This window comes from Roseateles sp. T103, assembly GCF_057219915.1.
In genome coordinates this window covers 1-57281 of sequence record NZ_JBXVVS010000008.1, presented here as the reverse complement: position 1 = coordinate 57281, position 57281 = coordinate 1, and the positions used below count along the sequence as shown (strand labels likewise).

Genomic DNA, 57281 nt, shown 5'->3' with positions numbered 1-57281 from the left:
GGTGGAGTTTCTCCGGCCAGAGGTGCAGACCAGGGTCATCCAGCGCTATGCCGTCAACGTGGCGTTACCAAGAGAGGTGCATCGCTTGAATTCATTTCAAGTACTTGCCGGTGGCATTGCCAAGGGCTGGTTTTCGGTGCCGGCCTATGGGGACGACAGGGCCCCGGAAGGACCACGCATGCTGATTGGCCGGGGGTTCCGGGAAGGTGATATGCAGGGTGAGTTGCGCCTGCCGGAGGCAAGTAGACTGGCGGACGTTCGCATCTGGGCTGTCAGGCTGGTTGTTGAATCCTGGTATCGCCGTGCGCTGGCATCGCCTCGATCGGACAATGCAATAGCAATTGGTGTCAATGAGTCTAGGCCATTGTTCACGCTGCCGATGACTCCTGGCGCGGTGTATGAACGTACTCTGCCTCTCGCCATGGTGGCGGACGGCCCGACGCTTTCACCTTGGCAGCTCTGGCTGCTGCGCTGGTCGGCGGTGCTGCAGCCAACATCGCGAGAGAGATTTGGCATTAGTGTTGAAGCCATCCTTGGTGAGCTAGCCGCCGATGCGCGAAGCATGGCAGCCAAGCCCGACAACGAGGGGTTTGAGCGCGCCTATGGCGCGCTGGTCGACTTGCACGGCTTGCTGCTGGCGGCTAGCCTGGACAAGACGGAGACCGGCGAGCAAGGCAGCTGGGCGTTGCTACCTGACTTGCAGGGCATCTTCGACCGACCCCTGCACACTAACTGGAGCAGCGTCTATCGCGGCATCTTCGAGGCGGCGATCGAGGGCATGGTCCGAGACACCCGACCTCTGCGTCGCTTGTGCCACCTTCTGCAGCGTCTGGACGACGACGAGCTTCGTGCTTCGCCCGTCGAGATTCGCGAGCAGTTGCTGCAGTTGCCGCCGCTGATGATGTTTCAGCTCAGCAACTGGTGGGCCTTCAGGGTTGAGGAGCAAGGGGTCATCGAGCACAGTCACATGCAGATGGTGTTGCTGCGGCCACCGCTCAATCGTGTCTATGACGAGGTTCTCTCCACTTTCGTTGCAGGATGGGAAAACGGGCGGCCCGACAAGCCTCGACGAAATCAAGACGCGCGTGCGTTGGACTGGACAACGCTGCCAGGGTTGGCGCGCCTGAACGTCAGGCATATCGAAGAGACGGCGCGAATGCTGCTTGCGGCCGTGCTACGAGGCGACCAGGCTGCTGCCGAATGGTTGGCTGATGTGCTCAGCAAGTGGGGGGACACGGCGGCTTTCGATCACGAGCCGTATCAGCTCTACGACAAGACGGCGTTCATAACCGTTGACGATCTCGGGCTGGCTTGGACCGCGTTCTGCTCGAAGTTTGGCTTGGATAACAGTGATGCCGCGTCGCAAGAGCGTTTGAGGCCGGTACTGCAGCAGGGGGCCTTCCAAGCTGCCCTGAAAAACTACTGGACCGATGTGCGCTTGCTGACCATCGAACTGATGCTGGACTGGATCCGAGCCGTGCCGGCAGCGTCTGCCAGCAGTTCGTTGGCATTCGAGATCGCCACCGGGCTCTTGTCCGGTAAGCAGTGGAAGAGCGGTGGTCAGGCTGACAACTCGCTCGGCACCTTGTCCCCGCCCGAGTACCTGACCGCAAAGGCCCGCCAGTTCGCTGCATCCGGCGTATGGCGTGGCGGCTATGTGGGGCGCCTGGATGGGTTCGTAGAGCGCTTGAAAGACATGCGTAGGCCCAACATGATCAGCTCGCGTGTCTACTCCTTTGGTGGCGCCGACGATGTGGCGTCGCTCAAGGAATCTCAGCTGGAGCTTTTTGCTGTTCTGGCCACGGGAGCGTGGAGTTTGCCTCGCTCGCTGCAGCGGCAATTGGATGTCTGGTTCGATGCCCGCTTTGATTCCTACAGCAGCATCGATGTGCTTCGTGACCGGTTGAGGAGCTGGCTAGAACGCTTGGACGCTCAGCCAGGGTTGTCGATCGATCACATCGACCTTATGAAGGCGCGTGTCAAGCCTGGAGTGCCAGGGCAGAAGGCCATTGATCATGTGAGGGCTGGCCTGTTGACGGCCCAGCAGGCGTTGGAAGATCGACGTGAAGAGACGCTGGCTGCCCAGCCGATTGACCCAAATCGACTTGTGGAGATCGGGCGCTATGCGTCTGCGTCCGGTTTTAGCAAGGACAAAGGGCACTTCCCGATCCACTTGTTCCCAATCGGACGCACGGCAGAGGACTTGGAGGAATTCACCTTCACCTTTACACAGGTGCGTCGCGGCGAGCTGACACAACTACAAATGGACCAACGGGCCGTGAACGAGGCGGAGTTCTTCGACGATGCCATGGCACAGCAGGTTGCCATCGTCGTGCTGAACGATGTCTTGCGCCGATCGGATATCAAGGAGATCGCGGTCCAAGACGGCGACGCCTACTGGAAAGCGTTGCAGGCGCAGGCCGACCTCATTATGGCGAAGGGCGGGACGCCAATCCTTCTGCTGGACAACGCTACCCGCCCAGATTGGGTATGGGATTGGCAGCACCCGGGTTTCGATGCCACGCACAAGCGGCCCGACGATCTCAAGGTCAGGCGACGTGACGGGCAAGGCGCAGGTTACCAGTGTGACTTCAACCAGATCGAGGTGTACGTCGCACCGCTTCGGACTGGTCAGTCGGTCTTGCTGTCGAGGGAAGTGTTCCGCGCCCTGACCTTCACCGACTACGGCGAAGGTCAGTTTGTACGGGTTGAGGTAGTTGAACCAGAAGGGGCCAAAAACTTGGTTGACCTCAGACTTACATTCGCACGACGAGTAGATGTCGGTGAGTCAACGGTTGTCAGACTGGTCTATATGCAGAACCGGTGAACAGTACCTCAAGGCATGAAGTCGTGAAACTAGCAGTGGCGGGGGGAGGAAACGCAAGGTCACTCCAAGTTCACCGCAAGCTGTGGCGGGCAACACCGATGGCTGAGCGCAAGAGTGCGCCGCAGAACGTCAAGAATCCGACCTAACTGCGCTGAGACTGCGAGACTGTGCTGCCGTACGGGACCTTGGGCCGATGCTCGACGTCATCGTGCGATCCCGTCAATCAGCGCAAGAAGTAATCAAGGACTAATCAAGGACTAATCAAAGGATTTGGCCGTTTGCGATGTGCTGACCCGGTCACATCTTCTCCCGGGTCGGCCGCGACGAGTTGCGATACCTTGTACCCCCTATGAGGAGCGTCGAGGTTCGTGGCCCTTCTTCGGATGTTTTTGCCGACTCCTGTGCGCACGTATAAGGCGGGCGGTCAGGCCGTACAGCAGCCCCGTCAAGACCCGGAACCCGCCGTCCTCAAGGAATTACTGTCTCGGGAATCCCGAGCAGGTCAGATGTGGGTCACTACCTAGCAATCAAGCACGAAATGCAGCTCAGAATCCGGGCGACGTGTTTGGTCGCTACTTAATAATAGCGTTTTAAAAAGAATACGCCGCGCGAAGCCAAGCTGCAAGCCGCTTGTGGAGTAATCACACCGCACGTGTTATTAGGGCGGCTTGCCAATTTATGCGGTACGCCTGTCTGCGTATAACAAAGTTAGTTTGCATGAATACAGAAGACAAACCACGCTTCATCCCTTTTTTTGGCGCCCTTGGATTGGCCTCGTGCGCCCAATTTCTGGCTAGCTTGAAAGTGCCCAAGTCCGAAATTCTTTTACAGCACTTGCTCGACCTTGACGTGGTGCCACCAATCACGCTGCTGTTTCTTGCTGCGTTGGGATTAAGTATGTATCGCGCCATACCTGGTGGTCGCTTCAACTTCTTCGCACGCAACGGCGACAGCCATCACAAGGCATTTTCTGTCTATGGCCCAATCGGCGGGGCATTAGTCGGTTCGGTTCTGGTCCTGTCAGGCTTCGAACTCTGGTATCGAGGTAGCAGCGCAATGCCGGCCGTGGCATCTATGTGGTCTCTTTTGAGCCTTGTTGTCGGGGTACCAGTCTGCGCATATGTCGTGGCGTGCTTCGTCATCGGGCGCTATCGCTCGACAGGACCTTTGCACAAATCACGCCCGATGCTCATCAAGGCACTTGCAGCATTTACTATTTTCGTGGCTGTTATGGGCCTCAGACACTGGTATGCAAGCTAACCGTTCGCTCAGCCAGACCCGCAACAGCATGCCGCCTACGGACCTCATTTCATTCTGGGCCTACTGCATCCTGCAGTCGCGGGCCGGTGAGTTTCAACGTTGAACGACCGGTTTCTGACGTCGAGTTCGGCAAAGGGCGTAGTACCGAAATCGCTGCGATGCCGCCTCATGGATTGCCTGCCGATCGGAATCGCCCCGGGTGGGCTATACCGAGATGTCATACCTTGCACCCCCTACGAGCACTGCTGACGTTCGTGGCCCTTTGTCTGACGTCTCTTGCCGACTTCTTTCTGCACGTATAAGGCTTGCGCCAGGCCCGACTGCATCTTGCGCATGCAAGGCCGGTCTGTTTGCATAGCGGAGATTCCGGCAAGTCGTCCTTTTGTTGCTGAACAGTAGGTCGCGACATCCCCAGGTCAAGCTGCTTCTCCTCCGCGTTATCCTTGGCCTCAAGAGAAGTTGCCCGGCTGCCTCTTGTCTGCACGGGTACCACGGGGAGGTCAATGAGCGCGCCGAGCAATTTCAGTTTTCTCGCTACGCATTCGCTGCTGCTGGCTGAGCTTGGCGCAACCGCCGAGCAGATCTTCCCGTTCGACCCCCCGAGCTGTGTTCTGAAGCTACGGCTGCTGGCCGAGGCGTTGACCCAGGACATGGCGTCCCGGCTGGGCATACAGCTGCAGCAGCCGACCCAGGCCGAGCTGCTTCGAGCCGTTGACAACCGCCTTGGTCTGGACGCGCAGGTCCGGCAGATGTTCCACCTGCTTCGCCAACGGGGCAACGCAGCGGCGCATCAGGTCGACCACGACATTGGCTACCGCGAAGGGCTGGAAGCTCTGAAGGTCGCCCGCCAGATCGCGGTCTGGTTCCATCGCAGCTTTGGCAGTGACCCCGACTTCAAGCCCGGCCCGTTCATCCTGCCGGACGATCCGAGCCGCCGGCTGGCCGAGCTGCAGCAGCAGATCATGCAGCTGCGCGACGAGTTGCAGTCGGCGCAGAGCGCCCAGTCTTCGCATTCGCAACTGACCCAGCTGCTCGAGGCGCAGGCCGCCCAAGAGCGGGAGATGGCCCGACGTGCCGATGAAGAGCGCAGCATCTATGAGGCCCTTGCTAGCGAAGCCAGCGCCCGATACGCCGAGCTGAAGGCTGCATTCGACGCCAGGGTCGGCGGCGCTCGCCCGCAGGTCTCACAGTCCGAGATCGACACCTTTGCCGAGCGCGCGACGAACGCGGCCAAGAAGGTGGTCATGGACGAGGCGGCCACCCGCCTCATCATCGACCAGCAACTCGCCGAGGCCGGCTGGGAGGCCGACACGGTCAATCTGACCTATGCGAAGGGTGCCCGCCCGGAGCGCCACAAGAACCGCGCGATCGCAGAGTGGCCCACCCAGGGCAAGCAAAGCGCCGACTACATGCTCTTCGCGGGCCTGACGCCGATTGCCGCGGTGGAGGCCAAGCGACTGAACATCAACGTCGCAGGCAAGATCGAGCAGGCCGAGCGCTACTCACGCGGCATGACCCTGACCGACGATCATGTGCCGGCCTGGCAGTTGGAGGGGCAGCACGGGCCGTGGCCGGACGGGCAGGGCGGCTTCTTCAACGTGCCCTTTGCCTACTCAAGCAATGGCCGCCCGCTGGTCAAGCAGAGCCCGGAAGCCAGCGGCACCTGGCACCGTGACCTGCGCCACCCGTCGAACCTGAAGCGCCCGCTGCCCGGCTTTCACACGCCCGAGGGCCTGCTCGACCAACTGACGCGCAGCAAAGCCGAGGCCGAGGCCAAGCTCGCACAGGAGCCCTTCGGCTACCTGCGGCTGCGCGATTACCAGGAGCGCGCCATCATGGCCGTCGAGCAGGCCCTGGCACATGGTCAGCCCAGCTGCCTGCTGGCGATGGCGACGGGCACGGGCAAGACGCGCACCATCATCGGCCTGATCTACCGCTTCCTGAAGGCAGAGCGCTTCCGGCGCATCCTCTTCCTGGTTGACCGCACCGCGCTCGGCGATCAGGCTATGGACGCCTTCAACGAGGCCCCGCTCGAGCAGAATCACACGCTCAGTCAGATCTACAACATCGCCGACTTGGGCGACATGGCAGCCGAGGCCGAGACGCGGGTCCAGGTGGCCACTGTGCAGGCCATGGTGCGCCGCGTCTTTGCCAGCGACCAGCCCCCTAGCGTCGATACCTACGACTGCATCATCGTGGACGAGGCCCATCGCGGCTACACGCTGGACCAGGAGATGACTGAGGGCGAGATGGCCCTGCGCGACCAGGCGCAGTACCTGTCCAGCTTCCGCCGGGTGCTCGACTACTTCGACGCCGTCAAGATCGGTCTGACCGCTACGCCGGCGCGCCACACCACCGACATCTTCGGCAAGCCCGTCTTCACCTACTCCTACCGCGAGGCCGTGGCCGATGACTGGCTGATCGACCACGAGCCCCCAGTTCGCTACGAGACGTTGCTGAGCAAGCACGGCATCCACTTCGCCAAGGGCGAGTCGGTCGAGGCGATCAACCTCGGCACCGGCGAAGTCCAGGCCGCGGAGCTGGAAGACGAGCTCAACTTCGAGCTGGAGAGCTTCAACAAGCGCGTCATCAACGAAGAGTTCAACCGTGTCATCTGCGAGCAGCTCGCCCAGGAGCTGGACCCCAACGGTGAAGAGAAGACGATGATCTTCTGCGCCACCGACGCGCATGCGGACATGGTCGAGCGCCTGCTGAATCAGGCATTCAAGGCCATCTACGGTGACAACTACAACCAGGCCGCGGTGCGCAAGATCACCGGCGCGTCGGACAAGGTGGACCAGCTGATCCGGCTCTATAAGAACGATCGCTACCCCAGCATCGCCATCACCGTCGACCTGCTGACCACCGGCATCGACGTGCCGCCCATCTGCCACCTGGTCTTCCTGCGCCGCGTGAAGTCGCGCATCCTGTACGAGCAGATGATCGGCCGTGCGACCCGGCGCTGCGACGAGATCGGCAAGACGGTGTTCAAGATCTACGACCCGGTCGATCTGTACGCGTCGCTGCAGGCGGTGAACACCATGCAGCCGCTGGTGAAGAACCCGAATGTGTCGATCGAGCAGCTCATCGACGAGCTGAACAACCCGACCAGCTACGAAGCCCCGGGCAGCGCGCAGGGCCGCACACATGCGCACGATGTCCTCGACCAGCTGAACCAGAAGCTGATGCGCGTGCTGCGCAAGGCAGCGCACAGCGCCGAGAAGCGCCCCAAGCTCAAGGAGCACCTGGCTGCGCTGGAGCAGCAGTGGGGTGTGCCGCCCGAGAAGCTGCACCAGCATCTGCATGAGATGGCCCTGCAGCACGGCCCCAAGGCCGCCGCCGACTACCTGCGCCACAGCACCCGGCTGCTCACCCAGCTGGCCGAGGTGCAGGAGCTGCTCGGCACGGCCTACATGCCCATCCTCTCCAAGCACGCCGACGAGCTGTTGGCCCGAGAGCAGAGCTGGGGCACCTACAAGAAGCCCGAGGACTACCTCGACAGCTTCGGCGCCTTCGTGCGCGAGCAGATCAACCAGTCCGCCGCCCTGGCCGTGGTCGTGCGTCGCCCCAAAGACCTGACACGCGAGCAGCTCAAGGAGGTTCGCCTGTTGCTCGACGAGCATGGCTACTCCGAGGCCAACCTCAAGGCCGCTTGGCGAAGCAAGAGCAACCAGGAGATCGCGGCCAGCATCATCGGCTTCATCCGCCAGGCGGCGCTGGGCGAGGCGCTGCTGCCCTTCGAGCAGCGCGTGGGCCAGGCCATGCAGAAGATCTACGCCCAGCGCGCCTGGTCGCCCATGCAGCGCAAATGGCTCGATCGGCTGGCTCGGCAGCTCACCTACGAGGTGGTGATGGACCAAGGCTTCGTCAACACGGCCTTCGCGCAAGACGGCGGCGCCAAGCAGCTCGACAAGCTGCTCGGCGGCGAGCTCGACCAGGTGATGCACACGCTGGCCGCCTCGCTCTGGCCAGACGCGGCGTGATGCCTGGCTCGTTCGGCCAGATCAAGGCCAGACCAGCAGAAAATGCGCGCTTTCGGCCCGGCGCCTGACGGCGGGCCGGCACCCGGATCAGAACAGGAAGCATGACCACCTCCGACATCGTCCAGAAGCTCTGGAACCTGTGCGACGTTCTCCGCGACGACGGCATCAACTACAGCAACTACGTCACCGAGCTGGTGCTGCTGCTCTTCATCAAGATGGAGCACGAGAACACCGAGAACGGCATCCTGCAGGCGCACAAGCTGCCCGAGTTCGCGCGCTGGCCCGAGCTGACCAGCCGCAGCGGCCTGAACCTGCTGAACCACTACAAGAGCAGCCTGCTGCAGCTCTCGCAGAGCCCCGACCCGCTGATTGCGGCCATCTATGCCGACGCACAGACCAGCCTCAAGGAGCCGCGGCACCTTGAGCAGCTGATCAAGAGCCTGGACGGCATCGACTGGTTCAGCGCCAAGCACGACGGCCTGGGCGACCTCTACGAGGGCCTGCTGGAGAAGAACGCCAACGAGACCAAGAGCGGCGCCGGCCAGTACTTCACGCCGCGGCCCCTGATCGATTCGATCATCCACCTGATCAAGCCCCGGCCCGGCGAGACCCTCCAGGACCCGGCAGCGGGTACGGCGGGCTTCCTGATTGCCGCGGACAGCTACATGCGCGGCCTGACCGATGACTTCTACACCCTGAGCGAGAAGCAGCGGCAGTTCCAGCGCAACAAGGCATACCTGGGCATGGAGCTGGTCTCCAGCACCCGCCGCCTGGCGCTGATGAACTGCCTGCTGCACGGCATGGAGGGCGATGACGAGGGCGTGGTCCACCTGGGCAACACGCTGGGTAGCGCCGGCAGCAGCCTGCCCAAGAGCGACATCATCCTCAGCAACCCGCCCTTCGGCACGGCCAAGGGCGGTGGCGGCCCCACCCGGGACGACCTGACCTACGCCACCAGCAACAAGCAGCTGGCCTTTCTGCAGCACATCGTGCGGCACCTGAAGGACGGCGGCCGGGCCGCCGTGGTGCTGCCCGACAACGTGCTGTTCGAGAGTGGCGTCGGTGCCGACATCCGCCGCGACCTGATGGACAAGTGCCGCCTGCACACCATCCTGCGCCTGCCCACCGGCATCTTCTACGCCCAGGGCGTGAAGACCAATGTGCTGTTCTTCCAGAAGATCAGCCAGGCCGCCACCGGCAGCACGCAGGAGGTCTGGGTCTACGACATGCGCGCCAACGCGCCCAAGTTTGGCAAGCGCACGCCGCTGACGCGAGACCACTTCGCCGAGTTCGAGGCTTGCTTCGGTGAAGACCCGAACGGCAAGAGTGAGCGTGCAGACCAGGGCGAGGCAGGGCGCTTCCGCCGTTTTGCTCGTGACTGGATCGCGAAGGAGAAGGGCGACAGCCTGGACATCGCCTGGCTCAAGGATGAGAACGCCGAGGATGCGGCGGATCTGCCAGAGCCGGCGGTTTTGGTGAGGGAGGCTGTTGACGAACTGAATGCTGCCGTCGAAGAGCTGGAGGAGATTCTGGCCGAACTTGGGGAAGCTCCATGAGCCGTGCCCTCGGTTGGCTCCCGGTCACGCTGGGGAGCGTTTGCGTCAAGATCACTGATGGCTCCCACAATCCCCCTAAGGCCGAGTCCGCTGGACTTCCAATGTTGAGCGCGCGCAACGTAGCGTCCAGACGGATTGCATTCGACGACTACCGTCTTATTGCCGCCGGGGACTTCGAGCAGGAGGACAGGCGAACCAGGATCTCGGCTGGGGATGTGCTGGTCACCATTGTCGGTGCGATTGGCCGAACAGCTGTGGTCGGAGCCAATCATCCGCCGTTCACACTGCAACGAAGTGTCGCGGTGCTGCGGTCTGAAGTGACCGATCCTCGCTATCTGGCTTACGCCCTGGAATCGCCAAGTGTGCAACGCTATCTTCACGAGAATGCGAAGGGCACGGCTCAAAAGGGCATCTACTTGAAAGCCCTCGCGGATACGCCAATCGTGCTTGCGCCGGCGGCCGAACAACGCCGCATCGCCGACAAACTCGACACCGTGCTGGCCCGCGTGGACGCGGTGAACGACCGCCTCGCCCGCGTCGCCCCCTTGCTCAAGCGCTTTCGGCAGTCGGTGCTGGCGGCGGCAGTCCGCGGCGAACTGCATGGCGCCGGACGGGTTGATTGGAAGGCTCAGGCTTTCAGTTCGTTGGTGCTTGATTCCGTTACCGGCTTGGTTCGCGGAGCAGCGGAGCAACGCCTTCCGGGAAGTGGACTCACGCCGTACTTGAAGATGGACGGGATCGACGAGCACTGGGGGCACAGAGCCTCAGGGCTCAGCGAGGTGACCTGTACGCCGGATGAGTTCGCCCGCTACGAGCTAAGAATGGGGGACTGGCTCTTCAACACCCGCAATAGCGTTGAGCTGGTCGGAAAGTCTTGTGTCTGGAAAGGACCAAGAGGCATTGTTTTCAACAACAACATTCTCCGCATCCGCTTTGTTGGCTCCGTTCTTCCTGAATGGGTTGAGGTCTTCTTTCGATCACCGATAGGTCGATCGCGTCTTGCACGGGTCAAGTCTGCGACCACCAGCGTGGCTGCGATTTATCAGCGGGCGCTGATGGGCCTCCAGGTCGACGTTCCAACATTGAAAGAGCAGGCAGAAATCGTCCGCCGCGTTGAACTCCTCTTCGCCTACGCCGATCGCCTAGAGGCGCGCCTGCAAGCCGCCCAGACCGCAGTCAATCGCCTGACCCCAGCCCTGCTGGCCAAGGCATTCCGCGGCGAGCTCGTGCCGCAAGATCCCAACGACGAGCCTGCTAGCGAGCTGCTGAAGCGGCTTGCGGCTCAGCGCGCGCAAGGTCCAAGCTCCGTATCAGCGGGGCGAGGGCGCGGACGAAGGCCGATTGCACGCGCAGACCACGAGTAAGCCGACCAGGAGAGCACATCCCGATGAGCCGATACGCCGAGATCCCGATCACGCCCATCCTGGCCGCCGCTGAGCGCTGGAAGCAGGAGTGCCTGGTCGAGCAGCACTCGCTCTTCGACCCGGCGAAGCTGATCTGGCGCCCTGAAGTCTTTGCGGAGCTGGAGCAGCGCTTCATCGGCGCGCCTGACTCCAGCGACAAGAAGTTCATCCCCAAGCTGTCGATTCAGCTGGCTCAGGCGTCGGATGACGCCAAGCTGCTTGCGCTGGACCTGACCTGGGTGCTCTATCTGTTCCCGCGCAAGATCATCGGGCCGGCAAAGAAGGTCAGCAATCTGCAGGAGATCGCCGCCTTCAGCCAGCGCGTGCTGGACGAGAAGACGCACTGGGCGCTATCGACCGAGGTGCTGAGTGGCATCGGCAGCGGCGGCACCTTCTTCAACACCGGCTTCTGGTGGGAGTTCTCGTACGCGATCTACCTGTTCATGGCGTGGTCTGCGCTGCCGCGCGAGCAGCGGGCCAGTCTGATCAAGGCAGATGCAGACTTGAGCGGTTGGGTCGATTCGCTGAGCATGCCGGACAAGCTGCCCGGCGGCCAGCCGCTGAACCCCGAGCGCCGGATGTTCCGGCACATCTTCCTGTACCTGATGCAGCCGGACCGCTACGAGCGCATCAGCTCGACGGACAACAAGCGCATCATCGTCAAGACTTTCTCGAAGCAGCTGGGGCTGCAGGCAGACCTTCGCTCAGCGAGCCGCATCGACGAGCAGCTGCGCGTCATTCGCAGCCGGCTTGAGCAGGAGCTGGGCACCACGAATCTGGACTTCTACCTGGAGCCACTGCGTAGCCGGTGGACCGAGACATCGACGGCGCCTACAGCCGCGGAGCCCAGCAAGGAGTACAAGGTGAGAGCCACCGCCGACGGGCCGGCGGAGGTACCCGCGGACTCAGCGCTGGAGGAGCTCTTTGGGCCGGCGCCGCGCAATGTGATCTTTCACGGGCCTCCGGGCACTGGAAAGACGCGCATGGTGCTGGAGCACGTTCTGCCGGCCTACACCGACACAGTGGCGCTGGAGGATGAAGACACCCGTCTGCAGCGCCTGGTGGGCGGCTATGGCTGGTTCGAGGTGATCGCGGCGGCGATGATCGACTCGGGCAAGCCTTCCTTGAGCGTGCCGGAGCTGCGCGAGCATCGCTACATCCGTGCCCGGCTCGCGCAGGCCAGTTCGCAGAACAACCTAGGCAATCGGCTCTGGGGCATGCTGCAGCTGCACACCGTTTACGAGTCGCAGACCGTGGCCTTCGAGAAGAGCCGCCGGATCGAGCCCCTGGTGTTCGACAAGGACGAGCAGTCCCGCTGGCGGTTGGTGCAGGGATGGGACGAGCACGCGCCGGAGCTGAAGGAAGTTCAGCGTGTGCTCAGCAGCAAGCCGGCCGGTCCGCAGCAGCATCTGCGCTACGAGATGGTGACCTTCCACCCCAGCTACGCGTATGAGGACTTTGTCGAGGGCCTGCGGCCCGTGTCGGTCGAGCGTGAAGGCGAGGCACCTGTCGTTGAGATCCAGCCGGTGGACGGGGTGCTAAAGCGCATCTGCCGTCAGGCGCGCAGCAATCCCGGCCAACGCTATGCGCTGGTGATCGACGAGATCAACCGGGGCAACATCGCCAAGATCTTCGGTGAGCTGATCACCCTGGTCGAGCCTGACAAGCGCCTGCGGCTGGGCGCACAGGGGGAAGTGCTCGGCGGCGTGCAGCTCCGCCTGCCTTACACGGGCGATCTCTTCGGCGTGCCGGAGAACCTGGATCTGTACGGCACGATGAACACCGCGGACCGCTCGATCGCGCTGGTGGACATTGCCTTGCGCCGACGCTTCATCTTCCGCGAGCTGCTGCCTGACGCCGATGTGATCTCGGGCAGTGATGGCAGCGGCCTGATCAGTGACGACGAAGGCGAGGCAATCGACCTACGCCAGCTGCTGCGGGTCATCAACGCCCGCATCACCGTGCTGCGCGGGCGCGATGCCACCATTGGCCACGCCTATCTGACAGGGGTGACAGACTTCGTGGAGCTCCGGGCAGCGTTCCATGATCGGATCGTCCCGCTGTTGCAGGAGTACTTCTTCGAGGACTGGGAGCGCATCAACCAGGTGCTCGCGGTCAGCCAGGGCGCAGAGCCATTCTTGGTCAGTCGACGGCCCAAGCTGTCGGCGCTGTTCGCAGGGCAGGCGCAGGGATTGGAAGACGCTGACGAGGCGCGCATCTGGCGTCTCAATCCGAACCTGCCTGGCGCAAGCTTCCGGGCGCTCTACGAGTCGGTGCCGGACGACGCGCTGGGTCTGTGAGCGACGCTGAGCATGCACCTCGTCGTCCGCGAGCATGAGCGAATCGCGGTAGTTGCCGAACGCCAGCGGGCGGACGAGCGCGCGCTTACGGTGGCCGAGTCGGAGCTGCTGCTGCGGACCTGCGAGCGCGAGCGCATTCCCGCAGTGGTGGGCGCTTATCGGGCTGTGAAGTTCCGCAGCTACTGCGGGGTGATCCAGGCTGGGTCGCTGGTTGTCGAGGTGCTGCCCAAGATCGCGCAGGACGACGGCTTCGACCGTGCCCTGCTGCTGCGCATGATCGCGCTGGCGAGCGACTTCCCTCTGGCAGCGGTCGACTCCGACAGGCTGGCCCTGCAGGGGCACAGTCTCTTGCTTGCGCTGGTGCGCTGGTACTGCGACGAGCTGCAGACGCAGATGCACCAGGGCATGCTGAAGCAGTACGTCACCGAGGCTGACGCGCTCGGATCGATCAGGGGCCGCTGGCGCCCAGATGTGGACGCGCTTCGGCACGCCGGGCGCCGCGATCGCATGCATTGCGAGTTCGACGAGCTCACCGCCAACAACCGCTACAACCAGGCACTGAAGGCTGCACTGCGGCGCGTGATGCCGCTGGTGCGGCAGAGTGAGGGTGTCAGCCGCCAGGTGGCGCAGCTGCTGGGCTGGATGGTTGACGTTGACGATGTGGTCGTCCGGGCGGCCCAGATCGACCAGCTTCCGAAGAACCGCCTGACCCAGCGCTACTCCCGTGCGCTGATGATGGCGCGCTGGTTCCTGTCGGAGGAATCGCCCGATCTCAGCCGCGGGCGCGAAGCCGGCCTGGCGTTGCTGTTCGACATGAATGCCTTGTTCCAGCGCACCTTGGGTGCATTGCTCAGGCGGGTGTTGCCCGAAGGGCTGCATCTGCGCGAGGAGGGGCCGCGGCGCCATCTGGCAACGGACGAACTGGGTCAGCGGCAATTCCAGATGCGTCCCGACCTGTGCATCTTGCGCGGTGACGAAGTGCTGGCGATCGCTGACGCGAAGTGGAAGCTGCTCGACCCGTCGGCGAACGGCGGCGGCCAGCCGGGCGTCGCTCAGGCGGATGCCTACCAGCTGCATGCTTATGCGGCGACATATGGCTGTGCCCGTGTAGCTCTTTGGTACCCCCGCCCGGCTGCACCGGACCAGCCAACGGCCGGCGTGCAGCGCCTGTATGAGTTCTCGGGTGCGGCGGCTGGCGAGACCGTGAGGCAGCTCATGGTTCAGCAGGTGGCCTTGCCGGTCCCGGTGGCTGGCGAGCGCTGGATCGACGCGATGACCGCGGAGGTGAGGGCGCAGCTCGGGCTGCTGCTCGGTGCGTCGGTCGGCCTTGGCGTGCCTGAACTCTCGGCGGCATCGGCATGAGTACGCCGCCACGCGCTGCATTGCCATGGGAGCAGGCCGAGGGTCTGAGGTCGCCGGACATGGCTGGGATGCGAGACCCGCGGAATGGACCGATGGTCGACCTGGAGTTCCAGCACTCTTTGGTGGCGGGGCTGGTCCTCAAGCCCGAGGTGCCGGAAAAGGTGCGCATTGCCTTCGACACGGCGCGGAACCTCTATCTCTACGCGTGGCATGTCTACCGCTTCTATCCGGTCGCTGAGCTGCAGGCTCTTACCTCACTCGAAGCTGGGCTTCGGGCTGCTCTACCTGAGAGGCTGCCGGCAGACTACCAGCACCCTCGGCAGAAGAGGCCAATGCTCCATGGCTTGCTGCAGTACGCCATCGACCATGAATATGTCCGCAACGAGGGCTTCAGCCGCTGGCATGAGGTTGCTCGTGATCGGGCTCGCCAGCGCGCCGACATGGCCAATCTAGAGCGAATGGAGCGTGAGGGGCTGGACTCGATTGAGATCGATGAGGACACGCCCTTGGAGATCCATCCTGAGGACCAGGACTGGGACTTGGTCAGTGTCCTGAAGGTGACTATGCATCGCCGCAGGAACAGCCATGCGCATGGCGATGGCGGGCTGACGGGCCAAGTGCGTGGGACACTGGAGCTGGTTGCTGAAGTCCTCAATCAGGTTTTTCCCATTCGCGGCGCTACTGATGGAGGCGCCATTTCTGACAACTCGAATCACTCAGCATGACGATCAAAGCTCTACTACTCAGCCTGTCCTTGGCAACTGCCCTCACGGCGTCACCGTCCGAGGCCGCTCTGTTCACTGGGTCGGAAACTGGCTCAGGAGGGGCGACATTTGCGACGGTGTGGGACACCACTACTGGGCTTGACTGGCTTAGCCCGACGGCCACTACGAATAGGACAATCAGCGAAGTCTTGACTGGATACGGGGGATGGGCGGGCCTGGGGTTCCGGTACGCCACGGGCTCAGAGTTGCGCCTTCTTCTCGAGCATGCAGGGCTGGCCGGTGCCAGCGCTGGCGCAAATTCTTGGTCCGATGCGGCGGCGATCCACGGGATGAATGCCCTGGTCACATCGCTTGGCTGGACCTACGAGGATCGGCAGCCTAGCCCTGGTGATGAACTGGGTAAGCACACGATCTATGGCGTTCTTGCCGATCTCCATCTGGGCGATGGCCAGTCGCCGGCCAGCCGCCAGTACGCCGTGCTGACGAGTTCAACGGACTACGCGGGCGCGGGCTTCGGCGGGCAGTGGCTGTACGGCGACGCAGACAACCTGGTTGGTTCGTTCCTTGTCAGAGATCGCTTCAGCGTGCCTGAGCCTGGGACGGCTTGGCTGACGCTATTCGCCTTCGGCATCGCTGTTGCTGGCGCCGGGCGGTTGCGATTCAGGGCTAATAACATCCGCGAGTGAGGCGGCTTTCTTCCTACGCGCGCCGGAGGCCGCACTGAGCCGCGCGGCCTCGCTGCGCGAGATCCAGCGGCAGTTGTCCGGGGTGAATCCGCGTGTTTTGTCTAGCCGAGCGAAGACGAGATCTTGAGATGTCGGCTGACCCATGTCTGCAAGGAACTGATTGAAGTCGCGCCAAGGCGGGTGTAGCTCTACTCCTGGGTCGAACCTCTTGCTGGCGGGCGAGATCAGGCCGTGAACGATCGCGCTCCAAGCCTTGTATGCGCGGGTCTTGCAAAGCCCAAGACCGGACTTCGGGGGGGCGGTCACATCTATGCGCCCGATCCGTATGCGAGCCTTTGCTGCATGCATCGATATTGCCCGCGTTGCTGCAACGTACTCTGATGCTAAGCGGCGGCTCTTGAATCGGAAGCCGTCAACTTCGGTCGGTCGACCCAAGCTGCCGCCGCTTTCGCCGCCAGGGGTCAGGTTGTAGCCAGCTGGCCATAGCGTGCCGAGCCGGCGAATCCAGTACCGCTCTTTGCTCTCAAGCCCTGACTTGGTAGTTCCGCTGTCGATTTGCTTGATCGTGAACGCATGTTGGCCGTCGGTGCGAATGGCCGCATGCAGACTGCCTTCGTGGCGAATTTGCCCCATGGTGGCTTGTTCACAATGACTTCGCCAGCGGATGCCTAGGTTGACGATGGTCTGGCCGACATACTGCTTCCCGCTCGCTCGATGTGTGACGAGGTACACGACGCCGTTGGCAAAGCCGGGGCTTGGAATGCGCTTGAATGCATCTTCCGGTGAGGAGCCCCTTGCAATGTCCCTTGCTATGGTTTGGGTCGACGCTGGCGGCTTCAAGATGCGCGCTGCTGATTCAAGGTTTGGGTAGAGGACGTCGTTGACCTTTACTGGGTTTACAGCCCGCTCACTGCGCAGATAGCCTCGGGCGAAGACCCGCTCGTCAGTCATGCCCGCTTGACGCCTCTTTAATGCTCGGGTGTAGCCGACACCAGCTGACCTGCAATCGGCCTTGAGCGAGCCCGCTGCGCGTGAGGCTGCTGCGCATCGTGGACATCCGTTGCCCCTGAGGTGGTTCTGTGCGGCCTGCTGGAACAGACCATGTGTGGGACAACATATCTCGACCTTCTTGACCGCACCCCGATAGATCGCAGTCGAGTAGCTGTACTTGTCGCCATGGACGCTGCGCGCACGTTCGACAAATCTCTCGGTCGGCGTGGCATGGCGATTCGGTGTCGAGTCCTGCCGTCTTGCACCAAGAGCCTTTTCGCCGACACAAGTTTGGCAGCCGTTGTGCCCACGGATATGTGATTTTGCAACTTGAGTGAACCATCGATCATGGCTCATGCATCGGAGCTGAATCCGGTCTCCTGTCCCAACGCTGTCGCCAATTCTGCTGTAGTCGAATCGGACCTCAGTGTGGGCACGCTGCGAGCGCCTGATGAACTCTGACCTCCCGAGTCGCATGCGGACCGCGTAGCATTCGCGGCAGCCGACTCCTTGCCAATGATGCTGCGGCAGGATCTGAAATGGCCCGTGGGTTCGGCAAACAACCGTGACTTTGTCGTCGGTCGAGCGGTAGCTCACCAGCCGATAGTCGTATGTGTCGCCATGAGCGCCGCGAAAGCGGGCGATGGCTTGCTCTTGGCTGAGCTTCTTGGGCATCTTGCGCGACGGCGTGCTGCCGCAGGGAGCGTATAGGCTCGGCTTGTGCCTGCGGTCGTCACGACTTGATTGGTTGATGACGCTGCGCAGTCTTGCAGTCCATCTTGCCGATGCGCCTAGCGATTCTGCTGATGTTCAGCCGGCGCTGCCGAAGGCACCATTTACCCGAAAGCACAAGCGATGAATAAGTCATCACTGACTGATCATCCAATGTTGGCGCGGCTCTCGCGCCCAGCGCTCTGCCACGCGCACCACGATGGCCGGTAGCCAGTCGATCCAGATGTGGCGCGGGCGCATCGAAAGTTGCGCAGCGCCCCTTTCCAGCAGGGTCCGTCCAGAGGGCGCCAAGGCAACGTCGCGATCAATTCGCGGCATCGACCGGATTGCGTCTCGGCTGATGACGTGCCTTCAGCGCCAACGCATCTTCCACCGCGGCAAGCCCATCTTTGACCTTGAACGCGGCAATGGGTGGCAGCACGAAGCTGATCTTTGCCAGGTGCTCGCCAAGCTGCTTTGCAGCGCGGCCCTTGTCGTATCGGATCTCGGTTGTACTGTTCCCTCGCGAATGTCCGACAAGCTGAGATTTGATCGGGGAGGGGACCAGTGCATCCCCAAGAGCAGTTGAGAAGTTATGGCGCAGAGAGTGGAAGGTCTTTTTGCCATCCCTGGGAATGCCGAGCTCCCTGCCGAGGAATCGCTCGTTGAACCAACTGCTGGGCGCCTTGCCATAGCCTTTGACTTGATCAAATGCCAATTCGGGAAACAGCCGCTGATAGCCGGCGGTGCGCAGGGCCCTCGCGTATTCGAGAAGGCCGAGCTCAATCAACGTCGGATGAATGGGAACGATGCGCACCGCGTTGACGTTCTTGAGCGACTTATCCACCGCACCGTCTCGGCTCGCTTCTTCATCTGAGACGTCTCCGCCGTCCAGGTCGAGCTTGTCTTCGCCCAATAGGTTGAAGTCGATGTAGGCAATTCCATCAGGTACTTCGACGATGTCGGCGAGGTAGAGCTGGGCGAGTTCGTTGATCCGCCCCCCGGCGTACAAGCCAAGAAGTGGCAGCCAGTAGTAGTGCGGCCTGAAATGGAAAAACCGGCCCTGCTTGCTTCTCTGCCCGATGCCGGTCCTGAACCAGTCAGTGCCAAAGATCTTCAGCAAGTCTGATTGCGACATTGGCAATCGCTGTTGGGCGGCAGCGGTGCGCTTGCCCCCAACCGACTTGAACACATCATCGGCCAAGCCATCTGCTGGGTTGCGCGTGAGCATGCCCTGCTTGACGGCCCACTTCAGGAACTCGCCCATGTCGGCGATCAGGCTCTCCAGTGCAAGCGGGGTGAGCCGCTCCAGCCCGTGCTCGTCGGCCAGCCGGATGAGATCGAGCGAAGTTGCATCCGGCACCTTGAGCCGCCGCTTGACCAAGTCACGACGCACCGGAAGACGACCGGCTTGATTGGCCACAGACCAGAGCACGTCACGGTCCAGCTGTCCAAGGCAGATGTCCCCAGTCAGTTCAACGAACATGGCACCAACGCCCTCCTTGGTATGGAGCGTGTCAGGGCGCCAGGAGGCTCGGCCAGCATCTATGTGTTTCCGCACGAGTTCAGAGAGTCTGGTGTTGGCGTATTTGGGCTCGCAGTACGACGAAATGTTGGGCGCTGTGCGAGCAGTGGCCTCAACGGCAACGCTTGGGGCTCGCTCAAGCTGGACGGACGCAAGCGGCAGGAGCGTCTGTCGTAGCGCTTCAACATCAAGTTTGCGAACCAGCAGACTCGACGAATGCACTGGCAGGCCGGGCACCGGCACGACAAATGCCATCTGCTTGATCGGAGGCAGCATGAACTGGCAGATGCCTTGTGGTCCGGCAGACGAGACTAGGCTGCGGACTTCATCTGGGAAGCGCAGGGCAACGTCCCGGGACAGTCTGCGCTGCTCGCCGTGACGCTGAAGCTCGGAGTCGGTGATGTCTACGGAGACCAAGCCGGTCTCATCGATGTCGTGATAGAGGCTGTCTATGTCCTTGATCAGCCAACCGTCCTGGTCTACAAGGCGCACGAAGAACGCGGCCTGACGCTGCAGCAGGTGCTCAGCGAGACGGAGACGATCGGAGCCAAGCTGTTCGGCAGCCTGGTCAAGAGGGATGAGACCGTCGCCGATCAGGTCGAGCGAGCCGGCTATGACTTTGGTCGGGTCCATGCTCTGCAGTGAGGCCACGCGACGATGCCAGTCGGCGATGAGCGAGCTGGCGACAACCTTCGCGAGGGGCAGGTCACGGCAACGGGTGCTGACATGCACTTCCTTCTTGCCAAGAACCTGCTGCAGCTGCCGGGGCACGTACATGCGCACGACATAGACACCGCTGCGTAGCCGCTTGAGGTACTGAATCTGGGGCATCGGTCCATACCTTCGTAGTGGACCTGCGGCGGGATGCTCCGGGCACGACTCAAATCCTTTTTGGATCAATGAGTTGCGCACCTATGGAGCGGGCGATGGGAATCGAACCCACGTCATGAGCTTGGGAAGCTCAGGTCCTACCATTGAACGACGCCCGCGTTCGGCGCCGATTATAGGGAGGGCTTCGGCAGCTGGTGCCGACTTTCCCGCGACAAGGCCCCGCGCCAGATGCTGCCTCGCTGGCACCGCTACAGTCCGGCAAATGAGCGCGCCCCAACTTCCACAGTCCGAGTCTTCGCCCCTGTCCGCCGAGCCCCTGCCGCGACCGCCGGCGGTCTGGCGGCTGGCCTGGCGCCAGTTGTGGCGAGACTGGCGGGCCGGGGAGTTGCGCCTGCTGATGCTGGCGGTCTCGCTGGCGGTGGCCGCAGTCTGTGCGGTGGGCTTCCTGTCGGATCGCCTGGAGCGCGGCCTGCAGCGCGATGCGGGCAAGCTGCTGGGCGGCGATGCGGTGGTGATCAGCGACCAGGCAACGCCGGCGGCGCTGCGCGAGCTGGCGGCCGAGCTGGGACTGCGCAGTTCGGCCACCATCAGTTTCCCGAGCATGGCGCGTGCACCGCAGGAGCAGGGCGGGGCAACGCGGCTGGTCGCCGTGCGTGCGGTGGATGCCGCCTATCCGCTGCGCGGCCGGCTGCGCCTGGTCGACGGGCGCAGCGTCGGTGCGCCGCAGCGCGGCACGGTCTGGGTGGATGCTCCCTTGCTCGATGCGCTGGGTCTGGAACAAGGCGCCACGCTGTTGCTCGGCGAGATGCAGTTCACCGTGGCGGGACTGATTGCCGAAGAGTCCGACCGCGGTGGTGGTTTCGTGAACTTCGCGCCGCGAGTGATGCTGGCCGAAGCCGATCTGGCGGCCACCGGACTGGTGCAGCCGGCCAGTCGCATTTCCTACCGCCTGGCGGTGGCCGTGCCCGAGGGTCGGCCGGCACGGGTGCAGGACGAGTTCCAGCGCCGCGCGCGCGAGCTGATCGAGAGCCGCCAGTTGCGGGGCGTGCGACTGGAAACCCTGGAGTCCGGCCAGCCCGAGATGCGCCAGACCCTGGATCGGGCCGGGCGCTTCCTGAAACTGGTGGCGATGCTGGCGGCGCTGCTGGCTGCCGTGGCGGTATCGCTGGCAGCGCGCGATTTCGCGGCGCGGCACCTGGACGATTGCGCCATGCTGCGCGTGTTCGGCCAGCCGCAACGACGCATTGCCTGGGCCTATGGCCTGGAGTTCGGCTTTGCCGGACTGCTTGCCAGCCTGGGCGGCGCCGCGCTGGGCCTGGCGCTGCATCAGGTCTTTCTGCTGCTGCTTGCAGGTCTGATCGAGGTGCAGCTGCCCGCACCGGGACCCTGGCCCCTGGCCCTGGGCATCGCGTTGGGCATGGGTCTGCTGCTGGGCTTTGGCCTGCCGCCGGTGCTGCAGCTGGCGGCTGTGCCGCCGTTGCGGGTGATCCGCCGACAGATGGGCAGCGTCAAGCGGAGCTCGATGCTGGTGCTTGCCGCAGGCTTGCTGGGCTTCGGCGCGATTCTGGTGCTTTTGGCGCAGAACCTGGTGCTGGGCCTGCTCACCGCCGGAGGCTTTGCGCTGGCGCTGGGCCTGTTCGCCCTGCTGGCTTGGCTGGCGGTGGCTGTGCTGCGCCGCGTGGTGCCGATGGGTGGCGACAGCGCGGCCATGCCGCGCTGGCTGCTGCTGGCCACGCGCCAGCTGGCAGCCCGGCCGGGGCTGGTCGTGGTCCAGACCTCGGCGATGGCTGTCGGCCTGATGGCTCTGTCCTTGCTGGTGCTGCTGCGCACGGACCTGATCGATGGCTGGCGAGCCGCCAGCCCGGCCGATGCGCCGGATCGCTTCGTCATCAACATCCAGCCCGATCAGGCTGAGGCCTTCCGCGCGACGCTGCGTGCCGCCGGCGTGCCGGACTATGACTGGTATCCGATGATCCGGGGCCGGCTGCTGGCGATCAATGGCAAGACCGTGTCGCCGCAACAGTACGAGGACGCGCGCGCCCAGCGCCTGGTGGAGCGCGAGTTCAATCTGAGTCACAGCGACGAGATGCCGCAGCACAACCGGCTGCTTGCAGGCCGCTGGCAGGCACAGGAGTCTGACGGGCTGAGCGTGGAGGAGGGGCTGGCCAAGCAGCTGGGGCTGCAGCTCGGTGACCGCCTGCGCTTCGATATTGCCGGACAGGTCGTGGAGGCGCGCATCACCTCGCTGCGCAAGGTGGACTGGGCCTCCATGCGGGTGAACTTCTTCGTGATGTTCCCGCTGGCGTCCATGCCCGAGCTGCCCTCGACCTTCATCGCGGCATTCCGCGCGCCGCCTGGCGCGGGCCTGGATCGCCAACTGCTGCGCGACTTTCCCAATCTCACCGTGGTCGATGTCTCTGCGCAACTTCGCCAGGTCCAGGCGGTGCTCAATCAGGTGATCGATGCGGTGCAGTTCCTCTTTGCCTTCACCTTGGCGGTGGGTCTGGTGGTGCTGCTCACCGCAGTGGGTAGCACCCGCGAGGCACGCACGCGCGAGTTCGGACTGATGCGCGCGCTGGGCGCCGGCGCAGGGCTGTTGTCCCGGGTGCAGCGTGCCGAACTGCTGGGCGTGGGCGCGCTGTCCGGACTGCTGGGCAGCGGCATGGCCCTGCTGCTGTCGGCCTTGCTGGCCCGCTATGTGTTCGAGTTCGACTGGGGCGGCTCGCTTTGGATCCTGCCCGTGGGGATGATCAGCGGCGCCCTGCTGGCCTTGCTGGCGGGCTGGTGGGCCTTGCGCGGCGTGCTGCAGCGGCCGGTGGTGCAGACGCTGCGGCAGTCCACGCCCGACTGAGTCGGCCCTGGACGCTGCCGCAGGCCAGCGCGCTCAGAGCCGGAAGATCGCGACGGCTTCCATCAGTCTTTGCGCCTGCTCGCGCAGACTGGCCGCAGCGGCCGCCGACTGCTCCACCAGGGCGGCATTCTGCTGCGTCATCTGGTCCACCTGCGTGACTGAGCTGTTGACCTGGACGATGCCGTCGCTCTGCTCGGCTGCTGCAGAGCTGATCTCGCTGATGATGTGGGACACGCGCTGGACGCCAGCGACGATCTCGCTCATCGACTGGCCCGCTTCCTGCACAAGCTGAGAGCCGGTGGCGACCTTGTCGACGCTGGCGCCGATCAGGCTCTTGATCTCCTTGGCGGCCTCGGCCGAGCGTTGCGCCAAGGTGCGCACTTCCCCGGCGACCACGGCGAAGCCGCGCCCCTGCTCGCCCGCACGTGCCGCCTCCACCGCTGCATTGAGGGCGAGGATGTTGGTCTGGAAGGCGATGCCGTCGATCACGCCGATGATGTCGTTGATCTTGCGCGAGCTGCTGTTGATCTCGTCCATGGTGCTGACCACGCGCCCCATGACCTGGCCGCCCTGGTCGGCGGCACTGGAAGCGGAGACCACCAGCTCGTTGGCGGTGCGCGCTGACTGCGCGGTCTGCTGAACGGTGCTGGTCAGCTGGGCGATCGACGAGACCGTGATCTGCAGGTTCGAGGCGGTCTGCTCGGTGCGATTGGAGAGATCCTGGTTGCCCGAGGCGATCTCGGCGCTGGCCGTGCCGATGGAGTCCACCGAATGGCGGACCACGCCGATCATCTCGGCCAAGCGCCGCCGCATCGCTTCGGCATCGCGGGTGAGTTCGCCGATCTCGTCTCGGCGGTCGCTGTGCATCTCGGTGCGCAGATCGCCTTGTGCGATCGCGCGAACGCCGCTGCTGAGCGTCTGCAAGGGCCTCGCGACCCAGTTGCGCAGCAGCCACGACAGGCCGAAGCCGAGCGCCAGCGTGGCGGCGCCCAGCATCAGCCAGAAGGGCACCATCGTTGCCCAGTGCGAGGCCATGGCCTCGCCGCGCGACACCTGCGCGATGACCCATTGGTTGGTCTTGCTGTTCTTGCGCACGATGGCGAAGTTGTCCGTGCGGCCATTGCCCAGCAGATCGGGCACCCTGTCGATCTGTCCCTCGTCGCCCAGCTCGGCGAGCTGCTTGGCGAAGTCGGGTGCCAGCTCGCTGAGCAGCTTGCCCTGGAGCGTCGGGTGGGCGCTGATCCTCGCCTGGCTGGGGTCCTTGCCGACCGTCAGCAGATACATGCCACCAGAGTCGAAGAACTTGGTGTCGCTCGCCATCTTGGCGATCGCGGCCTCGAAGGCAGCAAGGTCGAATCCGATGAAGAGGATGCCGATGACTTTGCCGGCGTCGTTGCGGACCGGCTCGTAGAAAGCCATGTAGACCTTGCCGAACAGGGTTGCGCGGCCGGTGTAGCTTTGACCGGCGATCATCGATGCATAGGCCGGGTGCTGCTTGCCCAGCATCGTGCCCATGGCCCGTTCGCCTTTCTCGTTCGTCAACGAGGTGGTGATGCGGATGAAATCGTCGCCCTTGGCCGCGAACACGGTCGCCACGCCGCCCGTGGTCTTGGCGAACTTGTCCACCTGGGTGAAGTTGCCGTTGAGCGTCGGTCCCCAGTCGCGGAACTCGCCAGTGGCCTCGTCGAGCGTGAAGGTGGGGCCGAACTCCTGGCGGAAGGTGCCGAAGCTGCTCTTCACCAGCGCGCGCGCGGCTTCGTCCATCGCATTCATCGCATCGGCCAGCGCTTCGGCCTTGTCTCCGACCCAGGTGTTGATGCGTTCATCCGCGACCCGGGTGAGCAGCACGCTGACGGCGCCGCTGATGACGAGCAGGACCACGAAGAGGCTCGCTACGCCGATGAGCGAGACCTTGCGGGCAATCGAAAGCGTGCTTGCTGTGTTCATGGCTGTACTTCCGCCAAAGAGTGGAACTCAGGCAAACGGGACGAAAAAAAACCCGCGGATCAGGCGGGTTCTGTTGTTCTCGTCAGGCAGCGATTGAATCCATCAGGCCCATATCGGCGCTGCTCATCAGGCCTTCGATGTCCATCAGGATCAGCATGCGCTCGCCGACCGAGCCGATGCCTGTGATGAAGCTGGTGTCCACCGCGCTGGCATTGAGCTCCGGGGCCGGGCGGATTGCATCCTTGTTCAGCTCGAGCACGTCGGACACCGAGTCCACCACCGCACCGACCACGCGGTTGCGAACGTTGAGCACGATGACCACGGTGAAGCTGTTGTACTCGGCGCTCGCGCAGCCGAGCTTCAGGCGCAGGTCGACGATAGGCACGATCACGCCGCGCAGATTGACCACGCCCTTGATGAACTCGGGCGCATTGGCAATGCGCGTCGGCTGCTCGTAGGAGCGGATTTCCTGCACCTTCAGGATGTCGATGCCATATTCCTCGCTGCCCAGCCGGAAGGTCAGGTACTCGCCGCTGGCCGGTGCATGGGAGGTCACCGCCAGGGCGCCGCCGCTGCGGGGAACGAGTTGGGTGGCTTCGGAGACTTGCTGTTCCATGGTTGACCTCTGCTTTGGACGGGAAATCGTTGGGTTGATCGGCGGAGCTGTCGGGGTGACTGGGGCTCAGAAGGTTTCCCAGTCACCATCAGCTTCCTGGACTGGAGGCTTGGCCTTGGGGGCTGCTGCCGCAATTGCCGGTTTGGGCACCGCAGGCGCTGCCATCGGCTTGGGTGGCGTGGTCGGCTGAGGCTTGCGTGCGGCGCTTGCGGACGTGATCGAAGCGGTGTTCTGCTTCACTGCGGGCGCCACCGTCACAGTGCTGGTGCTGGTCTTGCCGGCTGTCTTGGGCGCGGCAAAGGCGGTTGTCAGCGACGGGGCTGCTGCCGTCTGCTGGCTGTCCAGGCGGAAGCGGGAGACTGCCTGACTCAAGCGTTCGGCCTGGTCCTTGAGGCTTTCTGCCGCGGCTGCCGATTCCTCGACCAGCGCGGCATTCTGCTGCGTCATCTGGTCGAGCTGGACCACCGACTGGTTGACCTGCGCGATGCCATCGCTCTGCTCGGTGGAGGCCGCGGTGATCTCGCCGATGATGTCGGTGACGCGCTGCACGCTGGAGACGATGTCGTTCATCGAGCTGCCTGCGTCCTGCACGAGGCGCGTGCCGACCTCGACGCGCTCCACGCTGGCGCCGATCAGTGCCTTGATCTCGCGGGCCGCCTCGGCGCTGCGCTGCGCCAGCGAACGGACTTCGCCGGCGACCACCGCGAAGCCGCGGCCCTGTTCGCCTGCCCGCGCGGCTTCCACTGCAGCATTCAAGGCCAGGATGTTGGTCTGGAAGGCGATGCCGTCGATGACGCCGATGATGTCGGCGATCTTCTTCGAGCTGCTGTTGATCTCGTCCATCGTCGAGACAACCTGGCCGACCACTTCGCCGCCGCGGGCCGCGGCACCCGAGGCCGAGGATGCGAGCTGGTTGGCGGTGCGGGCCGATTCGGCCGTCTGCTTTACCGTGCCGGTGAGTTGCACCATTGAGGATGCCGCGGACTGCAGGCTGCTGGCGGTCTGCTCGGTGCGGCCGGAGAGATCTTGGTTGCCGCTGGCGATCTCGACCGAGGCGGTACGGATGCTCTCGGCCGAGGCGCGCAGTTGTCCGACCAGGTCTTTCAGCGACTGCTGCATGTGCTGCAGCGAGCGCATCAGGTGCGAGGCTTCGTCCTTGCCTTCGATGGTCTTGGACGCGCTGCTCAGGTCGCCCTGCGCAATGGCGCGCGCCAGCTCCTCGGCATCGGCCAACGGCGCGCAGATGCTGACCATGTTCAGCAGGGTCAGCGGCACCACCACCAGCGCCGCCAGGGCCAGCACGACGATGAAGGCGCTGAGAGCCTTTGTCTGGCTGGCCTCTGCTGCCGCCTTGGTCTCGCCGCTCTCGGCCTCGATAGTGCGACTCAGCTCGTCGAGCAGCTTCTCGGCCTGTTCCACATCCTGCTTGGCGCGACTCAAGAGCCTGTCGGCAATCGCCGGGTTGTCGTAGGCGTTGTTCTCCAGCGAGCTGAGTACTTCCTGCGCCTTGTTGGCATAGGCAGCCAGCAAGGCCTGCACCTTCTCCATCAGGGCTTTGTCGCTGTCGGTCTGCGACTCGGCCATCCGCTTGGTGATGTCGCCGATGGCCGTACGTGAGGCTTCCCACTTCGCACGAGCTGCCTTCACCGCGTCCGGCTTCTCGTAGTTGATGATCATGTCCTTCTCGTGCGCGCGCATCTCGCCCATGGCTCGGATCAGGCGGTTGAGCTGAACGGCTTCTGCAACCGACTGGTCGGCGAACTCCTGCGTCAGTTTGGTCAGCGAATTCATGCCCACCAGGCCGACGCTGCCGACCAGCAACAGCAACACCAGCACCATCGCGATCGCGCCGATCATGCGGGTGCGTATGCTGAATTGCCGTAGCAGGGCGCGCACGTTTGTCATGTCTGTCCTTCTCCCACGTTTGCTCTTTGTTCTTGTGTCAGTGACCTAGCTGCGTCGCAGGGCTCAGTGGCGCGAGCGGCGTACCAGGCTGCCGATGTCCAGGATCAGCGCCACACGACCGTCGCCCATGATGGTTGCGCCCGAGACGTCCGGCACCTTCTTGTAGTTGGACTCCAGGTTCTTCACCACCACCTGCTGCTGGCCGAGCAGTTCGTCCACGAGCAGTGCGACGCGGCCGCCTTCGGCCTCGACCACGACCATGATGGAGCTGACATGCTCGAAGTCGAAGCGCGGGACATTGAAGACCTGCTCGAGTTCGACCACCGGCATGAACTCGTCGCGCACCTCGACCACGCGTCCGGAGCCGCCCACGGTCTTGATGGTGTCCGCCTGCACCTGGAAGGATTCGACCACCGAGGCCAGCGGCAGGATGTAGACCTCTTCGCCGACACCGACGCTCATGCCGTCCATGATGGCCAGCGTCAGCGGCAGACGTACGGAGACCTTCATGCCGTAGCCTTCGGCGGAGTCGATCTCCACCGTGCCGCCCAGCGCGGTGATGTTCTTCTTCACCACGTCCATGCCGACGCCGCGGCCTGAAACATCGGTCACCTGTTCCGCGGTGGAGAAGCCGGGCGCGAAGATCAGGCCCCAGACATCGGCGTCGCTCATGCTGTCGGGCGCGTCGATGCCCTTCTCGCGTGCCTTCTTCAGCAGCTTCTCGCGGTTGAGGCCTCGGCCGTCGTCGCGCACCTCGATGACGATGGAGCCGCCTTGGTGTGAGGCAACCAGGGTGATGGTGCCATGCTCCGGCTTGCCCTTGGCCAGGCGTTCAGCCGGCAACTCGATGCCGTGGTCGCAGCTGTTGCGCACCAGATGGGTCAGCGGATCGGTAATCTTCTCGACCAGTCCCTTGTCGAGTTCGGTGGCTTCACCTTGGGTGACCAGCTCGACCTTCTTGCCCAGCTTGGATGCCAGGTCGCGCAGCATGCGCGGAAAGCGGTTGAAGACGCCCGACATCGGAATCATGCGGATCGACATCACCGATTCCTGCAGATCGCGGGTGTTGCGCTCCAGATCGGCCAGGCCCGAAGCCAGCTGCTGATACAGCGCCGGGTCCAGGCCGGCGCTGTTCTGCGCCAGCATCGCCTGGGTGATGACGAGCTCGCCGACCAAGTTGATCAGCTGGTCGACCTTTTCGACCGAGACGCGCAGCGTGGTCTGGTCCATGCCACCGGCGGCTGGGCGCGGCTCGGCCGCCTTGCCAGCTGCCGGCTTGGCGGCGGGCACCACCGCAGCCTTGGGGGCCTCGGCGCTCACCGCGGCCGTGCTGGCTGCCGGTACGCCGGGCGCGTTGTCGAAGAAACCATAGCCCGGATCCGGCGGCGTCGGCTCGGGTGCCCCAGGGGCGCCCTCATGGAAGCCGTAGCCGGGGCCCAGCGGCATCAGCTTGACCTGCTCGCGCGCGACATGGAAGGTGAACAGGTCCAGCAACTCGTTGTCGCTGCTGCTGGTCAGGACCTTGAAGCGGCGCATGCCATCGGCGGCCTGGCCGGCGTCCAGAGGTTCGATGGTGCCGAGGTCGGTGATTTCCTTGAACAGCTCGACCAGGTTGTCGGCTTGAGAGGGGTCAGCCAACGGGCCAACCTGCAGCTCGAGCAGCCGTGCGCCCGGCTTGCCGGCGGCCGCAACTGGTGCAGCAGCCGGTGCAGCCGCTGCAGGGGCTGGTGCCGCAGCGGCCGGGGCAGGCGCGGCAACGGCCGGCGGCTCGCCGCCTTCGACGAAGGCGCGGATGCTGGCCAGCAGCGAGCTGGTGTCCACCGGATCGGCTCCGCTGCCCTGATGCCGCCCCAGCTGCGCGCGCAGCGCGTCGCCGGACTGCAGCAGCACATCGACCATCGCAGAGTTGGGGGCCAGCTCATGGCGCCGCAGCTTGTCCAGCAGCGTTTCCATCTGGTGGGTCAGCTCGGCCACGTCGCTGAAACCGAAAGTCGCTGCGCCGCCCTTGATCGAGTGCGCGCAGCGGAAGATCGCGTTCAGTTCCTCATCGTCGGCTGCCTCGATGTTCAGGTTCAGCAGCAGCTGCTCCATGTTGTCGAGGTTCTCGCCAGCTTCCTCGAAGAAGACCTGATAGAACTGGCTGAGGTCGATACCGGCACTGACGCTCGCGCCTTCGGAAGACATCTCTCCCATGCTGAACTCCTGTGGTCTGAAGGCGCTGCTTTAGCGGATGACTTTGCCGATCACTTCGATCAGCTTGGCCGGGTCGAAGGGCTTGACCAGCCAACCGGTGGCGCCCGCGGCGCGTCCGGCCTGCTTCATCTGGTCGCTGGACTCGGTGGTCAGGATCAGGATGGGCGTGGTCTTGAACTTCGGGTTGTCGCGCAGCTTCTTGGTCAGGCTGATGCCATCCATGCGCGGCATGTTCTGGTCGGTGAGGATCAGGTCGAAGTCACGCGTGGCGGACTTTTCCCATGCGTCCTGGCCATCCACCGCTTCCACCACGTTGTAACCGGCGTTCTTGAGGGTGAAGGAGACCATCTGGCGCATCGATGCCGAATCGTCCACAGCAAGAATTGAGTGCATCGTTTTTCTCCGGATAACAAACGGGTATCGGTTGAGCTTGAGGGATCTTTAGAACAGTTCGACGGAGCCTGCGTCCATCTCGTCCTGAGTCACGGGGTTGGGGCGTAGCGGCGCGATCTCGACGACGGCTTCGCCATCCTCGTCGTCGCCGAAGGCGTCTCGCGCGAGCTGGTCCGAACAGTTGCGCAGCCGCTGCGAGGTGTGTGCGATCAGCTGCGTGGACATGTCCTGAAACTGCAGCGCGGTGATGGCGCCGGCAATCTGCTCCATCACGGCATGCAGGCCGGCGGCGCTGCACTGGCCGTCGTTCTCTGCGGCCTGCCGCAGCATGGTGTTGAGCTGGCTGGACGCAGCGTAGAAGTGCGCGGACAGCGACTCACCCGCGTCGTCGATCAGTCGCTGAAGGCGTTCGAGATCGTTGTTGACCGTCATCAGATGGTCCTGGATCTCGGCGGCAGCCAGCAGGGGCAGCAGGCCCGGTGCGTCGGGCTCTGGTGTGTCGCTCATCAACGTACTGGCTCCATCGCTGAAGTTCCTTGTTCTGGCTTGGCCTTGTCCAGGGGCGGGCAGGGCTTGGCAGCGCTAGAAATCTTCGGCAATTCTGCCCGCGCTTGTCTACGCGACAAGCAAGGCGAAACAGGTTTATTTGTTGATATCGGCAAAATTTGCCTCGATCCGCTGATTAGTATTGCCGCAGGGTATGGATTGCTCAAGCGTTTTCGGTCTGGGGTGGCTCCCGAGTCGGACGGCTGGTCATTCTTGGCATACTCCCGCCCCATGACGTCCACCAGCGCCGAGCGTTCCCTGCGGATACTGCATGTCGAAGATTCGGAACTCGACCATCAGCTGATACTGGCGCAGTTGCAGCGTGCGGGGCTGCGGGTTGAAGTGGAGCGTGTCGATACCCTGTCCGCTGTTGCGCAGGCGCTGCAGCAACCCTGGGATGCCATCGTTTCCGACTACAACCTGCCGGGTTTTTCCGGGCTGCTGGTGCTGGACATGCTCAAGGACAGCCAGCAACTGGTCCCCTTCATCCTGGTCTCGGGCGAAATCGGCGAAGACACGGCGGTCGCCGCGATGCGCACCGGCGCCTCGGACTACCTGCTGAAGAACAACCTGGCCCGGCTCGCGCCGGCCCTGCTGCATGCGATCGAGGCCAGCGAGACTCAGCGGGCCCGCCAGGCGGCCGACCGCGAACTGCTGAAGTCCAAGCAGCAACTGCATGAGTTGGCCGGGCATCTGCAGACCAGCATCGAGATGGAGCGTGCTGCGATCGCCCGCGAGATTCACGACGACGTGGGCGGCTCGCTGACAGCGCTCAAGTTCGACCTGGCCTGGATGGCGCGCCACGCCACCGACGAGGCGCTGCGCCAGCGGGTGCAGTCGGCGCTTGAGACGGTCAGCTACGCGATCGAGGCCAGTCAGCGCATCATGCACAACCTGCGCCCGGCCATCCTCGAGCAGGGGCTGGTGGCTGCGGTGCAGTGGATGAGCATGCGCTTCGAGCGCCGCACCGGCATCCTCACCAAGGTGCGCACCAGCCAGGAGCAGATCCAGCTGCCGCCCGGCGTGCCGCTGGTGGCTTATCGCATGGCGCAGGAAGCGCTGACCAATGTGTCCAAGCATGCCCAGGCGACGCAGGTCGACATCGACCTCAGCGTCGACTCCGGCGTGCTGACGCTGGAGGTGCGTGACAACGGGCGGGGCATCGCGCCGGGCGACCTGGCCAAGGCGCGCAGCTTCGGCATTCGTGGCCTGCATGAGCGCGCCGCCACGGTGGGCGGCTGGGTGGACCTGAGCAGCAGCTCGGCCGGTACCAGCCTCATCCTGACGGTGCCGCTGCATGCCGAGTGCACGGTGACTGACGAGGCCGACGCGCTGGTGCCGGCACATGATCCTTCTGCCTGGGGCGGTGCATGATTCGAGTGATTCTTTGCGATGACCATGCCTTGATCCGGCGCGGCATCCGCGACACCCTGGCCGATGCCTCCGACATCGAGGTGGTCGGCGAGGCCGGCGAGTACGGCGAGCTCCGCAGCCTGCTGCGCCAGCTGGCCGGGCAAGGCCGCGACTGCGACGTGCTGGTGCTGGACATCAACATGCCCGGCCGCAGCGGCCTGGATGTGCTGCATGCCCTCAAGGACGAAGGCAGCCCGGTGCGCGTGCTGATCGTCTCCATGTATCCGGAGGACCAGTACGCGATCCGCGCGCTCAAGGCGGGCGCCTTCGGCTACGTCAACAAGGGCGGCGATCCACAGCTGCTGGTGCAGGCGGTGCGCACGGTCGCGCAGGGCCGCAAGTACGTGACGCCCGAGATCGCGCAGATGCTGGTGGAGAGCCTCACCGCGCCCGCTGCCGAGCAGGCGCACCAGAAGCTGTCCGATCGCGAGTTGCAGACCCTGGTGATGATTGCCTCGGGCAAGCGGCTCTCCGACATTGCCGAGGAACTGACGCTCAGCCCGAAGACGGTCAGCGTTTACCGCGCCCGCGTGCTCGAGAAGCTGGGCTTGAGCAACAACTCCGAGCTCACCGTCTACGCCATACGCAACGGCTTGGTCCAGTCCTGAATCCGCGCGGCGAGCAGCCGCAGGCGCTAGGTGAACGCGGCCAGCAGCCGCTCGAGGGCCACGGTGAACGGCGTCTGCATCAGCGGCAGCGTGGCGACCATGCCGATCAGGCCGACGCTCACGGTGATGGGGAAGCCGATCGAGAACACGCTGATCTGCGGCGCGACGCGCGAGATCACGCCCAGCACGATGTTGACGAAGAGCAGCATCGTGATCAAGGGCAGCGCGATCCACAGGCCGATGCGGAAGATCTCCGCGCCCCAGACCTGGGGCTGCGCCGCACGCAGGAAGTGGAACGGCTCCTCGCCGACCGGAAAGGCGACGAAGCTCTGCGCCAGTGCATTGATCAACAGCAGGTGGCCGTTGATGGCGACAAACAGAAAGGCCACCAGGCTGCCGAAGAAGCGGGCGCTGGACGTGCCCTGGCTGCCTGTGGCGGGGTCGAAGAAGCCGGCGAAGTTCAGACCCATCTGCAGCCCGATCAACTCGCCGGCAAACTCCAGCGAGGCGAAGACCAGCCGCACCGCAAAGCCCATCGCCAGGCCGATGAGCAGCTGCTGCGCGATCAGCAGCACCAGCATGCCTATCGAGTCCAGCGGCAGCACCGGCATTTCCGGCAGCGAGGGCTGCATCGCCAGCGCGATGAACAGCGCCAGCCCGACACGAGCACGCATCGGCATATTGCGCTGGCTGAAGATGGGCAGACCCGAGAGCAGGGCCAGCGTGCGCACGAAGGGCCACAGCAGCGGATTCAGCCAGGCGAGCAGCTGTGCTTCGGTAACGGTGAACATCGCGTCGCGTTCGGTATCAGCCGACCACCTGCGGAATGGTCTCCAGCGTGCGCTGGATGTACTCGACCAGCGTCGTCATCATCCAGGGGCCGGTGATCGCCATCACCAGCACGGCGGCGACGATCTTGGGCACGAAGGACAGCGTGGCCTCGTTGATCTGCGTGGCCGCCTGGAACACGCTGACCAGCACGCCGACCAGCAGCACCGTGATCAGGATGGGCGCGGCCACCAGCAGCAGCATGTACAGGCCCTGCTGTCCGAAGGTGAAGACTTGTTGTGCATCCATGGGTGTGGCGTTCGATCAGGTGGCGAAAGAGGCGGCCAGCGAGCCGATCAGCAGATTCCAGCCGTCCGCCAGCACGAAGAGCATCAGCTTGAAGGGCAGGGCCACCAGCACCGGCGACAGCATCACCATGCCCAGGCTCATCAGCACGCTGGAGACGATCATGTCGATGACCAGGAAGGGGATGAAGATCAGGAAGGCGATCTGGAAGGCGCTCTTGAGCTCGCTGGTCACGAAGGCCGGCACCAGCACGCGAAACGGCACGTCCTCCGCCTTGGTCGCCGGATCGAGCTTGGCCAGCTTGGCGAACAGCGCGACATCGGCCTGCCGCGTCTGCTTGAGCATGAAGCTGCGCATCGGCACCTCGGCTCGGCGCATCGCTTCGTCGAAGGCGATCTGGTTGGTCGAATAGGGCTGCCAGGCCTCGGTGTAGACCTTGTCCAGCGTCGGGCTCATCACGAAGAAGGTGAGGAACAGGGACAGGCCGATGATGACCTGGTTGGGCGGTGCAGCCTGCGTGCCCAGAGCCTGGCGCATCAGAGAGAGCACGATGACGATGCGCGTGAAGCCCGTCATCATCAGCAGCACTGCGGGCAGGAAGCCCAGGGCGGTGAAGAACAGCAGCGTCTGGATCGGCACCGAGTAGCTGCTGCCACCGGCACCCTGGCCGACGAGTATGGGCAGCGTGGCGCCGCTGCCGCCACCTGCGCCCTGTGCTAAAGCGGCTGCAGAAAGTGCCGATACTGTCGATACCAGCAGGCCTTGCGCCACGCGACGGCGGGCGAGGGCGGACAGCGCCCGGCGGGGCTTGCATTCAGGCTGCACGCTCGCCTCCTTGCTCCGGGCTGGTGGTGTCGGTGCCGCGCATGCGCGCGAGCAACTGCTGCGCAAAGGGCGAGCCCGCACCGCTGGCGGGCAGTTCGGCCTGTGCTGGCATCACATGCAGCGTGTTGATCTGCTGGGCGGTGACGCCCAGCACCAGCCAGCGGCGATCCTCGCCCTGGCCGACCTCGATGGTGACGATGCGCTGGCTGGGCGACAGCGGCAGCATCGCCACGGTCTTCAACTGGCCCTGGGCGGCAGCACCGCCCAGCGGTGTGCGCTTGAGCAACCACAAGGCCAGCGGAATCAGCGCAAGGATGGCGAGAAACCACAGCAGCGGCAGAAGGGAATTGGTGTTCATGGCCGGGCCATTGTGGCCGGCCATGCCGGGGGTCAATCCGTGAGGAAAGCGGCGGAATCCGCCCCTGGTCGGGCTTTTAGCAGCGCGCGTCTTTCCGTGCGGAGGCTGCTGGTCCGGCTCCACCCCCTTCAAGGAGGCCGCCGCAGGCCGCGGGGATGGGTGCTCCGCTCAGGCGCGGCTCAGGCGGCGCATCCGCTCGGACGGCGTGACGATGTCGGTCAGGCGGATACCGAACTTGTCGTTCACCACCACCACCTCGCCCTGGGCGATCAGATAGCCGTTGACGAGCACGTCCATGGGCTCGCCGGCCAGCGCGTCGAGCTCCACCACCGAGCCCTGCGCCAGCTGCAGGATGTTCTTGATCGGGATGCGCGTGCGCCCCAACTCCACGGTCAGCTGGACCGGGATGTCGAGGATCATGTTGATGTCGTTGCCGGGCATATTGCCCGGCGTCGGCGCGAAGCTGGCGAAGCTGGCCGGAGCCACCTGCTCCGGAGGCGCCTGCACTTCCGCGGCCACCTCGGTGGCCGCGGGCTTGGCCTCGGCCAGCGCCGCGGCCCACTCGGCCGCCATCGCGTCCTGTTCGTCTTGTGCGGGGCTGTCAGCTGTCATTGCGTGCTCCCAACCAGCCCTGGTCGTGGCCGGTCAGCATCTTGTCTACCTTGAGCGCGTACTTGCCGTTCGAGGTGCCGTAGTGGCAGTCGAACACCGGCACGCCATCGACCTTGGCCTTGATCAGCGGGTCCAGGTCGAGCTCGATGAAGTCGCCGGGCTTGAAGGCGAGCAGCTGCTCGACCGTGGCCGGCGCGTAGCCCAACTCGGCCACCAGTTCAACTTCGGCAGCCTGGATCTGGTGCTTGAGCAGATTCACCCAGCGGCGGTCCGGCTCGGCCGAATCGCCCACCGTGGTGGAGTACAGCACGTCGCGTATCGGCTCCAGCGTCGAATACGGGATGCAGAAGTACACCGTGCCGCTGGTTTCGCCCACTTCCAGCGTGAACGAGGTCGACACCACGATCTCGCTGGGCGTGGCGATGTTGGCGAACTGCGGCTGCATCTCCGAGCGCTGGTACTCCAGCTCGAGCGGATAGACACCCTTCCAGGCCTTCTGGTACTCGGCGGTGATCACCTCGACGAGGCGCAGGATCACGCGCTGCTCGGTGGCGGAGAAGTCGCGACCCTCGATGCGGGCGTGGAACTTGCCGTTGCCGCCGAACAGCGAATCGATCACTGCGAACACCAGCGTCGGGTCGCAGACGATCAGGCCGGAACCGCGCAGCGGCTTGACCGAGACGATGTTGAAGTTGGTCGGCACGACGATCTCGCGCAGGAAGGCGCTGTACTTCTGCACCTTGATGCCGCCGATCGCGACCTCGGGACTCTTGCGGATGAAGTTGAACAGGCCGACGCGGATGTTGCGGGCGAAGCGCTCGTTGATGATCTCCATCGTGGGCATGCGCCCACGGACGATGCGCTCCTGGCTGGCCAGGTTGTAGTCGCGTATGCCGCCGACCTGCTCCTCCTCCTGCTCGAGCTTCTGGCTCTCGCCGGTGATCCCCTGGAGCAGGGCATCGACTTCGTCTTGAGAGAGGATCTGCTGATTCATGGCTGGGCGTGCGCGCTGCGAGTCAGCTCCGCTTCACTGGACGATGAAGGTAGAGAAATGCACATTGAGGATCGGGCTCACGACCGCAGGCTTGCGCTTCTTTTTCTTCTTCTTCGGCGCTTCGTCCTGCTCGGCTTCCTCGTCCTCGTCTTCCAGCTCGATGCCGATCGGGCGCACGGCTTCGCGGTTGACCTCGCGAGCCAGCTTTTCCTTGCCCTCGCGCGTCAGCAGCTCAACGGCGGTCTTGTGCGACAGCAGCATCAGGATGTTGCCGCGGATGGCCGGCATGAATGTCTTGAGCAGATCGCCGGTTTTCGCGTCGGCCACCTCCAGCGTGATGCCGATCTGCGCAAAGCGGTCGACTTCCTTGTCCGCCAGATTGACGGTGAAGGGCTCCAGCGGCACGAACACCGGCGGGTTCTTGGGATCGACCTTGGGTGCCGCCGGCGTATGCGCGACTGCCGCGGTCTCTTCGCCTTCCTCGCCCTCGGCGGCTGGCTTCTTCTTCAGCAGGAAGACAGCCGCGCCACCGCCGATCAGCACCAGCAGCAGCACGGCGGCGAGGATGATGATCAGCTTCTTCTTGCCCCCGCCAGCGGCGGGCGCATCGGCAGCAGCGGCTTGCGTTGCCATGAGAACTCCTGTGGACTGTCGTCTGCCCGGGCGGCGGGGCGGTTGCCCCGGTTGCCCGGCATGACGCCATTATTCAGAAAACCGCCTGTCGCGAGTGGCGCGAATAGCGGGGTAAAGCGCTGTGTCTTCGGTGCGGCGCCTGGCACCTCAGGCATAGAGATCGACAACGCCGCGGCCTGTCCGCTGCGGTGCCACGGCTGCCATCGCGCTGTTGCCTTCATCGGCACCCGGCGCCGCGGCGAGATCGCTGTGGGTCGCTTGCGTCTGTGAACCCTGGGCCTCGCGCTCGCCGCGGCTCTGGCCGGGCGACTGCTGGAACACGCCGCCGCCGGCCAGCGTCAGGCCTTGCTCGCGCAGCGCGCTGGCCAGATCGGGCAGGCTGGCCTCGAGGGCGCTGCGCGTCTGGCTCTGCTCGGCCACGAAGGACACCTGGGCCTGCTGCCCATCGACGATGATCTGCACCGACACCGGCCCCATCTCGGCCGGGTTGAGGTGCAGCTTGGCCTGCTGCACACCTTCGGCGGCGAGCACGCTGACGCGAGCCGCCATCTCCGGTGCAAACTGCGGGCTCTCCAGCGGTGCCTGCAGCGGGATGCCCGCCTTGTCGGCTGCGGCCGTTTCGGCGCTGCCGCTCTTGGGCTGCAACGCGGCAACTGGCGTGCCTGGGATCACCGGGCTGGCGCTGCTCTGGGCCTGGCGCAGCTCGCCCTGGAAGGACGCGGCGGCCTCGCTCGACGCGCCAGTCAAAAGGCTGCCGCGGACTTCGCCGGCCTCGATGCTCGCGCCCTTGGCCGCCGGCTTGCCGTCGGCGCCAGGCAGGGGCTGGGCCTGGACATCTGCGGTGTCCAACGAGGTGCTGGGGTTGTGGTGCGGCACGGCCTTGCCGGACAGCTCGACCGCCATGGTCTCATCGCCTTGCGCCTCGCCGGACGGTGCCTGCTTGTGCTGCGCCTGCTGGAGCAGGGCCAGCACCTCGGCAGCCAGCGGCGTCGCGTTTGCGTCCGTCAGAGCCTGGTCGAGCGCAGCGCTCTCGCCGGGGCTGCTGACGATATCTGGGGCGACAGCGTCGCCGCTGGCGATGCCGTCGATCTTGCTGCGGTCGGAGGCCGACTGGCGCGCCTCGGCCTGGCGAGCGGCGAGCTGCTCGCGCTCCTGCGTGCTGCGGCGCGTCTTGCGCGCCTGCTGCTCGGCATCGCCACGCGAGGCCACGGCCCGTTTGTCGTCCTGGCCCACGTCCTGCTCCGTCCCCTCGGGCGATGGCTTTGCTGCGTCGTCTGCCTCAGCGCGTGCCGACGAAGCGTCGTCCGACGGCTTGTGACCCTTGGTGGCGGAGATCTCGCCGCCCGCCTGGCCGTGCGCGCCGGCCTGGGGTGCTGCGCTGGACGGCGCCGGCGTCGCGCTGGTGCTGGCCGTTTCGCGCAACAGCTGCGCGAAGCTGGCGCCACTGTCATTGCCGCGGCCGGCTGCGGCCGGGCTGGCTGCGAACAGGGCCAGCGCCGCCGAGGACTTGGCCACCGACGACGCGGACGCGCTGGGGTTGTTCAGGGATTGCATCGGGAGGGGCCTCGGTCCATGCGTCGGAGGGTCACGCGCTGAGGCGCGCGAAGGGGTTGTGCTGGGCCAGCGCCGCACGCGCGGCCTGTTCGTCGGTCTGCTTCTGCTCGCGGCGCTCGGCCATGCGCAGCATCTCGGCACGACGGCGCTCGATCAGCTTGCGTATCGAAGCCACGCGCACCTCCAGCTCGCGCAGCGTCGCCTGGGCGCGCTCCACGCGGGCGTCGGAGTGGCGGGCCACCAGGCCCTGCTGCTCGATCGCCTGGTCCAGGCGCAGGCCGAAGGTCTGGTAGCAGCCGACGATGTCTATGCTCGAGCCCCGCGTGAACTGCTGCGTCCAGCGCTGCTGGTACTCGTTGCGGTACTGCCCGAGCTGCGTGTGCTGGGCCTGGGCGGCCTCGGCCTGACGGCGGACCTCCTGCAGATAGGCCAGGGCCTGGTCGCGCTCCGACTCGGCGCGCTCCAGCAGGATGCCCAAGGTGTGCAGATTGCTGATGCTCGTGCTCATGGTCAACCTTGTACGTCTCTTCGTCCTACGCTTATCGGCCGAAATCAGGCCTGATTGACCACTGTTTGCAGTTGCTGGACGCTGGCGGGCAGTGCGGCCGGCGTGTGCATGTCCTGCTGCAGCAGGCGCACCATGTCCGGATGCAGGCGCACCGCCGCATCGAGCTCGGGATCGTGGCCGGCCTGGTAGGCGCCGAGCTGGATCAGGTCGCGTGCCTTGTTGTACTTGGCCAGCAGCTGACGGAAGCGGCGTGCCGACTCCAGGTGGCGCGGCTCGGCCACATTGGTCATCACGCGCGAGATCGAGCGCTCGACGTCGATGGCCGGGTAGTGGCCGGCCTCGGCCAGTTCGCGCGACAGCACGATGTGGCCGTCCAGGATGCCTCGGGCCGCGTCGGCAATCGGGTCCTGCTGGTCATCGCCCTCGGACAGCACGGTGTAGAAGGCGGTGATCGAGCCGCCGCCGGCCAGGCCGTTGCCGCTGCGCTCGACCAGCTGCGGCAGCTTGGCGAAGCAGCTGGGCGGATAGCCCTTGGTGGCCGGCGGCTCGCCGATGGCCAGCGCGATCTCGCGCTGCGCCATCGCATAGCGGGTCAGCGAATCCATCAGCAGCAGCACATGCTGGCCCCGATCGCGGAAATGCTCGGCGATCGCGGTGGCGTAGCTGGCGCCCTGCAGGCGCACCAGCGGCGGCGCGTCGGCGGGCGCGGCGACGACGACCGAGCGCTTGATGCCTTCCTCGCCGAGGATGTCCTCGATGAATTCCTTCACCTCGCGGCCGCGCTCGCCAATCAGACCGACGACGATCACATCGGCCTGGGTGTAGCGGGCCATCATGCCCAGCAGCACCGACTTGCCGACGCCGGTACCGGCGAACAGGCCGATACGCTGGCCGCGGCCGACGGTGAGCATCGCGTTGATCGAACGCACGCCGGTGTCCAGCGGCGTGCGCACCGGGTCGCGGTCCATCGCGTTGATCGGGCGGCGGATCATCGGCTCGTCGTGCACGTCCTGCAGCGGGCCGCGTCGGTCCAGCGGGTGGCCGTGCGAATCGACAACGCGGCCCAGCAGCCCGTCGCCCATCGGCAGATGCAGGCCGCGGTCCTCGTCGCGGCGGAAGGGATGCTGAGGCTTGCCCAGCTTGGGCGCCTGCGGCGGCGTGAAGCGCGGCAGCACCGTGGCGCCGCTGGCCAGACCCTGCACCTCGTCGGTGGGCATCAGGAAGGCGCGGTCGCCGGAGAAGCCGACCACCTCCGCCTTTACCGGGGCGGCGCCCCGGCGGCTGCCGTGCAGCGTGTTGCCGCTGGGTCGTGGCATCGAGATCTCGCAGACCGAGCCGACCGGCACGCGCACGCCGGTGGCTTCCAGCACCAGGCCGGCCACGCGCACCAGCTTGCCCTGCGGCTCCAGCGGCACCGGCGTGGAGGCGAAGGCCTTGAGGTCCTCCAGGTAGCGCGACCAGCGATCGTGGCGTGCGCTCATGGCTGTGTGTCCTCGCTGCCGTCGTCGCCGCCGGCACGGCGGTCTTCCCACAGCGAGGTCTGGCCCATGGCCTGCACCACCTGCAGCCAGCGCGTGGCCAGCGTGGCGTCGACGCTGCCGATGTCGGAATCCACCTTGCAGCCGCCGCGCGGCACCTCGGCATCGGGGATGATCTGTGCGTCGCGTGCCTTCATCTCCTCGCCGGCGCCGTCCTGCACCAGGGCCAGGTCGTCCGGGTTGACGCGCACGCGCACATGGCGGGCCGACAGCTGCAGCGCCTCCACCGCATCATGCGCGACGCGGGCGATGACCTCGGGCCGCTGCTCGATCTCGGCCCGCACCACCTGGCGCGCCAGCTCGACGGCCATGGTGGCCAGCGTGTCGGCCATCTGCTCCTCCAGCGCAGCGAACTCGGTGTCGAAGCTCTTCACCAGCGCGCCGATCTGCCGGCTCATCTGCTGCGCGAAGCTCTGCTTGAAGGCGTCGAGCGCGGCCATGCCGTCGCGGTAGCCGTCCTGATAGCCGCTCTGGCGCGCCGCATGCAGCAGCTCGTCGATGCTGGGCTCGGGCGGCGGTGGCGGTTCGGCCGGCTTGACCTCGGGCTGCGGCGCCGGCGCGAAGATGCCGGGGCGCTCGGCCGGCGGCACATCCTGGAAGGCGCTGGGACTCCAGCTCGAGAAATCCGAGAGCTCCTCGCGCGGGATGAAGCGGCTGTAGTTGGTACGCCGCTCCTCGCCGGAGCGGCGTTCCGGCGGCGGCACCTGGCGGGGCGGTTGACGGGTGGCCATGGCTTAAACGAAGGCGTCGTCGCCGCCGCCCATGAGCACGATCTGGCCTTCGTCGACCAGACGGCGCACGATCTTGAGCATTTCCTTCTGCTCGGCCTCGACTTCGGACAGCCGGACCGGGCCGCGCGACTCCAGGTCTTCGCGCAGCGTCTCGGCGGCGCGGGTGGACATATTGCGGAACACCTTCTCGCGCAGTTCGGGGCCGGCGCCCTTGAGCGCGACCACCAGCGATTCGGACTGCACCTCCTTGAGCACCGCCTGGATGCCCTTGTCGTCGATCTTCTCCAGATCGTCGAAGGTGAACATGTTGTCCATGATCTTCTGCGCCAGATCGGCATCGGCCTCGCGGATGTAGTCCAGCACCGAGGCCTCGATGGCAGAGCCCATCATGTTGATGATCTCGGCCGCGGTCTTCACGCCGCCCAGCGAGCTCTTCTTCATGCGCTCGCCGCCGGCCAGCACCTGGCTCATCACCTCGTTGAGGTCCTTCAGCGCCATCGGCTGCACGCCGTCCAGCGTGGCGATGCGGATCAGCACCTCGTTGCGCGCGCGCTCGGTGAACAGCTTGAGCACGCCGCTGGTCTGGTCGAAGTCCAGGTGCGAGAGGATGGCCGCGATGATCTGCGGGTGCTCGTTGCGCAGCAGCTCGGCCACCGAGGCGGCGTCCATCCACTTCAGGCTCTCGATCGACGAGACGTCGCCGCCCTGCAGGATGCGGTCCAGCAGCAGGTTGGCCTTGTCCTCGCCCAGCGCCTTGCGCAGCACTGCGCGCACGTATTCGTCGGTGTCCTGCACCAGCATGCTCTGCGTCTCGGCCACCTGGTCGAAGCGCGTCAGCACCGACTCGACCTTCTCGCGCGGGACGACCTTGAGTTTGGCGATGGTCTCGCCGAGCTTCTGCACCTCCTTGGGCTGCAGATGCTTGAAGACCTCGGAGGCCTCTTCCTCGCCGAGCGACATCAGCAGGATGGCGGCGTCTTCGACTCCCTTGTCGTCCATGATGGTGTTTCTCTGCTGAGATTGGGGACGTTGGATCAGGCGGATTCGCCGTTGATCCAGTCACGCATGATGTTGGCCACGGCCAGCGGGTTTTCCTTGGCCAGGATGCGGGCGCGCTCGAGCTTGTCGTTGACCCCCGGGGCCTCCAGGGCCGGCAACTCGGCGATCGGCAGTTCGTTGGCCTCGTCGACGACGGCGTTGAGCTGGGCTTCGGGTTCGGGCTCGGGCGGACGGGCGGCAAGCAGCGCCGGACGGATGAAGCCGAACACCGCGATCAGCGCCACGACGACCAGCGCCAGCGGCACGGCCGCGGTGCGCAGCAAATCGGTGAACCAGGGCTCGCGCCACAGCGGAACTTCGACGGTCTCGGGCTTCTCGATCACGAAGGGCGCGCTGACCAGCTTGATCGAGTCGCCGCGCTCCTGGCTGTAGCCCACCGCTTCGCGCACCAGCTCGGTCAGCTTGTCGAGCTCGGCCTGCGGCAGCGGCTGCGTGCTGGTCTTGCCCTTGGCGTCGGTGACGCTGCGGTGGTTGATCACCACCGCGGCATTGAGGCGCCGCACGCTGCCCACGGCGTTGCGCGTCACCCGCACCGTCTTGTCGATCTCGTAGTTCGTCACCGCCTCGCGGCGCGAGCTGTTGCTGCCGGCGCCGCCCTGGGCGGGCTGCAGCTGCTGGGCCGGACCGTTGATGGGCGCGGTCGCCGGCACCGGCGGCTGGTTGCCGGCAGCGCCGGGCACGCCGCTGGGCAGGGCCGGCGTGCCATTGATCGATTCCTGCGTCTGCTGGCTGCGGATCGCCGCGGTCGCATTGGCGCCCTGGTTGGGCTTGTACTCCTCGGCGGTGGACTCGACCTGCGAGAAGTCCAGATCGGCGCTGACCGTGGCACGCAGGTTCTCGCGGCCGACCACCGGTTCGAGCAGCTCGTAGATGCGCTTGTTCAGGTTGGCTTCGATCTGCTGCTTGTACTGCAGCTGCTGGCTGTCCAGACCGGAGCTGTTGTCGCCGGTGTTGGAGAGCAGGGCGCCGGTGGAGTCGACCACGCTGACTGCCTTGGGATTGAGCTCGGGCACGGAGGCCGAGACCAGATGCACGATGCCGGCCACCTGCGCGCGGTCCAGCGTGCGGCCGCCGCGCAGCGTCAGCATCACCGAGGCGCTGGGCTTCTGCTGCTCGCGGAAGAAGCCGTTCTGCTGCGGCATGGCCAGGTGCACGCGCGCGTCGGCCACGTCGGCCAGTGCGGTGATGGTGCGGGTGAGCTCGCCCTCCAGCGCGCGCTGGAAGTTCAGTCGCTCGTTGAACTGCGTCTGGCCGATGGAGGTCTTGTCCATCAGCTCGAAGCCCACGGTGCTGCCTTTGGGCAGGCCGGCCGACGCCAGCTTCATGCGCACGTCGTAGACCTGGTTGGCCGGCACGAGGATGGTGCCGCCCGGCTCATGGCGATAGGGCACATTCATCTGCGCCAGCTGGGCGATCACGGCGCCGCCGTCCTTGTCGGACAGGCCGGTGAAGACCGGTCGGTAGTCGCCCTTGGAACCCATCAGCGACATCGCCAGCACCACGGCGGCCAGCGCGGCCAGACCGATGCCGAGACCGACCTTGCTGCGCATCGGCAAGGCCGCCAGGCGGGCGCCAAAGCCCTGCGGCTGGGCGGCGACGGGCTCGACCAGGGCGGTGGGGGCGGGTGAGGCGATGGCGTTGTCCATGGGGCAGCGTTGTTCTTGCGGCGGGTTATCCGGGCTTCGCGTCCGGTGCCTCTGCGGTCAGTTCGTGCAATGCCTCACGGGCATCGCCACTTTCGGCACCGATGCGACGGATTATTCGGATTCCCCCCCTCAAGAAAGCCTGGAACAGGCCGATGAAGCGAGCGCAGTTCCTCCCTTGGTCCACGCCGCGTCTGCGTAGCATTGCCATGCCTGAAGCGGCCCTGTGCGTGAACGATGTCACAGCCGGTCGCGTCGCCCGGAGTGCTCAGCATGGACCTCAAGCTCAAGCCTTTTGATTTCGCCCAGGCCGCCGCGCGAGCCGGCTTGGCCGTCAACGGCCAGCCTTTGGCCAAGCGCAGCGAGGCTGTCGCCGGCGCGAGCTTCGGCGATGCGATGAGCCAGGCGATGAAGGCGGTCAGTGCGCAGCAGCGCGAGGCGCAGCGGCTGCAGCGCGAGGTGCAGCTGGACAATCCCACCGTCAGCCTCGAGGAGACGATGGTGGCGATGCAGAAGGCGCAGATCGGCTTCCAGGCCACGCTGCAGGTGCGCAACCGCCTGGTGTCCGCCTACTCCGAAATCATGAACATGCAGGTGTAAGAAGGCCTGCTGGCGGGCTCAGCAGCTCGACGGCCTGGGCGCGTCCGGCCCGCACAGCTGGGTGCGGCCGAGCACGCTGGAGCGCACCTGCAACTGGTGGCCCGCGCGGGTGGCAAAGGCGGTCTCGCCGGCGGCGAGCAGTCGTCCTGCACCGGGCTCGAAACTCAGCGCCTCGCCGGCGCGCGTCATCTGCACCCGTGGATAGTCGGCCGCACGGCCGACACTGATGTTGCAGGCCGGCACCCCGCTGCCGCAGTCGCAGGGCTGGCCCTGGCTGATGCCCCAGCACCAGTCAGGCCCGGCGCGGAAGCTGGCATGGAGCGCCTGGCCGCGCACGCTGGCCTCGCGCGCATGGCGCAGTTCCTGCGCCAGCTGCTCGCCGGCGGCGCGCAGTTGCTGGCGCGCGAGAAAGTCTGCGAAGCTGGGCACCCCCAAGGCCAGCAACACGCCCAGCACGGCCAGCACGAAGGCCACTTCGAGCAGCGTGTAGCCGCGCGTCCGGCGTGCTGCCAGGCTGCGCCCCATGACGCTAGCCCTTCTTGCGCAGCAGACGCTGGCGGCGTTGGGTCAGGTCGATGAAGGACTGCAACTCGCGCTCGGCGCCGGCCGGCAGGCTGGCGAAGGCGCAGCCCAGTCGGGTGCCGGGCGGCCCGTCGGTGTTGTCTGCCGCATGCTGCAGCGACAGCGTTGCCTCGAAGTGCGTGTCGCGCTCAAGTTCCACGCGCACGCCCGCCAGCGTGAGCCCGGCGGCCAGCGGCGGCAGCCCGGGTGGCAGCAGCAAGGCCAGACCCGTCACGCTGAGGTCCAGCACGCGCAGATCCAGAGGCATCTCCGGCCACTGCGGATGCTGCAGTCGCACGCGTGGGTAGTTGCTGCCCAGCGGCTGGACGCGGAAGGCCTGGCGGCGCTGGAAGCGATACAGCATCGGCGGCAGCGGGCAACGCAGCGTGGCCTGGCCGTCGCCCTTCACCAGCGTGAGGCCGGCCAGTTCGAACTCGATGCGGATGCTGTCCTGATAGGCCACGGCCAGCACCTCGTCGCTGGCCTGCAGCGCTGCGAGTGCGACGTCCTGTGCGGCCACGGCAAAGCACAGGCCGCCGTGCTCGGGCGCGATGTCGACCAGCGGCGCGCGCAGCGTGATGCCCTGTGGCGTGGACAGCTGCACCGGCACCGCTGCGTCCTTGAGCTGGCGCAGCAAGGCGACGAGCTCCGTGCCGTTGTCGACGCGGAACTCGCTGGGGTCGGCGCTGGGGTCGCCTGGCAAGGTGAGAGAGCTGCTCATGAGACGGGGGCTGCCTGGCCGACCGCGTCCGGCCGGCACGGCACAGAGGCTTCAGTGCACCATGGAGCTGCGGCCGCCCAGCAGATGATTCAGGTCTTCCAGCCAGGGTTCGGCGAGGTGGCGGATCTCCGCGTCGTTGAGCAGGATGCGCTGCATGATGCGCGTCTTCAGCTTGGTCTCGTCGGGTGCCAGCTGGCGCTGCGATGCCGCGTGCTTGAGCTGCGAGATCAGCAGCACGCAGGCGCCCTCGAGCTTGACGACCTCGTCCCAGTTACCGGCGCGGGCAGCGGCCAGCATCTCGGTGCTGGCCTGTTCGATGGCTTCGTAATAGCTGAGCAGGTTCGTGTTCATGGGACGGTCCGCTGGGTTGTCGTAGTTCGTCGGGGTGGCGTTCATGCCGCCTTGGCCTCGGCTTGCTGGCCGATCGCGTGCCAGGCTTCGCGCACCGGCTGCAGCAGCCGCTGGCATTCCTCGATTGCCGCGGTGTCGGAATGCAGGTTTGCGTAGGTCAGCCGCCTGCACATATAGCTGTACAGATCGTGCAGGTCGCGGGCGATGTCGCCCGCGTCCATCTGCAGCGCAGCCTTCAGGCCTTCGTCAAGGATGCGCACCGCGCGGCTGAGCGCGCGCGCCTTGAGCTCGATATTGCCGGCAGCCAGCGCGCCCAGGGCCTGGTTCATCGCGTCGGAGGCGCCGTCGAAAAGCAGGGCGACGAGCCGGTGCGGGCTGGCAGTCAGCACATCGGTCTCGAGTCCGACCTTGCTGTAGAGGTTGCTGGCGCGCTGGCCGCGGGCTGCGAAAGGGGAGGCGTTGCCGTACATCTCTTGGTCTCGGTGATGGGGGGCGTGTTGAGATGTTCTTCGGCTGTGGCGTCCCGAACTTGAGAGCCAGCGCCGGCAAAAGCGCTGCCTCATGTAAGCAGCTGTACCCCTGACTGCCGGCGCGCCATGCAAAAGGGCCCGCCGAGGCGGGCCCTGGCGCGGGCCGAGTCGAGGCGGCGCGGCGCTCAGCTGCTGCTGCTCTTGCTCAGCATGGCCATCTGCTGGCTCACATAGCTGGACAGGCCGCTGAGCTTGCCCATCTGCGCATCCAGTGACTGGTACTGGGCGCGGAGCCGCTTTTCCACCAGCGTGAGGCGGTTCTCCATCATCTCCTGGCGCTTGCCGTTGGCGCTGATGCTGCTCTGCAGCGAGGACTGCTTGTTCGATACCCGTCCGTCGGTCGACAGCGCCCCGTCGATGAACTCGCGCAGACGCTGGCTGAAGCCGTTGTTGCGCGGGTCGCTGCTGTCCAGCCCCTTGAAGAAGTTCTTCAGATCCTCGGGGTTGTCCAGCGCGGTGTTCAACTTGCTGGCATTTACCGTCAGCGTGCCGGTCGAACCTGGGTTGAGGCCGATGTCGGCCAGGCGGGCGAATGCGCCGCCCAACGAGGTGCTGCCGCCGGCAATGCCGCGCAGCATGCCCTGCAGCGCAACCACCGTGGAGTCGCCCTGCAGCGTGCCGGCGGTCTTGCTGTCGGCGTCGTACTTGGTCTGCTCGCGCATCAGGTTGATGACCGCGTTGTAGGCGTCGGAGAAGGCGGTCACCGCCGTCTTGATCGCCTCCTTGTCCTGGGCGATGTTCAGTGTCGCCGGGCTGCTGGTCGTCGCGAGCAGGTTGATGGTGAGGCCGTCCATGGCCTTGCTCAAGGTATTGCTCTCGGAGACGATGTCGATGCCGTTGATGTTGGCCTGCGCATTGGTGGCGGCAGCCTTGAGCGTCATTGAGCCGACGCCGGCCGAGGGGTCGTAGGCCAGGGCAGACAGGCCGGCGGCGTCGGCACCATTGCCATCGGCGTCCGAGACGGAGACGCGAAAGCCATTGCTCTCGCCCGTCTCTCTGGAGCGCAGCACCAGGCGCGAGCCGCTGGCGTCGTTGACGATGGAGGCGACCACACCGGCGCCGGCCGCATTGATCTTGTCGCGGATCGCGCTCGGGGAGTCGGCGCCCGCCGCGATGTCGATGGTGACGGCAGTCGCGCCCTCCTTAGCAGTGAATCCGCCATCGCTGCCCCAGCTGCCCAACTCGATGGTCAGACTGCCGGCGCCGACACCGGTGCTGGGCAGCACCGCGCTGGCCAGCGATTGCGCCGCGGCCAGCTGGTTGACCTGCACCGCGACTGTGCCGGCACTGGCGGCGCTGGAGGCGCTGACGGTGAGGGCGCTGCTGTTGGAGGAGCTGGCCTTGGTCGGCGCCCAGAGGTCCACCGAGTTGAGCTTGGATGCGGCATCGCGCAGAGAGGACAGAGCGCTCTGCAGCTTGCCCCAGGCCGAAAGCTGGGTCTTGAGCTTGTCGGTGCGCGTCAGGAGCTGGTCGATCGGCGTGCGCTCGACCTGCACCAGCTTGCTGACGATGGACTCGACATCGAGGCCGCTGCCGATGCCGGTGGAAGAAATGGATGGCACTGCTTTGCTCCTTGATGGGCCTTGCGGCCCACATCGACCCTATCGGCCGCTCGCGCAGAAACTGAAGGCCGTGCAGCGCGGGGCTGGACGGCCTTGGGGCGGGGACTGCGCCTGCGGGCGCCTTCGCTCGGGCTCAGCCCTTGAGCAGCGACAGCACCTGCTGCGGCAGCTGGTTGGCCTGCGCCACCATGGCATTGCCGGCCTGCTGCAGGATCTGCGCGCGGCTGAGGTTCGAGGTCTCGGCGGCGAAGTCGGCATCCATGATGCGGCTGCGTGCCGCGCTCTGGTTCTCCACCGAGATCTGCAGGTTCGAGATCACTGCGTCGAAGCGCGACTGCACGGCACCGAAGGTGGCGCGGGTGTTGTTGATCGTCGTCAGCGCGTCGTCGATGTCATCCATCACCTTGGCCAGACCGGTGGCATCGGTCGGCGTGGGCCGCGGCGTGGACGAGGGCGTGCCAGCAGGGGTCAGCGCACCGATCGACACCGGCGTGCCGCCCGGCGGGATGATGGCGCCGATGGTGGCGTCGTTGGGCAGGTCCAGCGGCGGGATGTCGATGGTGTCCCAGGACGAGGTGTTGGCGCCGATCTGGTAGGTCTGCGGCAGGCCGCTCGCGTCCGACAGGATGGGCTTGCCGTTGAAGGAGGTCGCACCCATGATGCGGGTGATCTCGCCGGCGAGCTGCTGGAACTCCTTGTCCAGCGAGTCCTTGTCCGAGTCGCTGTTGGTGGCGTTGCGGGCCTGGACGGTCAGCTCACGCATGCGCTGCAGCGCGTCGCTGATCTTGCCTAAAGCGCCTTCGGCCGTCTGCGCCAGCGAAATGCCGTCGTTGGCATTGCGCATCGCCACGGTCATGCCGCGCACCTGGGTGTTCATGCGCTCGGCAATGGCCAGACCGGCGGCGTCGTCCTTGGCAGAGTTGACGCGCAGGCCCGAAGACAGTCGCTGCATCGAGACCGCGAGCGATCCCTGCGACATGTTCAGATTGCGTTGCGCGTTCAGCGACGCAATATTGGTGTTGATGGTCTGGGGCATCTCAGCACTCCTGAATGTTCCGTTCGGCGGGCAGATTTACACCTGACCGATGGAACGCATTCTGCGAGTGCGGCAGCCCCGTCAAAAGCCCGATTAAGCGGCCAAACCACGGCCAATACGGAAACCAGTGCGAAGGCCAGGCGCGAGCCTTGCGGCCCGGGCCTGGTGCGCAGCCGGCGGTGTGCCGGCTATGGTTTCGCCCTGATTACTGCAGCAGCTTGAGCACCTGCTGCGGCATCTGGTTGGCCTGCGAGATCATCGCGGTGCCGGCCTGCTGCAGGATCTGCGCACGGCTGAGGTTGGCGGTCTCGGATGCGAAGTCGGCATCCATGATCCGGCTGCGCGCGGCGCTCTGGTTCTCGATGGCGATGTTCAGGTTCGAGATCACCGCATCGAATCGGTTCTGCGCCGCACCGAGCACGGCACGCTGGCCGTTGACGGTGTTGATGGCGGTATCGATGTTGTCGATGATGGTGCCCAGGCTGGCGGCCGTCGAGGTGTTGTCGAACACCGCGATGGCGGAGTCGGTCACGTTGGTCAGCGTCGTGTCGGCCGTCATGTCGGTGGTGACCACGTCCACCACGTCGTTGGCCGTCGTGTTGGCGCCGATCTGGAAGGTCTGCGTGCCTGAACCAGAGCCGGCCAGGATGGCCTTGCCGTTGAAGGTGGTGCCGGCGGTGACGCGGGTGATTTCCTTCTGCAGCTCGATGAACTCCTTGCCCAGCGAGTCCAGGTCGCTGGTGGTGTTGGTGGCGTTGCGGCCCTGCACGGCCAGCTCACGCATGCGCTGCAGCGCGTCGCCCACCTTGGCCAGCGCGCCTTCTGCGGTCTGCGCCAGCGAGATGCCGTCGTTGGCGTTGCGGACGGCCACCGTCATGCCGCGCACCTGGGTGTTCATGCGCTCGGCAATGGCCAGGCCGGCGGCGTCGTCCTTGGCGGAGTTGACGCGCAAACCCGAAGACAGTCGCTGCATCGAGGTCGAGAGCGAGCTCTGCGACATCGCGGTATTGCGCTGGGCGTTCAGGGAGGCGAGATTGGTATTGATGATCGCGGGCATGATGTCAGTCCTTTCGGTATCCAGAGTTCCGGTTCGTTCCGGTCTGTACGGTCGATAACACGAATGCCCTTGCGGGCAGTCTTGCCTGCGAGGCTGCAGCGTCGCCGCCTGGCCTCGCGCCGTCCGCGTCCTGCCTAACTCGATGGCTTAATGCCTCGGTCGGGCCGGCTGACCGGACTACGCAGTCCTCAAAACAACTATTTGGGACCCGTTGGATGTGTTATCGACGACACCTGCTTGGACTTGAGGGCTCCTGCGCGATCGGCGCCGTTCCCGGGTTTGGGAACGGCGCTCTCAGGGTGCTTGAGCTGGCGGACTGACGTTGTCCGCGGCAATCAATTCAGCTGTCGTCAGGGCCAGCTGCTGGGCTGGCCCAGCGTCATCGAAGCAGCGACAGGACGTTCTGCGGTTGTTGATTCGCCTGAGCGATCATCGCAGTACCGGCCTGTTGCAGGATCTGTGCACGACTGAGGTTGGCGGTCTCGGCGGCGAAGTCGGCATCCATGATGCGGCTGCGCGCGGCGGTCTGGTTCTCCAGCGAGATCTGCAGGTTGGAGATCACCGCATCGAAGCGGTTCTGCGAGGCACCCAGCACGGCGCGCTCGGAGTTGACCGTATCGATGGCCAGGTCGATGTTGTTGATGATCGTGCCCAGCGAGGCCGAAGTGGCGGTGTTGTCGAAGGTCGCGATCGACGCATCGGTCACGTTGGTGATCGTCGTCTCGGTGGTCATGTTCTTCGTCGCCACGTCGACCACGTCGTTGGCCGTCGTGTTGGCGCCGATCTGGAAGGTCTGCGTGCCCGAGGCGCCGGCCAGGATGGCGCGGCCGTTGAAGGTCGTGCCGGCGGTAACGCGGCTGATTTCCTTCTGCAGTTCCTGGAACTCCTTGCCCAGCGAGTCCAGATCGCTGGTCGTGTTGGTGGCGTTGCGGCCCTGCACGGCCAGTTCACGCATGCGCTGCAGCGCGTCGCCGACCTTGGCCAGTGCGCCTTCGGCGGTCTGCGCCAGCGAGATGCCGTCGTTGGCATTGCGGATGGCCACCGCCATGCCGCGCACCTGGGTGTTCATGCGCTCGGCGATCGCGAGGCCGGCGGCATCGTCCTTGGAGGAATTGACACGCAGGCCCGAGGACAGGCGCTGCATCGCCGTGCTCAGCGCGGCTTGCGAGGTGTTGATATTGCGCTGAGCGGTCAGCGAGTTGATGTTGGTGTTGATGATGGCGGGCATGTTGCGCTCCTGTTTCAGCTACTAAGACTTCCGGCTGTGCGCCTGGCTTGCGACCAGACGCTCAGTTCCGACGTGAATCGGGCGCCTCGGAGAGACCCCCTTTTGGTGCTACAGGCGACCTTGCGGCCGGATGAGCACCGTCGGGAAGGCAGGACCCTGCAATGCGACGCCCCTGTTCGGGATGCCCCCTCGGCCTGTCAACCTGACCACGCGTCTGTTTCCAGACCCGTTGGAATGGGTATCGGACAGCGCCAAGCAGAACTTAAGCGCTGTTTGTCAATAGGCTCGATCTTCCGAAAAGCGGCTGGGTTTCCCGGTCTGTTCCACAGATCGCTGCCGGGCTTGCGGGCCGGCGGCGACGGTGGGCGGTTCAGCGCCTGTTCGGGCGGGGTGCATCAATGTCTGGGGCGGCTGTCGGTCCTTCGGTCAGTCTTGTGTCGATGAGCTGAAACAGGCCGGTGCGACGGGGAGCGAATCCGTGGGCACCGGGCCATGTAGTGGTTTTCGGCGGTGTCGGCGTAGCACAGGCTTTGAGTCGCGGTGGCAAAGCGGTGCTTTTCTCCCGATTGGCGCGTGAACTAATCCCTAAAGTTCGCTGCACCGTGGTCGATACGCGCGCGCCGCGTGCATGCATGCACGCACGTTTGCAAATCCAGGCGACGGCCCTGCAGGACGCGAGCGTCCTGGGGCGGGTGCCCAGAGAGCAAGCAGCGCGCCACAATTTGGAGAGACTTATGCAAGTCATGACGCAAACAACGACAAGCACCGGCGCCAGTGGCGCGGCCCTGCTGTCGACCTCAACCCAGGCCAGCACTGCAGCGCCGATCAGCAGCGAGGCTGCCGCGCTGCTGCATGCCGCTCGCAATGCCGCCTTTGCCGAGGCCAGCCAGGGCCGGGTGGAGAACGGTCTGCAACTGCTGATGGACGCGCTGCACCACGAGCCGCAGAGTCATGACTTGCTCAGCGACATGGCGGCTCTACTGCTGGCCGCCGGTGCGCTGGAGAACGCGGTGGAGTTCGCGCGCATCGCGCTGGATGTGAATCCGCAGCACGGGCCCAGCCTGTACTCGCTCGGCTTCGCATTGGCCGGGCTTGGAGAGCATCAGCAGGCGCATGACGCGCTGTCCCGCATTGAGCAGGACAGCGAGGCGCTGCGCAGCCTGATGGCCGAGGCGCCTGATCTGCTGCCGCTGGTGAAGACCGAGCTGCAGCGCCTGCAGGCCAGTCTGGCCGAGCAGCAGGCTGCGGCGACGGCGCCCAGGCAAGCCGCTTGACGCGCGGCCGCCCGCGGCGGCGGCACGACGCCTGAACCATCGACACGGACCCCGCGACGCCGGGCGGCTGCATGCCGCGCCGGCGTCTTTGCTTTGCGCAGCGCTTGCGGTGGCTTGATAGCGAAGGGCGCTGGCCGGCCTCGCGCGAGCAGCTCTGGCAGACCGGCCTCCCAGGCCGGTGCGGATCAGCAGGTCACCGGCTCGGCGGCCAACGCCTGCGGCGGCTGGCCAGCTTCGACTCTGGACCACATGCGCAGGTACAGCGCTTCGAGCTCCTGCGCCAGGCGTCGTGCATCGTAGAGCGCGGCGATTCCCAGACCGAGCCGTGCGCGCAGGGCATGCAGTGCCCTGCGATCGCTGCCGAGCGCACAGGCAGCGTCGACATAGCTGCGTGCGTCGTGGCAGACCAGCTCGCCCAAGCCGGCGCTGTGCAGCAGGCTGGCTGCGACGCGGCCGGCGAAGGTTTTGCCCTGCAGCGTCAGCACCGGCACGCCGGCCCACAGCGCGTCGCTGCTGGTGGTGTGGCCATTGCAGGGCCAGCTGTCCAGCGCCAGATCGGCAGCACCCAGGCGCGCGAGGTGCTGTTGCATCGGGACCTTGGGTGCGAACACCAGCCGTTCGGGCGCGATGCCGCGGCGCTGGCCTTCGGCGCGCAGCCGCGCGTCGGCCTGTTCGCCGCCGCTGAGCTGCCACAGCACCGCCTGGGGCAGGCGGCGCAGGATCTCGGCCCAGGCGTCGAGCAGCGCGGGCGTGAGCTTGTAGACCGGGTTGGCGGCCAGCAACACCAGCGCATCGTCGGGCAGGCCCAGCGCGGCACGCGCCGGCACCGCAGCCTGGCGTTCGCGCCGGCCGTCGTTGGGCTGGTAGCAGCGCGGCAGCTGGGCGATCTGTTCGCTGTAGTGCGCGGCATGCGCAAGCGGCGTGACGATGGGGTCGCCGATGATGTAGTCGATCGCGTCCAGCCCGCTTGTGCCGGGAAAGCCTAGCCAGGCCGCCTGCACCGGCGCAGGGCGGCAGGCGAGGGCGGCCATGCGGCTGTCGGCGGTGTGGCCTTTCAGGTCGACGAGGATGTCCACCTCGGCGGCGCGTATCGCCTGCGCGGTGCCGAGCAGGTCAGCCTCGCGCAGATCGATGAACTGCTCGCAGGCGGCGGCGATGCGCTGGCGCAGCGCCGAGCCGTCGTCGGGACCGTGCGAGAACAGCAGCACCTCGAAGCGCTCGCGATCGCGGCATTCCAGCAGCTGCGCCAGCAGCGCCGCGGTGGCGTGATCGTGGAAGTCGGCCGACAGATAGCCGATGCGCAGCTTGCGGCCGGCCAATGGCTTGGGCTTCACCGGCGGCAGCTGCGGCAGTCCGCGGCTCAGGAAGCGGCTGCTGATGCGCGCCGCCTTCAGCATCTGCTGCGGATCGTGCGGCAGGCTGACCAGCGCGAAAGGCACGCAGAACTCGTCGTCGGCCTGCTCAGGCTTTGCCGCCAACGCGCGGCGCAGGCCCTGCGCGTCGGCATCGAACTGCTCCCACAGCAGCGCCTGCTGCTCGGCGTGCACGAGATAGGCGTGCGGCATCACATCGGCCGGGCGCAGCAGCGTGACGGTGCGGAAGCACTCGACTGCCTCGGCATGCATCTGCAGCGTCTGCAGCGCGAAGCCCAGCTGCAGATAGGCGTCCACGTCGTCGCTCTTCAGCGCCAGCGCCTGCATCAGCGCGCCGACGGCCGGCTCGGCAAAGCCGGCGCGGCGCAGCGCCTCCCCCAGCAGGCGCAGGCCCAGGTTGGAGCTGCCGACGGCGGGTACCGCCTGCAGCAGCGCGATGCTGTCGGCGTACTGCTGCAGCGCCAGCGTGGCCTGCGCGGCCAGCAGGGTGGCGGCGAGGTTCTGGCCGTCGATCTGCAGGGCACGCCTGGCTTCGTCCAGCGCCGCCTGGTGGCGGCCGGCGCGCGCGTGCGTCTGTGCCGCGAGCAGCAGCGCCTGCAGGGCAGGGGGGCGCTGCGCGGGTGGCGGCTGGCGCAGCAGCGGAGCGGCGCGCGATTTGAGTGCCTTCACTGCGGTGCGGCGTCGGCGCGGGTGGCCATGGCCAGCAGCGACATGCGATTGAAGAACCACAGACCCTGCACCTGCCAAGGCGTGTACTTGCGCAGCACGTTCGCCAGCGTGTAGGGCGTGTACCAGCAGTTGTGGTCCGGGTGCACGGCCTCGATGAAGGTCTGCGCGCCGGCGTTGTAGTCGAAGTGCCGGCGCATGCAGCTGTAGGCGTCGGGCACGGTGATGATGTACTCGCGTGCGCCGACGGCGTCGAGCTGCGCGAAGAAGCCCTGGATGTCGGGCACATGCTCCAGCACCTCGGGCACCAGCACCAGATCGTAGCCGCCGGGCAGCTCTTCCCAGCGCGAATACAGCCTGCCGCGCAGATGCGGCTGCATCTGCGCGAAGGCCTCGTCGTGGATGTCGAAGCCGTCCACGTCGCAGATCTTGTCCAGCTGCAGGTGCAGCGAGTGGTTCAGGTCGGTGATCGGCCAGTCCACGCAGCCCACATGCAGCACGCGCTTGCCGGCGCAGAGCTGGCTGAACACGTCCAGGCGCGAGCGGCCGATCAGTTCCTCGCTGACGATCAGCTTCTGCGTGAAGTAGGGCTGGTGCGCCAGCTCCAGCGGCGAGACCATGGGCTGACGCTGGGCCAGCACGGCGCTGATCGTATCCATGTCAGGCGATCTCCATGGTGTGCAAGTGGTCGTAGCCCTGCAGCGTGCTGCCCCAGGCCTGGTCGGCGAAGACCTGGCCGCCGCCGGTGTAGGCGGTGCCGGTGAAGTGGCGCGGGATGAAGAAGTGGCTGGGCCAGATGGTCAGCCCGCCGTACTGGTACTGGCGATGGCACTCGGTAAGGAACAGCGGGCCCACGCTCTGCCAGGCCATGCGGTCCATCACCGTGGGCTCCTTCTGCAGGTCCAGGATCATCTGGCCGAAGAAGGGGTTGTCGGGCACCGAGGCCACATAGCCGGCCGCGATCAGCCCAGGCCGGGCCAGCTCGTTCTCCCAGCAGGCCATGGCCTCGCCTTCGAAGAGCCAGGGTTCCAGCGGCCGCTTGCAGATGCTGTCGGCATCGACGACGAAGCCGCCTTCGTTGTAGAGGATCTCCCAGCGCATCAGGTCGGCCACGCCGTTGAGCTCGCGCTGCGCCATCTCGCGCATGTGCGCGGCGTTGACCCAGCCATAGCTGGCCAGCTCTTCGTTGCCCCACAGGCGCAGCTCCCAGTCGGGGTTGTGCCGCTGCCAGGTGGCGATGCAGTTGTCCGGGCGTTTCGATTCGTCGCCGACCCAGATCACGTGCAGGGTGCGTGGAATCATCAGTCAGCTCCGCTCATGCCGTGGAGTGCGTAGTCTGCGCTGCAGGCTGACAAGGCCATGGGCCGATAAAAGCCCGGTTTCCCCGGCTGTCGCGCCGGCCGCAGGGCTTGAAAAGCGTGAACTAGTCACGTCCGTGTAGGAAGAAACCTGACAAGGGCAGGTGTTGCCGGGAGACAGGCGGAACGGATTTGGGCTGATGTTTGGGCCTTGTTCGACTCACCACAATTCGTCACATGTTGAAGCGCCGGAAACGAGAGGGCGCCGAGGCTGACAAGACAGGCAGACGAACGAAACCCAGCGCCAAGCAAGGCACAGCAAGGAGTCCGAGATGAACGCAGAGCAAATCCTGGCCGAGATCCGCGAAGCCAACCTGTCGTACCTGATGCTGGCGCAGAGCCTGATTCGCGCCGACCGCGAGCAGGCGCTGTACCGGCTGGGCATCTCGGAGGACACCGCGACGCTGATCGGCACGCTGAGCCCGGCGCAGATGATGAAGATCGCTTCGGGCAACACGCTGCTGTGCCGCTTCCGCATGGACGACGACCTGGTGTGGGGCCTGCTGACCAGCCACGGCAAGACAGCGGCGAACGACCAGGTGTCTCGCCTGCACGCCTCGATCCTGATGGCCGGCCGTCATCAAGAAGCCGCTTGAGCCTCACCGCCTGAACTGAATTTCGGAGACCGACCATGCGCCAGAAGAGCATCCTGACCGAAGCCCGCCAGATCGAACGTGCGGTGACGCTGATCAACCTCGGTGCCCGGTTGCAGGTGCTGGAGTCGGAGACGGACCTGAGCTACGAGCGCCTGCTGCGCCTGTACAAGGAAGTGTCGGGCAAGAGCCCGAGCAAGGGCCAGCTGCC

General features: G+C 65.5%; 48 protein-coding genes and 1 tRNA gene (1 of these 49 running past the window's edge). 16 read left to right on the top strand and 33 right to left on the bottom strand.

Annotated elements, in window-relative coordinates:
- The 9 genes from AC2EBS_RS18080 to AC2EBS_RS18040 form a co-directional block, all read left to right on the top strand.
- A protein-coding gene (locus tag AC2EBS_RS18080) for a hypothetical protein (protein WP_484729850.1) crosses the window boundary here: on the top strand, window positions 1-2827 show its 3' portion. It extends 596 nt beyond the left edge of the window; only the last 2827 of its 3423 coding nucleotides appear in the window; its start codon lies beyond the left edge, outside the window; its stop codon occupies window positions 2825-2827.
- Window positions 2828-3544: 717 nt separating this feature from the next.
- Window positions 3545-4087, top strand: coding sequence for a hypothetical protein (locus AC2EBS_RS18075; protein WP_484729849.1), 543 nt, complete (start codon window positions 3545-3547; stop codon window positions 4085-4087).
- A 503-nt stretch (window positions 4088-4590) separates the two neighbouring features.
- Window positions 4591-8070, top strand: coding sequence for a type I restriction-modification system endonuclease (hsdR, locus tag AC2EBS_RS18070; RefSeq protein WP_484729848.1), 3480 nt, complete (start codon window positions 4591-4593; stop codon window positions 8068-8070).
- A 101-nt stretch (window positions 8071-8171) separates the two neighbouring features.
- Window positions 8172-9626, top strand: a complete 1455-nt coding sequence (locus AC2EBS_RS18065) for a class I SAM-dependent DNA methyltransferase (protein WP_484729847.1) — start codon at window positions 8172-8174, stop codon at window positions 9624-9626.
- A complete protein-coding gene (locus AC2EBS_RS18060) occupies window positions 9623-10990 on the top strand; it encodes a restriction endonuclease subunit S (RefSeq protein WP_484729846.1) in 1368 nt (455 codons plus the stop codon). The genes AC2EBS_RS18065 and AC2EBS_RS18060 overlap by 4 nt, the downstream gene beginning before the upstream one ends.
- Before the next feature lie 23 nt (window positions 10991-11013).
- A complete protein-coding gene (locus AC2EBS_RS18055) occupies window positions 11014-13329 on the top strand; it encodes an McrB family protein (protein ID WP_484729845.1) in 2316 nt (771 codons plus the stop codon).
- A gap of 12 nt (window positions 13330-13341) precedes the next feature.
- Entirely contained in the window at window positions 13342-14691 is a 1350-nt protein-coding gene (locus tag AC2EBS_RS18050) for an McrC family protein (protein ID WP_484729844.1), read from the top strand.
- Window positions 14692-14783: 92 nt separating this feature from the next.
- The gene (locus tag AC2EBS_RS18045) at window positions 14784-15416 is read left to right on the top strand and encodes a hypothetical protein (RefSeq protein WP_484729843.1); all 633 of its coding nucleotides are present in this window, start codon (window positions 14784-14786) and stop codon (window positions 15414-15416) included.
- Window positions 15413-16102, top strand: a complete 690-nt coding sequence (locus AC2EBS_RS18040; protein ID WP_484729842.1) for a PEP-CTERM sorting domain-containing protein — start codon at window positions 15413-15415, stop codon at window positions 16100-16102. The genes AC2EBS_RS18045 and AC2EBS_RS18040 overlap by 4 nt, the downstream gene beginning before the upstream one ends.
- Here AC2EBS_RS18040 and AC2EBS_RS18035 read toward each other — a convergent pair.
- The 3 genes from AC2EBS_RS18035 to AC2EBS_RS18025 all read right to left on the bottom strand — a co-directional run bounded on the left by AC2EBS_RS18035 (window position 16031) and on the right by AC2EBS_RS18025 (window position 20317).
- Window positions 16031-17767: a GIY-YIG nuclease family protein gene (locus AC2EBS_RS18035; RefSeq protein WP_484729841.1), complete on the bottom strand. Its 1737-nt coding sequence runs from the start codon at window positions 17765-17767 to the stop codon at window positions 16031-16033. The two genes, AC2EBS_RS18040 and AC2EBS_RS18035, sit on opposite strands and share 72 nt — an antisense overlap.
- 361 nt (window positions 17768-18128) lie before the next feature.
- Window positions 18129-20159, bottom strand: a complete 2031-nt coding sequence (locus AC2EBS_RS18030; RefSeq protein ID WP_484729840.1) for a DUF6538 domain-containing protein — start codon at window positions 20157-20159, stop codon at window positions 18129-18131.
- Between the two features lie 84 nt (window positions 20160-20243).
- Window positions 20244-20317 (bottom strand) — tRNA-Gly (locus AC2EBS_RS18025).
- Window positions 20318-20421: 104 nt separating this feature from the next.
- Here AC2EBS_RS18025 and AC2EBS_RS18020 point away from each other — a divergent pair.
- Window positions 20422-23010 (top strand): ABC transporter permease, encoded by a 2589-nt coding sequence (locus AC2EBS_RS18020; RefSeq protein ID WP_484729839.1) that lies wholly within the window; start codon window positions 20422-20424, stop codon window positions 23008-23010.
- Window positions 23011-23043: 33 nt separating this feature from the next.
- Here the strand turns inward: AC2EBS_RS18020 and AC2EBS_RS18015 are convergent, their stop codons facing one another.
- From AC2EBS_RS18015 to AC2EBS_RS17990, 6 genes are all read right to left on the bottom strand, one after another.
- The gene (locus AC2EBS_RS18015) at window positions 23044-24957 is read right to left on the bottom strand and encodes a methyl-accepting chemotaxis protein (protein WP_484729838.1); all 1914 of its coding nucleotides are present in this window, start codon (window positions 24955-24957) and stop codon (window positions 23044-23046) included.
- A gap of 82 nt (window positions 24958-25039) precedes the next feature.
- Window positions 25040-25573: a chemotaxis protein CheW gene (locus tag AC2EBS_RS18010; protein ID WP_484729837.1), complete on the bottom strand. Its 534-nt coding sequence runs from the start codon at window positions 25571-25573 to the stop codon at window positions 25040-25042.
- A 66-nt stretch (window positions 25574-25639) separates the two neighbouring features.
- Complete coding sequence (locus tag AC2EBS_RS18005) at window positions 25640-27478, bottom strand: methyl-accepting chemotaxis protein (RefSeq protein WP_484729836.1); 1839 nt, start codon at window positions 27476-27478, stop codon at window positions 25640-25642.
- A gap of 63 nt (window positions 27479-27541) precedes the next feature.
- A complete protein-coding gene (locus tag AC2EBS_RS18000) occupies window positions 27542-29671 on the bottom strand; it encodes a chemotaxis protein CheA (RefSeq protein ID WP_484729835.1) in 2130 nt (709 codons plus the stop codon).
- 30 nt (window positions 29672-29701) lie between these two features.
- On the bottom strand, window positions 29702-30064 hold the full coding sequence (locus AC2EBS_RS17995) for a response regulator (protein ID WP_484729834.1): 363 nt from the start codon (window positions 30062-30064) through the stop codon (window positions 29702-29704).
- Window positions 30065-30112: 48 nt separating this feature from the next.
- Entirely contained in the window at window positions 30113-30571 is a 459-nt protein-coding gene (locus tag AC2EBS_RS17990; protein WP_484729833.1) for a hypothetical protein, read from the bottom strand.
- Between the two features lie 270 nt (window positions 30572-30841).
- Here AC2EBS_RS17990 and AC2EBS_RS17985 point away from each other — a divergent pair, with 270 nt between their 5' ends.
- Both AC2EBS_RS17985 and AC2EBS_RS17980 read left to right on the top strand, forming a co-directional pair.
- A complete protein-coding gene (locus AC2EBS_RS17985; RefSeq protein WP_484729832.1) occupies window positions 30842-31984 on the top strand; it encodes a hybrid sensor histidine kinase/response regulator in 1143 nt (380 codons plus the stop codon).
- Window positions 31981-32631 (top strand): response regulator, encoded by a 651-nt coding sequence (locus AC2EBS_RS17980; protein ID WP_484729831.1) that lies wholly within the window; start codon window positions 31981-31983, stop codon window positions 32629-32631. Before AC2EBS_RS17985 ends, AC2EBS_RS17980 begins: the two co-directional genes overlap by 4 nt.
- A gap of 26 nt (window positions 32632-32657) precedes the next feature.
- Here the strand turns inward: AC2EBS_RS17980 and fliR are convergent, their stop codons facing one another.
- The 13 genes from fliR to fliF all read right to left on the bottom strand — a co-directional run bounded on the left by fliR (window position 32658) and on the right by fliF (window position 44163).
- The gene (fliR, locus tag AC2EBS_RS17975) at window positions 32658-33422 is read right to left on the bottom strand and encodes a flagellar biosynthetic protein FliR (RefSeq protein ID WP_484729830.1); all 765 of its coding nucleotides are present in this window, start codon (window positions 33420-33422) and stop codon (window positions 32658-32660) included.
- 16 nt (window positions 33423-33438) lie between these two features.
- Window positions 33439-33708 (bottom strand): flagellar biosynthesis protein FliQ, encoded by a 270-nt coding sequence (gene fliQ, locus AC2EBS_RS17970; protein WP_484729829.1) that lies wholly within the window; start codon window positions 33706-33708, stop codon window positions 33439-33441.
- 15 nt (window positions 33709-33723) lie between these two features.
- Window positions 33724-34500: a flagellar type III secretion system pore protein FliP gene (fliP, locus tag AC2EBS_RS17965; RefSeq protein WP_484729864.1), complete on the bottom strand. Its 777-nt coding sequence runs from the start codon at window positions 34498-34500 to the stop codon at window positions 33724-33726.
- A 19-nt stretch (window positions 34501-34519) separates the two neighbouring features.
- Window positions 34520-34888, bottom strand: coding sequence for a FliO/MopB family protein (locus AC2EBS_RS17960; protein WP_484729828.1), 369 nt, complete (start codon window positions 34886-34888; stop codon window positions 34520-34522).
- A 168-nt stretch (window positions 34889-35056) separates the two neighbouring features.
- Window positions 35057-35500, bottom strand: coding sequence for a flagellar motor switch protein FliN (gene fliN / locus AC2EBS_RS17955; protein WP_484729827.1), 444 nt, complete (start codon window positions 35498-35500; stop codon window positions 35057-35059).
- Window positions 35490-36494 (bottom strand): flagellar motor switch protein FliM, encoded by a 1005-nt coding sequence (fliM, locus tag AC2EBS_RS17950; RefSeq protein WP_484729826.1) that lies wholly within the window; start codon window positions 36492-36494, stop codon window positions 35490-35492. Before fliM ends, fliN begins: the two co-directional genes overlap by 11 nt.
- Window positions 36495-36527: 33 nt before the next feature.
- Complete coding sequence (locus tag AC2EBS_RS17945) at window positions 36528-37127, bottom strand: flagellar basal body-associated FliL family protein (RefSeq protein WP_484729825.1); 600 nt, start codon at window positions 37125-37127, stop codon at window positions 36528-36530.
- Between the two features lie 147 nt (window positions 37128-37274).
- Window positions 37275-38681 (bottom strand): flagellar hook-length control protein FliK, encoded by a 1407-nt coding sequence (locus tag AC2EBS_RS17940; RefSeq protein WP_484729824.1) that lies wholly within the window; start codon window positions 38679-38681, stop codon window positions 37275-37277.
- 31 nt (window positions 38682-38712) lie between these two features.
- Window positions 38713-39189: a flagellar export protein FliJ gene (gene fliJ, locus AC2EBS_RS17935; protein WP_484729823.1), complete on the bottom strand. Its 477-nt coding sequence runs from the start codon at window positions 39187-39189 to the stop codon at window positions 38713-38715.
- A gap of 44 nt (window positions 39190-39233) precedes the next feature.
- Window positions 39234-40670, bottom strand: coding sequence for a flagellar protein export ATPase FliI (fliI, locus tag AC2EBS_RS17930; protein ID WP_484729822.1), 1437 nt, complete (start codon window positions 40668-40670; stop codon window positions 39234-39236).
- On the bottom strand, window positions 40667-41458 hold the full coding sequence (locus AC2EBS_RS17925; RefSeq protein WP_484729821.1) for a FliH/SctL family protein: 792 nt from the start codon (window positions 41456-41458) through the stop codon (window positions 40667-40669). The genes fliI and AC2EBS_RS17925 overlap by 4 nt, the downstream gene beginning before the upstream one ends.
- A gap of 3 nt (window positions 41459-41461) precedes the next feature.
- Window positions 41462-42457, bottom strand: a complete 996-nt coding sequence (gene fliG, locus AC2EBS_RS17920; RefSeq protein WP_484729820.1) for a flagellar motor switch protein FliG — start codon at window positions 42455-42457, stop codon at window positions 41462-41464.
- A gap of 35 nt (window positions 42458-42492) precedes the next feature.
- Window positions 42493-44163 (bottom strand): flagellar basal-body MS-ring/collar protein FliF, encoded by a 1671-nt coding sequence (gene fliF, locus AC2EBS_RS17915; protein WP_484729819.1) that lies wholly within the window; start codon window positions 44161-44163, stop codon window positions 42493-42495.
- 270 nt (window positions 44164-44433) lie between these two features.
- On the opposite strand from fliF, the gene fliE reads away from it, so the two are divergent.
- The gene (gene fliE, locus AC2EBS_RS17910; RefSeq protein WP_484729818.1) at window positions 44434-44760 is read left to right on the top strand and encodes a flagellar hook-basal body complex protein FliE; all 327 of its coding nucleotides are present in this window, start codon (window positions 44434-44436) and stop codon (window positions 44758-44760) included.
- An 18-nt stretch (window positions 44761-44778) separates the two neighbouring features.
- Here the strand turns inward: fliE and AC2EBS_RS17905 are convergent, their stop codons facing one another.
- The 8 genes from AC2EBS_RS17905 to AC2EBS_RS17870 all read right to left on the bottom strand — a co-directional run bounded on the left by AC2EBS_RS17905 (window position 44779) and on the right by AC2EBS_RS17870 (window position 51806).
- Window positions 44779-45285, bottom strand: coding sequence for a pilus assembly FimT family protein (locus tag AC2EBS_RS17905; protein WP_484729817.1), 507 nt, complete (start codon window positions 45283-45285; stop codon window positions 44779-44781).
- 4 nt (window positions 45286-45289) lie between these two features.
- Entirely contained in the window at window positions 45290-46042 is a 753-nt protein-coding gene (locus AC2EBS_RS17900; protein ID WP_484729816.1) for a flagellar brake protein, read from the bottom strand.
- A 51-nt stretch (window positions 46043-46093) separates the two neighbouring features.
- The gene (locus tag AC2EBS_RS17895; protein WP_484729863.1) at window positions 46094-46393 is read right to left on the bottom strand and encodes a flagellar protein FliT; all 300 of its coding nucleotides are present in this window, start codon (window positions 46391-46393) and stop codon (window positions 46094-46096) included.
- Between the two features lie 41 nt (window positions 46394-46434).
- Window positions 46435-46863 carry a flagellar export chaperone FliS gene (gene fliS, locus AC2EBS_RS17890; RefSeq protein WP_484729815.1) on the bottom strand — a complete coding sequence of 143 codons (429 nt, stop codon included), beginning with the start codon at window positions 46861-46863 and terminating at the stop codon, window positions 46435-46437.
- A 185-nt stretch (window positions 46864-47048) separates the two neighbouring features.
- Entirely contained in the window at window positions 47049-48485 is a 1437-nt protein-coding gene (gene fliD, locus AC2EBS_RS17885; protein WP_484729814.1) for a flagellar filament capping protein FliD, read from the bottom strand.
- A gap of 133 nt (window positions 48486-48618) precedes the next feature.
- On the bottom strand, window positions 48619-49521 hold the full coding sequence (locus tag AC2EBS_RS17880) for a flagellin N-terminal helical domain-containing protein (RefSeq protein ID WP_484729813.1): 903 nt from the start codon (window positions 49519-49521) through the stop codon (window positions 48619-48621).
- Between the two features lie 205 nt (window positions 49522-49726).
- The gene (locus AC2EBS_RS17875; protein WP_484729812.1) at window positions 49727-50578 is read right to left on the bottom strand and encodes a flagellin domain-containing protein; all 852 of its coding nucleotides are present in this window, start codon (window positions 50576-50578) and stop codon (window positions 49727-49729) included.
- A 379-nt stretch (window positions 50579-50957) separates the two neighbouring features.
- Window positions 50958-51806 carry a flagellin N-terminal helical domain-containing protein gene (locus AC2EBS_RS17870; protein WP_484729811.1) on the bottom strand — a complete coding sequence of 283 codons (849 nt, stop codon included), beginning with the start codon at window positions 51804-51806 and terminating at the stop codon, window positions 50958-50960.
- A gap of 734 nt (window positions 51807-52540) precedes the next feature.
- Here AC2EBS_RS17870 and AC2EBS_RS17865 point away from each other — a divergent pair.
- A complete protein-coding gene (locus AC2EBS_RS17865) occupies window positions 52541-53080 on the top strand; it encodes a hypothetical protein (protein WP_484729810.1) in 540 nt (179 codons plus the stop codon).
- Window positions 53081-53265: 185 nt separating this feature from the next.
- Here the strand turns inward: AC2EBS_RS17865 and AC2EBS_RS17860 are convergent, their stop codons facing one another.
- Genes AC2EBS_RS17860 through AC2EBS_RS17850 form a run of 3 tightly spaced genes read right to left on the bottom strand, consistent with a single transcriptional unit; the run spans window position 53266 to window position 56421 of the window.
- Entirely contained in the window at window positions 53266-55122 is a 1857-nt protein-coding gene (locus AC2EBS_RS17860) for an O-linked N-acetylglucosamine transferase, SPINDLY family protein (protein ID WP_484729809.1), read from the bottom strand.
- Window positions 55119-55778 carry a class I SAM-dependent methyltransferase gene (locus AC2EBS_RS17855; protein ID WP_484729808.1) on the bottom strand — a complete coding sequence of 220 codons (660 nt, stop codon included), beginning with the start codon at window positions 55776-55778 and terminating at the stop codon, window positions 55119-55121. The genes AC2EBS_RS17860 and AC2EBS_RS17855 overlap by 4 nt, the downstream gene beginning before the upstream one ends.
- Before the next feature lies 1 nt (window position 55779).
- Complete coding sequence (locus tag AC2EBS_RS17850; protein ID WP_484729807.1) at window positions 55780-56421, bottom strand: glycosyltransferase family 32 protein; 642 nt, start codon at window positions 56419-56421, stop codon at window positions 55780-55782.
- A gap of 328 nt (window positions 56422-56749) precedes the next feature.
- On the opposite strand from AC2EBS_RS17850, the gene flhD reads away from it, so the two are divergent.
- Both flhD and AC2EBS_RS17840 read left to right on the top strand, forming a co-directional pair.
- On the top strand, window positions 56750-57073 hold the full coding sequence (flhD, locus tag AC2EBS_RS17845) for a flagellar transcriptional regulator FlhD (RefSeq protein ID WP_484729806.1): 324 nt from the start codon (window positions 56750-56752) through the stop codon (window positions 57071-57073).
- Between the two features lie 35 nt (window positions 57074-57108).
- On the top strand, window positions 57109-57281 hold a 173-nt coding region (locus AC2EBS_RS17840; RefSeq protein ID WP_484729862.1), incomplete at its 3' end, for a FlhC family transcriptional regulator.

Coding starts and splice junctions, on each gene's coding strand:
- AC2EBS_RS18020 (WP_484729839.1), top strand. CDS start 20,422: ATGAGCGCGCCCCAACTTCCACAGTCCGAGTCTTCGCCCCTGTCCGCC.
- AC2EBS_RS18060 (WP_484729846.1), top strand. CDS start 9,623: ATGAGCCGTGCCCTCGGTTGGCTCCCGGTCACGCTGGGGAGCGTTTGC.
- AC2EBS_RS17980 (WP_484729831.1), top strand. CDS start 31,981: ATGATTCGAGTGATTCTTTGCGATGACCATGCCTTGATCCGGCGCGGC.
- fliN (WP_484729827.1), bottom strand. CDS start 35,500: ATGACAGCTGACAGCCCCGCACAAGACGAACAGGACGCGATGGCGGCC.
- AC2EBS_RS17900 (WP_484729816.1), bottom strand. CDS start 46,042: ATGAGCAGCTCTCTCACCTTGCCAGGCGACCCCAGCGCCGACCCCAGC.
- AC2EBS_RS17990 (WP_484729833.1), bottom strand. CDS start 30,571: ATGAGCGACACACCAGAGCCCGACGCACCGGGCCTGCTGCCCCTGCTG.
- AC2EBS_RS17995 (WP_484729834.1), bottom strand. CDS start 30,064: ATGCACTCAATTCTTGCTGTGGACGATTCGGCATCGATGCGCCAGATG.
- AC2EBS_RS17850 (WP_484729807.1), bottom strand. CDS start 56,421: ATGATTCCACGCACCCTGCACGTGATCTGGGTCGGCGACGAATCGAAA.
- AC2EBS_RS18010 (WP_484729837.1), bottom strand. CDS start 25,573: ATGGAACAGCAAGTCTCCGAAGCCACCCAACTCGTTCCCCGCAGCGGC.
- AC2EBS_RS18055 (WP_484729845.1), top strand. CDS start 11,014: ATGAGCCGATACGCCGAGATCCCGATCACGCCCATCCTGGCCGCCGCT.
- hsdR (WP_484729848.1), top strand. CDS start 4,591: ATGAGCGCGCCGAGCAATTTCAGTTTTCTCGCTACGCATTCGCTGCTG.
- fliI (WP_484729822.1), bottom strand. CDS start 40,670: ATGAGCGCACGCCACGATCGCTGGTCGCGCTACCTGGAGGACCTCAAG.
- AC2EBS_RS17925 (WP_484729821.1), bottom strand. CDS start 41,458: ATGGCCACCCGTCAACCGCCCCGCCAGGTGCCGCCGCCGGAACGCCGC.
- AC2EBS_RS17895 (WP_484729863.1), bottom strand. CDS start 46,393: ATGAACACGAACCTGCTCAGCTATTACGAAGCCATCGAACAGGCCAGC.
- AC2EBS_RS18030 (WP_484729840.1), bottom strand. CDS start 20,159: ATGCCCCAGATTCAGTACCTCAAGCGGCTACGCAGCGGTGTCTATGTC.
- AC2EBS_RS18005 (WP_484729836.1), bottom strand. CDS start 27,478: ATGACAAACGTGCGCGCCCTGCTACGGCAATTCAGCATACGCACCCGC.
- AC2EBS_RS17855 (WP_484729808.1), bottom strand. CDS start 55,778: ATGGATACGATCAGCGCCGTGCTGGCCCAGCGTCAGCCCATGGTCTCG.
- AC2EBS_RS18040 (WP_484729842.1), top strand. CDS start 15,413: ATGACGATCAAAGCTCTACTACTCAGCCTGTCCTTGGCAACTGCCCTC.
- fliF (WP_484729819.1), bottom strand. CDS start 44,163: ATGGACAACGCCATCGCCTCACCCGCCCCCACCGCCCTGGTCGAGCCC.
- AC2EBS_RS17875 (WP_484729812.1), bottom strand. CDS start 50,578: ATGCCCGCGATCATCAATACCAATCTCGCCTCCCTGAACGCCCAGCGC.
- fliQ (WP_484729829.1), bottom strand. CDS start 33,708: ATGGATGCACAACAAGTCTTCACCTTCGGACAGCAGGGCCTGTACATG.
- AC2EBS_RS17940 (WP_484729824.1), bottom strand. CDS start 38,681: ATGCAATCCCTGAACAACCCCAGCGCGTCCGCGTCGTCGGTGGCCAAG.
- fliM (WP_484729826.1), bottom strand. CDS start 36,494: ATGAATCAGCAGATCCTCTCTCAAGACGAAGTCGATGCCCTGCTCCAG.
- fliE (WP_484729818.1), top strand. CDS start 44,434: ATGGACCTCAAGCTCAAGCCTTTTGATTTCGCCCAGGCCGCCGCGCGA.
- fliJ (WP_484729823.1), bottom strand. CDS start 39,189: ATGAGCACGAGCATCAGCAATCTGCACACCTTGGGCATCCTGCTGGAG.
- AC2EBS_RS18045 (WP_484729843.1), top strand. CDS start 14,784: ATGGTCGACCTGGAGTTCCAGCACTCTTTGGTGGCGGGGCTGGTCCTC.
- AC2EBS_RS17870 (WP_484729811.1), bottom strand. CDS start 51,806: ATGCCCGCCATCATCAACACCAACATCAACTCGCTGACCGCTCAGCGC.
- AC2EBS_RS18035 (WP_484729841.1), bottom strand. CDS start 17,767: ATGCCCAAGAAGCTCAGCCAAGAGCAAGCCATCGCCCGCTTTCGCGGC.
- fliS (WP_484729815.1), bottom strand. CDS start 46,863: ATGTACGGCAACGCCTCCCCTTTCGCAGCCCGCGGCCAGCGCGCCAGC.
- AC2EBS_RS17945 (WP_484729825.1), bottom strand. CDS start 37,127: ATGGCAACGCAAGCCGCTGCTGCCGATGCGCCCGCCGCTGGCGGGGGC.
- AC2EBS_RS18050 (WP_484729844.1), top strand. CDS start 13,342: ATGCACCTCGTCGTCCGCGAGCATGAGCGAATCGCGGTAGTTGCCGAA.
- AC2EBS_RS17905 (WP_484729817.1), bottom strand. CDS start 45,285: ATGGGGCGCAGCCTGGCAGCACGCCGGACGCGCGGCTACACGCTGCTC.
- AC2EBS_RS18015 (WP_484729838.1), bottom strand. CDS start 24,957: ATGAACACAGCAAGCACGCTTTCGATTGCCCGCAAGGTCTCGCTCATC.
- AC2EBS_RS17880 (WP_484729813.1), bottom strand. CDS start 49,521: ATGCCCCAGACCATCAACACCAATATTGCGTCGCTGAACGCGCAACGC.
- flhD (WP_484729806.1), top strand. CDS start 56,750: ATGAACGCAGAGCAAATCCTGGCCGAGATCCGCGAAGCCAACCTGTCG.
- AC2EBS_RS18000 (WP_484729835.1), bottom strand. CDS start 29,671: ATGGGAGAGATGTCTTCCGAAGGCGCGAGCGTCAGTGCCGGTATCGAC.
- AC2EBS_RS17985 (WP_484729832.1), top strand. CDS start 30,842: ATGACGTCCACCAGCGCCGAGCGTTCCCTGCGGATACTGCATGTCGAA.
- AC2EBS_RS18075 (WP_484729849.1), top strand. CDS start 3,545: ATGAATACAGAAGACAAACCACGCTTCATCCCTTTTTTTGGCGCCCTT.
- fliG (WP_484729820.1), bottom strand. CDS start 42,457: ATGGACGACAAGGGAGTCGAAGACGCCGCCATCCTGCTGATGTCGCTC.
- AC2EBS_RS17865 (WP_484729810.1), top strand. CDS start 52,541: ATGCAAGTCATGACGCAAACAACGACAAGCACCGGCGCCAGTGGCGCG.
- fliR (WP_484729830.1), bottom strand. CDS start 33,422: ATGTTCACCGTTACCGAAGCACAGCTGCTCGCCTGGCTGAATCCGCTG.
- AC2EBS_RS18065 (WP_484729847.1), top strand. CDS start 8,172: ATGACCACCTCCGACATCGTCCAGAAGCTCTGGAACCTGTGCGACGTT.
- AC2EBS_RS17960 (WP_484729828.1), bottom strand. CDS start 34,888: ATGAACACCAATTCCCTTCTGCCGCTGCTGTGGTTTCTCGCCATCCTT.